The following is a 57,671-nucleotide window of genomic DNA, read 5'->3' as shown; positions in this document are numbered from 1 at the left end:
TGTATTGAAAGAATATCGCGGCAAGGGCATTGGTCGTTTGTTGATGCTGGAAATTATTCAACAGGCGAAACATGAACAGCGTGAATTTTTAAAGTTGTCTTCACAGGTTCATGCCATCGCATTTTATCAAAGTTTAGGTTTTAACGTTCAGGGTGATGAATATTTGGATTGTGGTATTGCACATGTGGATATGCGACTTTTATTGACTTGATGGAATGATTGATTTTGAATAAATAAAAGCCATTTCTTCGTTGATGCTGATCAGTTAAGGATTTTTAAATCCTCCCCTTGCGAAACAGTGTTTCTCATCCTTTTTCAAAGAGGGGTTAGGGGAGATTTTTAAATGAGTAATCATTGAATTACTCTTAACTGATCAGCATTAACTTTTCGTGGCTTTTATTGGTTGAATCTAAAAATTAATGCCCATGTTCAGATTCGGTTGCCATTTTATTTTCTGTTATTCCAGCATGCTCATCTGCCGACATGTGATGAGTTTCTGTGGTTGCTGGCGCACTTGCGCCACTCATGTTTTTCTGTTTTTCAGCTTCAGTCAGTGCTTCTTGAGACATCACAGGTGCATTTTTAAAAGCAGTTTGATTGCTCTCAGCACGTTTCTGACTTGGCATATAATCAGGTTCGTTGGTTACAGCAAGGTAGAAAAAGCCAAGGAAAAAAGCACTTAAAATAAAGGCAATAATGAGCGCTTTCCAACCCCAAGGCGATTTTTCAGGAGAAGTGTTATTAGTCATGAGAAAATACCAAAATGGATAAAAATAAATCAGAATATATGTAACTTTATAACACATTATTGTTTGAAAGCCGATGTTTAAATAACGAATCCCTTCATTTGAATAAGAGATTAAAGTTAATATTAAAATCCCGATCTTTCATTTAAATATAATAAAACTCAGATCTGGTCTGAATATGAGGACATCAAAGAGAGGATGTATTTTGAATGAAAAAGCAATGTTTTGAAATATGATCACCCTCATTTTTAATGGAAAAAAGAGTGATCATATGGTGTGTGGATCAACTGATATTATGCAATTTTTTCGCCAGCATGGGCTTTATCTATCAGCAGTTGTGGTGCTTTAAAACGCTCACCATATTTTACTTGTAGTGTATTGGCACGAATTAAGGCTTTTTCCAAACCATATTGATTTAGAAACTGCAAGGCACCACCTGTCCACGGCGCAAAACCAATACCAAAAATAGAACCGACATTGGCATCGACCACAGATTCTAAAACACCTTCTTCAAAACAGCGCAAAGTATCTAACGCTTGTACAAACAGGAAGCGGTCAATCATTTCCTGTTCTGAACTATCCGTGTCTTTTTTCCAGTGGTTTAAGCCATGCCATAAATGTTTTTTGCCATTTTCAGGATAGTCATAGAAACCAGCGCCCGCAGCTTTACCTTTACGTTGAAATTGATGAATCATGGTTTCAATCACATCATCGGCACCTGAACGTGGCAGGTCTTTGCCTTCAGCTAGTAGGGCTTTACGGGTCTCATTTGCCACATGTTCAGATAAGGTCAGAGACACTTCATCCTGAATGGCGAGTGGCCCTACAGGCATGCCTGCTTTAAGAGCCGCCATCTCAATTTTTGCAGGATGCACACCTTCTGCAAGTAAACGTAAGCCTTCTTGTACAAAAGTACCAAAGACGCGACTGGTAAAGAAACCACGACTGTCATTGACCACAATTGGTGTTTTGCTAATTTGCTGTACATAGTCATAGGCTTTGGCTAATGTTTCGGCTGAGGTGTTTTTGCCTTTAATAATTTCAACCAGTTGCATTTTATCGACAGGGCTAAAGAAATGTAGACCAATAAAATGGCTATCGTCTTTAGAGGCTTTGGCAAGTTCTGTGATGGGCAGGGTTGAGGTATTGGAAGCCATAATACCGTCATTGACCAAATAGCTTTCAGCTTCTTGGGTGACTTTAGCTTTCAGTTCTGGATTTTCAAAAACCGCTTCAATAATTAAATCACAGCCTTGTAAATCTGCTGCATTAGCCGTTGCAGTAATCAAAGATAAAACCTGATCACGTTTTTCAGCGGTCAGTCGTCCTTGTGATACTTTTTTATCCAGCAGTTTTTGGCTATAGGCTTTGCCTTTTTCTGCATTTTCAAGCGTAACGTCTTTGAGTACAACTTGAATGCCTTTACTTGCCGTTGCATATGCAATCCCAGCGCCCATCATACCTGCACCAAGCACACCGATTTTTGTTGCTTTCCATTTGGCAATATCTTTGGGACGGCTTGCACCAGATTTAATCGCGTTTAATCCGTGCCAGAAGGTGCCAATCATATTTTTGGAAATTTGCCCCGTGGCAAGGTAAGTAAAGTAACGTGATTCTATGGTCAGAGCCGTATCAACATCGACCTGAGCACCTTCCACGGCTGCTGCCATAATGGCTTCAGGGGCAGGGTAACAACCTTTGGTTTTATCGCGTAGCATGGCAGGGGCAATCGCCAGCATTTGCGCAACAGCAGGCGTTTTGGGATCACCACCGGGGATTTTGTAGCCTTTTACATCAAACGGTTGTTGCGATATTGGATTGGCTTTGACCCAAGCAATGGCTTTATCTAAAAGCTCTTGTTCAGACTCGGCTGTATCGTGAATCAAGCCCAAAGATTTGGCTTTATCAACACCAAATTGTTTGCCTTCCATCAGGAAAGGAAAAGCATTTTGCAGACCGAGTAGGCGTACCATACGTACCACACCGCCGCCACCCGGCAGTAAACCTAAAGTGACTTCGGGTAAGCCAAATTTAGCTTTAGCATCATTTAAGGCTATACGATAATGACAGCCTAAAGCCAGTTCCCAACCACCACCTAGTGCTGTGCCGTTTAAGGCTGCAACCACAGGAATCCCACGCGTTTCGATATAACGTAGTTTGGCTTTCATTTCTTCAATCATGTTGAAGAATGTTGTGGCATGATCCGGCTCTGCCTGAATCAGTTCATCGAGGTCACCCCCTGCAAAAAAGGTTTTTTTCGCTGAACGGAAAATAATGCCTGAAATTTCTGCATCGGCTTGTAGCTTGGAAACGGTATCTTCCAGTGCCACACGGAAATCAGCGTTCATGGTGTTGGCAGATTGGTTGGGAGAATCTAAAGTCAAAATGACAATATTATCGGCATTTTTTTCATATTGAATTGCGCTCATGATTATTCTCCTTATACCAATTCAATAATGGTTGCGATACCCATACCACCACCGACACACAAGGTTGCCAGTCCTCGTTTTTTGCCTTGACGTTCTAGTTCATCTAGCAATGTGCCTAAAATCATTGCGCCCGTTGCACCCAGTGGATGCCCCATTGCAATTGCACCGCCATTGACATTCACTTTGGCTGGATCAACTTTAAGTTCTGTGATGAAACGCATGACCACAGCAGCAAAGGCTTCATTGACTTCAAACAGGTCAATATCATCAATGCTTAAGCCTGCTTTGGCTAAAGCTTTACGTGCAGCAGGTGCAGGGCCAGTCAACATGATGGTCGGGTCACTACCAACCAATGCCGTTGCCAAGACTTTGGCACGTGGTTTGAGTCCTTGTTCTTGGACGGCTTTTTCAGAAGCGATTAATACCACAGCCGCACCATCGACTATGCCAGATGAATTCCCTGCATGATGCACATGATTAATGTTTTCAACTTCAGGATATTTCTGTAGCGCAATGGCATCGAAACCCATTTGTCCCATCATGGCAAAGCTTGGATTGAGTTTGGCTAAACCTGCCGCAGTGGTAGTGGGTTTAATAAATTCATCTTCAGCTAAAATTGTCACGCCTGCTTTATCTTTCACAGCAACAATTGATTGATTGAAATAACCTTTGGCTTGTGCCGCAGCGGCTTTCTTTTGTGAGTTCTCGGCAAAAGTATCGACATCAGAACGCGTATAACCGTCAATGGTGGCAATTAAATCTGCCCCAATCCCTTGGGGAACAAAGTTTGCTGCCATGTTGGTTTCAGGATCCAGTGCCCAAGGGCCGCCGTCTGAACCCATCGGCACGCGAGACATTGATTCAACCCCACCTGCAACCACAAGATCTTCCCATCCTGAACGGACTTTTTGTGCAGCCATATTGACGGCTTCCAAACCTGAAGCACAAAAACGGTTGATTTGTACGCCTGCGACATCGTTATCCCAACCTGCCGCAATGGCCGCAGTTTTGGCAATATCCGCACCTTGATCACCAATCGGGGTGACACAGCCCAACACAATATCATCGACTTTAGAGGTATCCAGTTGATGACGATCTTTCAGTTCATTGAGTAAAGTTGTTAGTAGGGTGATGGGTTTCACTTCATAGAGTGAACCGTCTTTTTTTCCTTTTCCGCGTGGTGTGCGAATGGCATCAATGATGTAAGCCTCGCTCATACAATATCCTTTTTTATGACTTTAAATTTGTTATGCTTTTTCGATTTTAATGATTAATTGTTGAAGTGCAATGACCAGAACGAATCAGATCAAATGAGTTTTTTAGCCAACCTGATGGAATTGTTCTGTGATCAGCCATGCTGTTTATTTTTGTCTTTTTTAGCCGTGTGTTTGCTCGCTTTCAATTAGACTACATCTTGAATATTTGTGCTTGATTATATGGGGTAAAGAGAATGATAAAACTAAAAAGTCGCTCTGCTGTCATTTTGTTAGTGTTGTCTTTATTCGGGTGTGATTCATCTGGTGGTGATCTTGGAAAAAATAATGTTGCAGAGAGCAAAAATAAAATGAGTCAGACTTATTCGAATCAGGTGGCTAATGACAAAATGCTTTTGGTCTTGTCTGCGCCATCCATCCATGATCCTTACTACACATCAGCATTTCAACGCATTGTCGATTTCCAAATTAATTATGCAAAATCCATTTTGGGCAATGATAATGTGGTGATTTTGGTCGATGAAGACACTAAACCTTATTTTACAGGCAAAGTCCCCGAAGATATTTTACTGGTGGATGATGTGCGTGATATTTGGATGCGTGACTTCACCACGGTTAATCCAAAACAGCCTGTGCAATTTACCTATACGTGGGCTTCGATGAGCCAAAAGCAAAGTCAGGAAGTGCAAAAAAGTTTTAGTCGTTTTGCAGATCGTCATCAGATTCAAAGAGCCAAAACAGATTTAATGATTGATGGTGGCAATCTTGTCGATGATTATGCAGGTCGTATCATCACCACCACTCGGTTTATGGAAGATAATGAACTCAGTTATGATGAAGCCAAACAAGAATTAAAAACCACTTTGGGTGCGCGAGAAGTTGCAATTTTAGAACCCGATGAAGAAGTGCTTGCCCATTCCGATGGCATGGTCAGTTGGGTGGATAAAAACACACTACTGGTCAATGATTACTCAAAAACACCATCATTTAGAACCGTGGTTATGGATGAGCTAAGGTCTTCATTTCCATCAGTAAAAATAGTTGAAGTCCCTGTTGAATATAAAACTAATCCCAAAGGACAATGGGACGGATTTGAATCTGCTTGTGGGGTCAATCTCAACTCAACCGTGACTTATAATAATATTTATGTACCAACCTTTAATATGCCACATGATCAAAAAGCATTGAGCATTATCAAGCAGAATACTACTAAAAAAGTCATTCCGATCAATGCGGAAAGTGTTTGTCCTATGGGTGGCAGCGTACGTTGTCTGACTTGGCAAGTCACAGGTGAGAATGCAGTGAAATTAATGAGTGCTGCGAGAGAAAGATAATAATTTGAATAACTTGCATCTGATGCTTCACAGGCAGATGCAAGTTCGTTAAACTCGCCTGCCATTTTTATTATGCTGATAAAAAATGAAATTTATTAATATTATTGGTACCACAGGCTCAGGAAAAACCACTTTTGCTCGTCAATTGGCACACCAGATCAAGCTAGAACATATTGAATTGGATAATTTATTATGGCTGGACGATTGGCAGGAATCAGCAGATGAAGCATTCTTTTGCAAGCTTAAATCGAGTATGGAGGCAGCTGCAACAGGTTGGGTCATTGATAATCTCTATACCCGAAGCATCGAGATGATCTGGTCACAGGTTGATACTGTCATTTGGTTGGATTATTCATTTTCTCTAAATCTGTATCGTCTGACTAAACGAACTTTATCTCGTGCTCTCAGTCAAAAACCATTATGGGAAGATTCTAATAACAGGGAAAACTGGAAATTGATGTTATCCAGAAAATCAATTTTTCTCTGGATGCTTCAGAAATATCCACAAAATAAACAAAGATATGTAGTCATGATGCAAGACTCTAAATATCAACATATTCAATTTATTCGCTTAACATCACCCAGACAGGCGCAGGCGTTTTTAAAACGCTTGAGCGATGTCAATTGAAATAAAAAAGCCTGAGTAATACTCATAATGCTGATCAGTTAAGGGATTTTACAATTAACTCCTTAGCTTTTTAGTTATTCACGACGGAGTCTTATAATTTTAAATCAAATATTTGGAGCTCATCTATTACTTTGGATAAGCCCAAATTAGAATCCTCAAAATATATTTTGAGTTCGCAAGAAAGGCATCTTGTGCCTCACTGCAAAACTCGCCAAATACCTTTTATTGATGAAGTAATCGCAGAAACTTTACTTTTTTAATCTTGCGGTGTATACACCTCATGCCTCGAACAGTTACAGATGACGTTTCCGCGTATCGAATAACATCATGAATTTAAAATAAAAATGCCAGTCAATTTCTTAACTGACTGGCATTAGAGTAATACTCAGGCTTTTTTATCAATTCATGAAAGATTAATGATAGCCATGTAATTGACGGTACAGTCCTGGTGTAACACCTGTCCATTTTTTAAATGCACGGTGGAAGGTACTGGTTTCACTAAAGCCAACTTGTTGTGCCACATCTTCTAAGGTTAAGTTTGGATTCAATAACAGATGGATTGCGGCATCACGGCGTAAGGCATCTTTCACACCTTGATAACTTTTACCTTCCGCAGCCAAACGACGACGTAAGGTTTGCGGTGAAAGATAGAGCATCGAAGCGACATCATTCAAGGTTGGCATTTCTTCACCAATTTGGCTCTTTAATACGTCACGAATACGTGAAGTTAAAGAGTTGGTGTTTTTAAATTTCACCAAAAGCTGAGCAGGCGCAGCTTTCAGGAATTCTTCAAGATTTTCTTCCGTTTGGCGAAGCGGTAAATCTAGATAGTCGGCAGCAAAGGTAATTTCGGTACGCTGTGCATCAAATTGCATGACAGGTGCAAAGAACAGCGCATCGTATTCATCTGCATGCGCAGGACGAGGGTAGCCAAAATGCACGCGTTCTAAAGGCAGGCGGCGTTCAATCAACCAAGAAGCTAGACCATGCCAAATCATCAGCATACTTTCGGTAATGAAGTGATCGGGGTCCATACTTTTGGGAATGAGTGGAACAAGGCGTGCTTCGTGTTTGTCACGCTCCAGTGTTACCGACCATTCATCACCAAACAGTTTATAAAACTGTGATGAAAGTTCTAAAGCATCTCCTAGCGTTTTTGCGTGGATGATAAGCTGACACATAATGGCAAAAGTGCCTAAACGACGTGGCTGAATATCAAAGCCGACGTGTTCATCTTGAGTCACCATCCACAGCATTTTAATAAAACGAGTGTACTGTTCTGGGGAAATACGTGCTTTAGGCTGACGTAATAATTCTGCCTCTATGCCGACATGGGACAATAAGGTTTCGACATCCATGCCTAGACGTTTGACACCTGTGAGAGCGGCATTGACGAAGTGGATACTAATCGTATCGCGACTCATGTTAAATCCTTCAGTCTCTTTTATATTCACTTTAGTTGACCTAAATGACGCTAAAAATTATTTGAATAGCAATTTACAATGGGTATTTTGCCTTGTTTACATCTTAAATTGCCGAAATGATCAAGGTAAATGGCTGAACATGACATTGTTTTATGACTTTTATATTTCTAATATGGATAAAAAATCAACATAGAGTGAGTAAAAATAACATGGATACAGCTTTAAAGGGATTGAAAGTCCTCGATTTTTCCACACTTTTACCTGGACCATTTGCCACATTGTATTTAGCCGATCTAGGTGCAGAAGTGATTCATGTCGAATCGCCTTCACGCCCAGATCTGATTCGTATCTTCCCGCCTTATGCCAATGGACAAGCAACTTCACATAGTTATTTGAATCGTAATAAGAAATCTATAGCCTTAGATTTAAAAGATCCGCAAAACATAGAACTGATTAAAAGTAAAATTGCTGATTTTGATATTGTGGTGGAGCAGTTTAGGCCCGAAGTGATGAAGCGACTGGGTTTGGATTATCACACCCTAGCAAAAATTAACCCACGATTGATTTATTGTTCCATTACGGGCTATGGGCAAACAGGACTTTATAAAGATAAGGCTGGTCATGACATCAATTATCTTGCTCTTGCTGGAATTGTAGGGCATAGCGGTCGACAGGACAGTGGCCCACCGCCGATGGGCATTCAAATTGCTGATATTGCGGGCGGTTCTTTGCATGCGGTGATTGCTATTTTATCTGCAGTGATTGAGCGTCAACGCAGTGGGCAAGGGCAGTATATTGATATCTCAATGACCGATTGTGTGGCTACTTTAAATAGCATGGCAGCAGCAGCAGTTTTAGCTGGGGAAACCAAACAGTATGCAGAACAATCACATTTAAATGGCGCGACCTATTATGACTATTATCAGACCCTTGATGGTCGATATTTATCGGTAGGCAGTATTGAACCACAGTTTATGTCGGGGTTAGCCACCATTTTAGAGCTTCCGATCCTTTTAGAAAAAGGTGCTTCTTTTGATGCAACCGATCAAAAATTAGTGAAGCAAGCGCTACAAGAAAAAATTAAAACCAAGACATGTACGGAATGGACATCCATTTTTGCACAACTAGATGTATGCGTAGAACCCGTTTTGCAATTAGATGAAGCATTAAACTCTGCATTGGCAAAACAACGGCAATGGGTGATTGATGTTCCTCTTGCTGAGCAAAGTACACAGACAGAACCTCAGTTAGCATGTCCGATTAAATTTTCACGCTCAAAAATGAGCTACAAGCATATTGGTAAAAAATTAGGCGAAGATTCTTTTTAAATATCACAATGTGATAAAATATCGCCAAATTTAAACAAAAAACAACAAAAAAAATCATTATTCACAAATAATAGGCGTAACCTATACATAGGTTACATATTGTTAAAAAGGTCACTAATGATGAATAAATATAGTAGGAAAATATTTTTTGGAATTAGCTTTTTAGCAGTTAGTTGTGCAATACAGAGTACTTTTGCTAATCGTACCTTTTCATCTGAAAGCCCTTGGATGTTCGGTGACTGGAATGGTCAACGTACTGAATTACAGATGAAAGGTTATGATTTTAGCCTAGGTTATACGGGTGAAATGGCAACCTTGCTTGATGCAAGGCATGCTTCCAGCCATGGCACTGAATATGCAGATCAATTCGCGATTGGTGCTCATTTCGATTTAAACAAAATCTTAGGGTGGCAAGATACTGAAGCACAAATTACCGTGACTGAGCGTAATGGTCGTTCACTTTCACAAACTTCAGATGCTTTAAATGGTCAATCTACGGGTGTTGAAAATGGTCATTTAAGCTCGACCCAAGAAGTCTGGGGGCGTGGGCAAACTTGGCGTTTAACTGATTTTTGGATTAAGAAAAAATTCTTAGATCAAAAATTAGATGTGAAAGTGGGGCGTTTTGGTGAAGGTGAAGACTTTAATAGTTTTGACTGTGATTTCCAGAATTTGGCTCTTTGTGGTTCGCAAGTGGGTAACTGGGTCGGTGATCAGTGGTACAACTGGCCAGTCAGCCAATGGGCTGCACGGGTGAAATATAACGTCACTCCAGACCTTTATGCACAGCTGGGTGCATACGAATACAATCCTGAAAATTTAGAGCGCGGTAAAGGCTTTAACCTCAGCACTGATGGTTCTCATGGTGCCATTATTCCTACGGAACTGGTTTGGACACCGAAAACAGGTGAACAAAAACTTCCGGGTGAATACCGTGCTGGTTATTACTACAGCACAGCCGATGCGGTGGTGATTGGTCACCAAGATCAAAAAGATCAACACCAAGGTGGTTGGCTTGTTGCGAAGCAACAATTAACGGCACATAAAGGTGATGTCTCTCGTGGTCTCACTGGTTTTGTCAACGTAACTGTGCATGATTCAGCAACCAACAACGTTAGCGATATGCAAAATATCGGTCTGGTTTATAAAGGTGCGATGGATTCACGTCCTAAAGACGAAATGGCTTTCGGTCTTGCACGTATCAATCTGAACGATGATCTAAATGATGGTCGTAGCGAAGAATATGATGCAGAAGTTTACTATGGTTTACATGCAACCAATTGGTTAACCATTCGTCCGAATGTTCAATATATTCGTCATGTCGGTGCATATAAGAATGGCGAAAATGCTTGGGTGGGTGGGGTTAAGTTTCAAACAGCATTCTAGTTTGTAGATAATAAATACTTGAGTAACAACTGAAGCCTTGAGTTTTTTACGCTTTCAGACATGCTATATCGGTAGCCTTAGGTATTTAAAATCTAAAAACTAATAAAAAAAGCTGCTCATATTTGTTCACAAGTATGAGCTTTTCAATTAAGAATTTTAGAAATAGGTGGTTAATATGAATACTCCATCTTCAGGTTCAGGTTTAAAAACGATTTTAGCCATTGTTGCTATCATTTTCGGTTTAGTCCTGCTGGTTGGAGGAATTTATCTTGCAGTGCTTGGTGGGTCTTGGTACTACATCATTGCAGGTTTATTCTTCATCGCTACTGCAATTTTATTGCAAAAATTAAAAAGCTCAGCATTGATTGTGTATGCAATATTTGTATTGGGTACAGTGGTATGGGGCTTATGGGAAGTGGGTTCTGACTTCTTTGCATTGGCTCCTCGTTTAGATATTTTAGGTTTATTTGGTCTTTTATTGTTAATTCCAGCAGTCACTCGTGGTTTTAACAATACCAAAGGTGCAAAAATTGCCCTGACGGGTACATTGGCCATCACTATTGCAGTGATGATCTATGCGGTATTTAATGATCCTCAAGAAATTCGCGGGGAATTAACGACCAAGCAGCCTGCCACTGCTCAGCCGATTCCGGGTATTGCTGATGCGGACTGGCCAGCCTATGGTCGTACTCAGTCGGGTCTACGTTATTCGCCATTAAATCAAATTAATTCAGAGAACGTGAAAGACTTAAAAGTCGCTTGGACGTATAACACAGGCGATTTTAAAACTGAAAATGACTCAGGTGAAACCACCAATCAGGTGACGCCAATTAAAGTTGGCGACAATATGTACATCTGTACAACACACCAGAAATTGGTTGCGCTGGATCCGACAACGGGTCAGGCGAAATGGACATTTGATCCGAAATTAAAAGCGGATAAAACCTTCCAACATTTAACCTGTCGCGGTGTTTCGTATTTTGATGCGAGCAATACAGCAGGTTTCGAAACCAGTTTAGCTGCGAAGAAAACCACTTCAGCAGAATGCCCTCAAAAAATCATTTTACCTGTCAATGATGGTCGCCTTGTTGCGATCAATGCCAAAACGGGTCAAGCATGTACAGATTTTGGTAAAAATGGCGAAGTTGATTTACAAAAAGACATGCCATTCCCTTATCCGGGCGGGTATATCCCAACGTCACCGCCAGTGATTACCGGTACAACCATTATTATTGCCGGTTCAACCACAGATAACTATTCAACTGAAGAGCCATCGGGTGTGATCCGGGGTTATGATGTCAATACAGGCGAACTTCTTTGGGTCTTTGATACGGGCGCGGAAGATCCAAATGCCATTCCTGCACCGGGTCAAAAATATGTTCAAAATTCGCCAAACGCATGGGCACCTTTAGCTTATGACGCGAAGTTAGACATTGTGTATGTACCAACCGGTGTCGGTACGCCTGATATTTGGGGCGGGAACCGTACTGAGTTGCATGAGCGTTATGCAAACTCGATGTTGGCGATCAATGCGACAACAGGTAAATTGGTATGGAACTTCCAAACCACGCATCATGATTTGTGGGATATGGACGTACCATCTCAACCGACATTGACCGATATTAAAGACAAATCTGGGAATTTGGTTCCTGCAATTTATGTGTTGACTAAAACGGGGAATGTCTTTGTTCTAGACCGTCGTACCGGTGCAGCGATTGTTCCAATTACTGAGAAACCTGTGCCACAAACAGTGAAACGTGGTCCACAAACCAAAGGTGAACGTTATGCTGCTACACAACCGTTCTCTGATTTTGATCTTGCACCGAAAGAAAAATTAACGGATAAACAAATGTGGGGTGCCACCATGTTTGACCAATTGATCTGCCGTGTGTCTTTCCATAAATTGAACTACGATGGCATTTATACTCCACCTTCTGAAAATGGGACTTTGGTGTTCCCGGGTAATTTAGGTGTGTTTGAATGGGGCGGCATGTCAGTCAACCCAGACCGTCAAATTGCCGTAATGAATCCAATTGGCTTACCATTTGTATCTAAACTGATTCCAGCTGATCCGAACCGTCCAAAAACGGCTAAAGGCGCGGGCACTGAAGCGGGTGTTCAGCCAATGTATGGTGTGCCTTACGGTGTGGAAATCAGTGCGTTCTTATCTCCATTCGGTTTGCCATGTAAGCAACCTGCTTGGGGTTATGTGGCTGGTGTCGATTTAAATACCCATGAAGTGGCTTGGAAACGTCGTATTGGTACAATTCGTGACAGTATGCCGGGTATTCCATTACCACCATTTAAAATGGGTGTGCCAATGCTTGGCGGTTCAATTTCTACTGCGGGTAACGTAATGTTTGTTGGTGGTACTCAGGATGATTACATTCGTGCAATCAATGTGACCAATGGTGATGAACTTTGGAAAGGTCGTTTGCCAGCAGGTGGACAAGCAACCCCAATGACCTATGAAAGCAACGGTAAACAATACGTGGTGATTATGGCGGGTGGACATGGTTCATTTGGCACCAAGATGGGTGATGCTCTAGTGGCTTATGCTTTACCCGATCAAAAATAATCTGTTGTAAATAGTCGATTTAAAAGCCTGATTCGTCAGGCTTTTTTATTGGTTTTATTCTGTCTTAAAATATATTTTCTTATTTAGATTTGAATATTTACGTTGTATATGAGAAATAATGATAAACAAGTGAAAAGAACATCAAATCGAATAAAGGCGGCAGGATTTTGCTGTATCCCACGATATCTGTGAAATATTGACACCCTTATCAATAAAACCGCTATTAAATATGTAAAAAACGCATTTTGTTGATAGGTTAAATCTCGTTATGCTGTGCATCGTTATAATAGAAACTACTAGCCGTACGCCATGTATTTATATACTGATTTTGATCAGCAACTGGTCAATGAACGTGTTGCACAATTCCGTGACCAAACGGAACGTTATTTAGCGGGTAAATTGACGGAAGATGAATACCGTCCGCTACGTCTACAAAATGGTTTATACGTTCAACGCTATGCGCCAATGTTACGTATTGCTGTGCCTTATGGCTTAATGAACTCAAACCAACTGCGTAAAATTTCGGATTTGGCAAAAGAGTATGATCGTGGGTATGCCCATGTATCAACGCGTCAAAATATTCAGTTTAACTGGCCAGCACTCGAAAATGTACCTGACATGTTGGCAGAACTTGCAACAGTTCAAATGCATGCCATTCAAACCTCAGGTAACTGTATTCGTAATACCACGACCGATCAGTATGCTGGTGTGGTGGCAGGTGAAATTGCAGATCCACGTCCAACCTGTGAATTGATTCGTCAATGGTCAACATTCCATCCAGAATTTGCCTTCTTGCCACGTAAATTTAAAATAGCAGTCTCTGCATTGGCGGAAACGGATCGTGCCGCAGTTTCATTCCATGATATCGGTGTGTATATCGTGAAAAATGAAGCAGGCGAAATTGGCTATAAAATTAAAGTCGGTGGTGGTTTAGGCCGTACACCAGTCATTGGTAGCTTTATTCGTGACTTTTTACCACGTGAAGATTTAATCGCCTATTTAGAAGCCGTTTTACGTGTTTATAACTTGCATGGTCGCCGTGACAACAAATATAAAGCGCGGATCAAAATTTTGGTCAAAGCGTTAACGCCTGCGGTGTTTGCGGAAAAAGTTGAAGCTGAATTTGCGCATACCATTCAGACTTTAAAAATTCAGCCTGAAATTTTGACAAAATTAGACCAAGAATTTACACCGTTTGATTATCAAGATTATGCAGATGAAGACTTTACTGAATTGTTTGCAGCTTATCCGAAATTCAAGCAATGGTTTAATATCAACAGCAATGCACATAAAGTAACAGGTTATCGTATCGTTACGATTTCACTGAAACGTGCTGGTATTGCACCAGGTGATATGAGCACTGAAGAAATGAACTTGATCGCAGATCTTGCAGATCAATATACATTCGGTGAACTTCGTACCACGCATGAACAAAATATTTCATTGGTTGATGTACCGCAAAAAGATTTATTTGCAGTATGGCAAGCACTGGAAGCGAATAATTTGGCACGCGCACATATTGGTTTTGTCACCGATATTATTTGCTGTCCGGGCGGTGATTTCTGTTCATTGGCAAATGCGAAATCTATTCCAATTTCAGAAGCGATTTCACGCCGTTTTGATGATTTAGACACGATTTACAACTTAGGTAAATTGGATCTCAACATCTCTGGCTGTATGAATGCCTGTGGTCATCACCATGTGGGGAATATTGGTATTTTAGGTGTCGATAAAAAAGGTGCCGAGTTCTACCAAATTACCTTGGGTGGCAACGCGGATCATGATGCTTCAATTGGTGACATTTTAGGGCCATCATTTGCAGCAGACCGTGTCCCTGATGTGATTGAAGAAATTTTAAATACCTATCTTGATCTTCGTACTGAAGGTGAAGAGTTTATAGAAACCTATCGCCGTGTTGGCATTCAACCCTTTAAGGAGCGTGCATATGCTTAATACCGCACTACAAGTGCTCTCTAAAGATGGCACGATTGCAGACAATACTTATCAAGTGATTGGCGAAGATGGCATATTGCCACAAGGTGATGTGGTTTTAACCGTTGAACAGTTAGATCAAATTGCAAATGTATCTGGCAAAAAAGCGCTCTACATTACTGTGGATGCTTCTCCTGAAGTGAACGAATTCCCACTTGATCAACTCGATGCAATCTTTATTGAGTTTGCAGGCTTTAACGATGGTCGTGGTTATTCATTTGCAGCATTGCTACGTCGTCAAGGCTATCAAGGCGAACTTCGTGCGACAGGCGATATTTTTAAAGATGTGTTGAACTATTTGAAGCGTTCGGGTTTCGATACTTTCGTGGTGAAAGAAGGTAAAGATATTCATGAAGCAGCAGCAGGTTTACATGATTTTAAACATCCGTACCAAGCATCGACGGCAGTTGCACAAGCAAGTTATCAAACAGGTGCTTAATTTTAGTTAAGTGCTCAAAAACGCCGGATAAATTCCTAATGCCAGTCAGTTAAGAAATTGACTGGCATTTTATTTTTTAAATTCATGATGTTATTCGACACGCGGAAACGTCATCCGCAACTTGAGCAATAAATAAAGCACGGCTTTATTTTGCAGCGCAAGGCATGAGGTGTATACACCGCAAGATTAAAAAAGTAAGGTTTCTGCGATTTATTAATCAATAAAAGGGATTTGGCGAGTTTTGCGGTAAGGCGCACTGCGCCGCAAGATGCCTTTCTTGCGAACTCAAAATATATTTTGAGGCTTCTTATTTGGGCTTATCCAAAGTAATAGATGAGCTCCAAGTATTTGATTTAGAAAAATATAAGACTCCGTCATGAATAACTAAAAAGCTAAGGACTTTATTTCTAAAATCCTTAACTGACTGGCATTAGGATAAATTCCGGCTTTTTTGTGTTTATACGCATCATTTTTATGAACACACTTGAGAAAAGTAACAAGGTAACTTTGGCATTGCACTTGTGCTTTACATGATTTCCTTTACTTGCACGGCGTATGCGTTGAAATTTATGTAAGCAGGAATTTTATATGTGCTGTGGTCTGGCACTGGTGCATGGCCACAACACTACTTGTCAAAAATTTTTTAGAGTAGAGCATCGATTTGGCAGGATGGCTAGGTATTGGTTTTATTACAGTGGGTCTGACGATTATCGCGCAATTTTTAAATATTGATGTTGAATAATAGACAGAGAATGACAGTTATTTCATAATTTGTTATAAGAAATAAACTCCTTAATTTAAAAAGAAAATGTTTAAATTCCTAAAAAAGATATTTGGTTCGTTTGAACAGCATATAAATACATCTGAAGTATTAAAGAAGCATTCCGTTGAGGATTTGGAAAAGCAATATTGTGATGTGAGTATACCAAAAATAAAAAATGAAAATTTTAAAGAAAATTATTTGGATGAATTACTTTGGCAGCTTAGAAGTCATGATGGATATAGGCGTCAAAAGATATTAGAAAAGCTACAAGATTGTTATGAGACTGCACTTTTTCCAGCTTTATTATTTCGCTTAAGTGACTATGTTTCAATTAACCAAAAGTTAGCGGCTGCACACTTTCAACGTTGGAGTGAAAGACCAGAATTTAGTCAGCTCTGCATTGATTATTTTTTAGATGTTGCGGCAATACAAAAACGGATACGTGTTGTTACAGAAGTTGAAGACTTATTATTGAAAGAGGTTGCTCATAATAAAGATTATTTGCGCGAAACTTTGATTTCATTACAAGGGAAGTTGCCTCGTATTTTGTTAGTTTATATCAAAAAATATAAATGGATTGAACAGGACCATTTGATTGAATTATGCAAAGTTGCGAAAGATCAAATGGTTCGTAAATTTTGGCTTGATCATGTTGTTCAAAATCAATCAAATCAGGATCTTTTGGTCGAGCTCAAAACATCAAAATTTCGAGATGTGCAGTATTATTTATTTGATGTCTTATATCAAAGGAGTGTCTTAACAACAGATGATTTGATTCATTTTTGGCACAGTCATTTTTTATCTATAATGGATTATGCATATTTCGCTTTAAGGCAATGTCAATTTGATTTTGAAAAATATTTTGCTCAATATCCTATTGAAAATTTAAACCAACAGCAGATGAAAACCAGAGTTTATCAATGGGTTCTGTGGAAAGGAGAGTCATCTCATCTTTTTGAGATTATTAAAAAAATTGAATCCCAAAAAGTTGCAAATGCATTGGCATTATTTGCATTGAAACAAAAAATTATCAAACTAGATCAATATTTAGGATACTTCCAATCTACTAAACAAATGGTATCACCGCATCAATTTATTAAAGCAAAAGTGTATAGTGATACCCAGCCTACTTTAGATGAGCTAAAACAGTATTTATGCTTGGTCAAAGAAAACTTGTCATTTCAACAGAGATTAGATCTAACACAAGGTTATAGTTTATGGGATCAGCTTTATTGGTTTGTTGCCCAACAAAAATTTATTGAAACCGAACAAGATCAACAGAACTTTTACTATCATTTACGATGTCGTTTACAATTTCTAAGTTATGAAATCTATCCTCCACGATGGACAGTACTCCAGAAAAATGAAATGAAACAGCATTTACCAGCTTTTATTAAACAATATCCTGAGGTTTTTGAAGATATTGGAGTTAAGAGGATATTAGAAAATATATATAACTAAATTCTAAAGATCGTAGCACAGAAATATTTTCGTAAAATACCATTTCATAAGGTTTTATGTGTGCTACCAAATTAAGTAATCAGCTATAGAGTCACATAGATGCAATATAAATTTTATATTGCATCATTACAAACAAGAAATTATTCTTTTAATTGACAATTGACCATCCATTTCACCCCAAATTGATCGGTAAAAGCGCCATACAATGCTCCCCAAAATGTTTTTTCTAAAGGCATTTCAATTTGACCATTTATGGCTAAAGCATCAAATAAGCGTTTTGCTTCTGCTTGCTCACTGGCATCTAAATTAATTGAAATATAATGATTCGTGCCTTGAGTAAAAACGGTCGAGCTTTGTGCGCAGAATTGATCACTGGTGTCTGAACCCATTAAGATGGTGAATTCATTGATGGGGAGTGACACATGCAGAATGTAATCTTTTTCTTTATCCGAAACCTGCGCATCTGGGAGTTCTGAATATTTTTTTAGAAACGAAAACTCACCACCAAAAACAGATTTATAAAAGTTAAAAGCAGCTTCGGTTTTACCTTGGAAATTGAGGTAATGATTGAGTTGCATCTTGATATGTCCATATTGTTGTTTTGACAGATACAACTTACCAGCTCATATCCCAAATATTAATGAATAAATTGTAATCAAAAAAAATCCCTCAATGATGAGGGATAAAGTTCTCTCCCGATAGGAGAGAGCTAGAGAGGGGGATTATAGTAATTCGATTGCTACAGCAGTTGCTTCACCGCCACCAATACATAAAGCAGCAATCCCTTTTTTACCGCCAGTACGTTTTAAGGCATGGATTAAAGTCAAAATAATACGTGAACCTGTAGAACCTACAGGATGGCCGAGCGCACAAGCACCGCCATGAATATTCACTTTTTCCGCATCCAATTTAAAGTCATCAATTGGGCACATGGTAACCATCGCAAATGCTTCATTGATTTCCCACAGATCGACATCGGAAGCCGTCCAGCCCGCTTTATCCAATGCTTTTTGAATGGCACCCACTGGTGCAATGGTGAATTCTGAAGGGTGCTGAGAATTTGATGCATAAGCCACAATTTTCGCAAGCGGGTTTAAACCTTTTGCCGCTGCATTGTCTGCAGACGTTAATACTAATGCAGAAGCACCATCAGAAATGGAGCTGGCATTTGCAGCGGTAATAGTACCGTCTTTGGCAAAGGCAGGACGTAGCGTTGGAATTTTATCAATATTGGCATTAAACGGTTGTTCATCTTTATCAATGACAACATCGCCTTTACGTGATGAAACCGTCACTGCTACGATTTCATCTACAAAATAGCCTTCGGTAATGGCTGTTTGTGCGCGTTTAAGTGAACGAATGGCAAAGTCATCCATTTGTTGGCGAGTATAGCCTCGAATGTTGGCCATATCTTGAGCAAAAGAACCCATTAGGCGACCTGTTTCAGCATCTTCTAAGCCATCAAGGAACATATGATCTTTGATTTCACCATGACCCATGCGGTAACCACCACGTGCCTTTGGTAACACATAAGGTGCATTGGTCATTGATTCCATACCGCCTGCGACCACAATTTCAGCAGAACCAGCTTTAATCATATCTGCTGCTTGCATGACCGCTTTCATGCCAGAACCACATAACTTGTTAATGGTGACTGCACCTGTTGAGTCAGGAAGACCCGCTTGGCGCATTGCTTGGCGTGCAGGGCCTTGCTTTAATCCAGCAGGAAGTACGCAGCCCATAATGACTTCTTCAACATCGGTTGGTTGTAATCCTGAACGAGCAATCGCTGCTTTAATGGATGCAGCACCCAATTCTGGTGCTGTTACACTTGCTAAACTTCCTTGAAAACCGCCCATTGCTGTACGTGCACCATTTACAATTACGATGTCTGTCATTGTTTTGCTCCGATATTTACTTTTAACTAAATTATTTTCTAAACTTAAGCAGTATATTGAAAAAAACAGAGGAATAAAGTCTGATCAGTCTCTAGTTGTAGACTCATGGGTTCTTAGCAAGTGAAGGGCTTTTCAATGCGAACATTTCCCATCTGACTGAGTATGATTTTATGCGATGCTTGCTGAGCAGTGGAGCAATAATAAAAACTACCATTCGAACCAATAGGAAGACCATTGGCTGCTTGAAAAGTTAAACTGGGAATGCTTAGTGTTCCTCTCCAATTTAAATTACCATATTTTAAATCGGTTGATTCGGTCAGGATAATGTGTTCATTGGCATCCACCTGTCGGTTTTTATTAGAATCGATAAAAATAATAAAACCTGAATTCCAATGGTTCACTTGACAATTTAATTTATCTTGGCTAGGACAAATAACCACATTGCTATGTTGAAGAGCTGCATGTGACTTTGCAAATTGAATGCTTGAAATCAGTTTGTTGGTGGTTTTGATTGTTTCTTGTTTAGCCATGATTTCATGAAAATAAGGTAGTGCGAGGATTGTAATAATCGCTAAAATAGCGACCGTAATGATCAGCTCTATGAGCGTAAAACCATTTTTTTGTTTAAAAAACATTGAATTAACCTTTTGGTGTATTTTTTTAATTGTTTATGTTATTAATGTTTTGTTTTTAATCGTTTTTTCTGTAAGTAATATTTATTACTCAACTTTTAAGAAAACTGTTAAAATAATTCGCAAGTGACCATAAGCTATTCGCAACAAAAAATTGAGTAAAAAATTACCGAATTACAACGGAAATTGTAAGTAATTTTGTCAATAATTCACTTGATTAAATTTATCAAGCACTTGGAAAAAAAATAAAGTGTTTGTATGATTCATAGTGAGTAGCTTAAAAATAAAACTGGGTATTAGAAAACCTATTTCAGGATAGCCAAATTTTAGGCTTGAGCTTGAACAACAATTGTTATCTCTGGAGGATAAATCCATGAAAATGAGTCGTATTGCACTAGCTATGCTAGTTGCTGCACCTTTAGCTGCTGCGAATGCTGGCGTAACTATTACCCCATTAATGGTTGGTTATACTTTCCAAGACACGCAACACAACAACAGCCGTGGCAACCTAACTAATAATGGTCAAGAACTTCAAGACGATTTATTCGTTGGTGCTGCGATTGGTGTTGAATTGACTCCATGGTTAGGTTTCGAAACTGAATATAACCAAGTTAAAGGTGATTCAGACGTTAATCAGGGCGAATATAAACAAACTCAAATCAATGGTAACTTTTATGCTACTTCTGATTTGATCACTAAAAACTACGACAGCAAAATTAAGCCGTACGTATTATTAGGTGCTGGTCACTATAAATATGAGCTTGATAGCGCTGCTGGTCGTAATGTTGCTGGTGCTCCTGCTCGTGGTCTTGAAGAAGAAGGTACTTTAGGTAATGCTGGTCTTGGTGCTTTCTGGCGCTTAAACGATGCTTTGTCTTTACGTACTGAAGCTCGTGCTACTTACAACATCGATGAAGATTTCTGGAACTACACAGCTTTAGCTGGTCTAAATGTTGTTCTTGGTGGTCACTTGAAACCAGCTGCACCTGTAGTTGAAGTTGCTGTCGTTGAACCTGTTGTTCCAGTTCAACCAGTTCCACAAGAGTTGACTGAAGACCTTAACATGGAACTTCGTGTGTTCTTTGATACAAACAAATCAAACATCAAAGATCAATACAAACCAGAAATTGCTAAAGTTGCTGAAAAGTTAGTTGAATATCCAAACGCTACTGCTCGCATCGAAGGTCACACAGATAACACTGGTCCACGTGCATTAAACGAACGTTTATCTTTGGCTCGTGCTAACTCTGTTAAATCTTCACTTGTAAATGAATACAATGTAGATCCAGCTCGTTTGTCTACTCAAGGTTTTGCTTGGGATCAACCGATTGCTGACAACAAAACTAAAGAAGGTCGTGCTATGAACCGTCGTGTATTCGCGACTATTTCTGGTAGCCGTACTGTAATTGCTCAACCAGCTCAATAATTTATTATTGAACTGAGTTAAAAAAAGCAGCCGTCAGGCTGCTTTTTTTATGAAGAAAAATTTATTTTTATAATGGATACTTTACATAAATCAAAAAATGTTCAATATTCGATTTTTTTAAATCAGCACTGTCTCATTTGATCGATTCAGTTTTTATGCCTTTGCATAGGCATGAGCGCTACTTTTGAAAGGTTAAGCACTAGCATTGCCACGCAAGACAAAACCTTTTGTTTCCTATACACATATTCTGAGCAGGTTTTAATGTACTGCATTTAAAATGCAGCGTAAGGATAGGAAGCGTGTGCTATCCATGTCACATTCATGAATCCAATACTTACTAAAATTTATTTTTAATTTTGGCTTTACGAACCACTTCTGTTGACCAAAAAGCACCCTATGAAAAAAGTCTAATAATTCAAAGTCGGAGTTATTACATGCTGAGTTTGATTTTTACTCATGTAATTTTCTGCTCTGTGGTTGAACCCAGCCTTTGTGACTCAAGATATTTCACCCGCATAAAAGTGATTAAAATTTTACTTAGATCTGCACAAGAACAATCATCTTTTAAAGTGCTCTATTTTGCATGGTTGTGGCTTATTGAGAAGTTGGCTATAGCTATATCAAAAGACCAAGTTGCCCAGACATTTATGATTTTTGCACAAAAAAAACAGCCCGAAGGCTGCTTTTTATTTCAGTGGCAAGTTAATCATTTTCTACATTGACAGGTTGTACATCCATGTCTTTATATGGAATAAGCTTGGTTTTATATTTCCATTTATAACCTAACCAAATGACAAGAAAGAGCGGAATACTAATGTAAGTCGAAGCCAAACCTAGCCAATCTACTTTTCCACCAATCAGTGCTTCATAGTTTTGACCTAGAATAATGATCGAGCAGAGGATAAAGGCAAACCATGGTGCAAAAGGGAAGAACTTTGCTGTATATGCTAAGTCTTCCAGTTTATACCCTTGCGCTAAATAGCCTTTACGGAAACGATAGTGTGAAATCGCAATGCCTAACCAGACGATAAAGCCACACATGCCTGACATATTAAGCAACCAATTGAACACTTGTTGCTCACCAATAAATGTGGTTAAGAAACAGAGTGCTGCAATTGCAGTCGTTGCATAAAGTGCATTCATGGGTACACCACGAGTATCGAGTTTTGCAAACCATTTCGGTGCACGACCTTCACGTGCCATGTCAAATAGCATACGTGTAGATGAATACATTCCCGAGTTACCCGCAGATAAAATGGCAGTTAAGATGACTGCATTCATTAAACTTGCAGCAAAGGCAAAACCTGCTTTTTCGTACAATAATGTAAATGGCGAAAGGGTGATGTTATCACTAGCGGCGGCTTGTAAAAGACGAGGATCATCATAAGCGACAAGTGTGCCAATAATGAAAATACACACCACATAAAATAATAGGATTCGCCAAAAAATTTGCTTAATGGCAACAGGAATGGTTTTTTTAGGATCTTTAGATTCTCCAGCGGCAACCCCGACCATTTCTGTACCTTGGAAGGAGAATCCGGCAATCATGGCCACCCCAATCATGGCTTGTAGTCCACCGACAAAAGGTGCATCACCTTTTGTCCAGTTGGAGAAAGTGACCATATTCGGTGTTAGGATGATTTTTGCAATCATGGCAATGCCAATAATAATAAAGACAATAATCGCAATGACCTTGACCAGTGAGAATAAAAACTCACTTTCACCAAAACTTTTCACGGTCAGTGAATTAATTGCAAAAATAATCGCAAGGAAAATAGCACTCCAGTAGAAACCGGGAATATCTGGAAACCAAAATTTCATAATAAACTGAACCGCAACCAGTTCAAAAGCAACCGTGATTGCCCAGTTGTACCAATAGTTCCACCCCAAGGCGAAACCAAAACCGCCTTCTACATATTTAGTACCATAGGTAAAAAATGCACCTGAGGTGGGATTGTGCGTGGCAAGTTCGCCCAAACTTGTCATTAAGAAATAAATCATTACACCAATAAGCGCATAAGCGAGTAATGCACCGCCGGGACCTGCATTGGCAATGGTTGCACCAGAAGCGAGGAATAAACCTGTGCCGATGGAGCCACCAATCGCAATCATATTCAGATGGCGAGCACCAAGTTTACGCTGTAAGTGTGGTTGATCAATTTCACTCATTATTGTTCCTTAGATTTCTTTTGAGTGTTGGCGAACAGCACTTTAAAGCCTTGTTGATCGGCTTTGGTTGTACATTGACCAAAATTTTGCTCAATTAATAATGGATAATTTAGAAAGCGGTTGGCTACAATCCATAATTCACCGCCCGATTTTAAATGACGTCGTGACGTTTTACATAAACTCTCACTGGCGTTGTAATCGGTTTGGATACCTTGATGGAATGGCGGATTACTGACAATGGCATGCAAGAATAGCGGTGCATCTTCAATACCAGTCACTGCTGTAATTTCAAGTTGTTCTGGTGCAAGATTGTTTTTTTCAAAGGTCATTTGGGTGGAAGCCAAAGCAAAAGCATCAACATCCATGGCGAAAATCCGATTTTTTGGATTTAATTTTGCTAAATAAGCACTGATGACACCCGAACCACAACCAAAGTCGGCAATTTTACCCGCAGTGACTTGTGATAAATAAGGTAACAGCACCGCAGTACCAATATCTAAGCGATTTTGACTAAATACGCCCGGTAAGGCACAGATATTTAAGTCACCATTGGGTGTAGGAACGGTATATTGTTGTGCCCAATCATCTAGTTTTTTGGCAACCACAGTTTTTTCAACCGTCATTTGCCACATCTGACAGTGACGTGCGCTATCTAATTTACAGGCTGGGCCAAACGGCAGTAATTGTTTGGCAGCACGTTCAACGCCCGCTTTTTTTTCTCCAACAAGGAAAACTGAAGCACCAACATTTAAGCGGCTAACCACATTATGTAGGATGTAATTCAGCAGTTCTTTTGACTTCGGGACAAAAATAATCGCTTGATCAAAATCATCTGCAGGAAGATCGACACCAAAATGTACATTGGCTTGTTGGGACTGAAAATATTGTAATTCGTTATAGTTCCATGTCCATATACATGGAGTGATGTCTTTTTCTAAATTGGAAAGTAAGTCATCCGTAGGTGCATTAATGAGTAATACACGTCCAGACAGATATTCGTGCTGTCGAATGACAACTTCACTTCTAGGATCCATTTTTTATCTCGCCATTGAAAAACTCTGCCCAGACAATGCTGGGCAGGGTTGATGCTGAAATGAAATTATTTCTTCGATTCAGGAAGAATAATGTTTAATAACAATGCTGCAATACCGCCTGTCGCAACACCAGAACTGAAAATGTTACGAATTAATTCAGGCAGGTGTTCAAGAATTTGAGGTACTTGTGCCACACCTAAGCCTAATGCCAAGGAAATAGCAATAATCAGTAATGCACGGCGGTCAAGTTGAATACCAGACAGAATATTAATGCCTGAAGCTGCAACAGCACCGAACATCACCATGACTGCACCACCTAACACCGCTTGTGGTACGGCCTGAATCACACCTGCAACAGCAGGAAATAGACCCAGAATGACCAATAATACTGCAATCCAGATCCCAACATAACGGCTTGCAACACCTGTTAGTTGAATGACACCGTTATTTTGTGCAAAGACCGAGCTTGGGAAGGTGTTGAAAATACCCGCCAAAAATGAATTTGCCCCATTGACCAGTACACCACCTTTAATACGTTCCATCCATACTGGGCCGTCTACAGGTTGATTGGATATTTTTGAAGTTGCAGTGACATCACCAATCGCTTCCAAAGAGGTCACTAAATAGATAAATGCCATTGGAATAAATAAGCTCCATGAGAAACTTAAACCAAAATGCATCGGGGTTGGAATTTGAATGAGGGGGGTATCTTCTAAACTTGAAAAATTAAGATGCCCCATAAAACCAGCAACAACATAACCAATCACTAAGGCAATGAGAATAGCCGAGCTTTTGACCCAGACGATACGAACACGATTTAAAACAACAATAATCGCCAGTACCGTACATGACATGATGAGGTTGTCGGCATTGGCAAATGTTTTATCGCTCATGGCTTGATAACCGCCACCCATGCTGATAAGACCTTCTTTAATTAAGGTCAAACCAATCAGCAGCACCACAATACCTGTCACCAATGGGGTAATGAGTTTTTTGACCCAAGGCAGAATACGAGATACGCCCATTTCAATAAATGAACCCGCAATGACCACCCCAAAAATAGAGGCCATGACCGCTTCAACAGGTGTACCTGCTGCAACCATGGCAGAACCAATACCAATAATGGGGCCAATAAAGTTAAAGCTGGTGCCTTGAACAATCAGTAAGCCTGCGCCAAATGGACCCACTTTTTTACATTGTAAAAAAGTCGCAATCCCTGAGATCACCAAAGACATGGAAAGAATCATGTTGGTGTCTTGTTTTGAGACGCCTAAAGCTAAACAGATCAGTAAGCCAGGTGTGATAATCGGGACAATAATGGCCAATAAATGTTGCAGTGCAGCTAAAAAAGCGATGAATGGTTTTGGACGGTCATTCAATCCATAAACTAAATCAAGATGATCTTTTTGCTCGGGAGAGTTTGTTAAATCAGACATTTGAAAACGGTACAGCAGCAATTTATGGCTATTCTAATCGAGTTACAGGACTTTACAAACCAAAAAAAGAGCGATTTTTTAAAAAAACTTGTAACTGTCAATAAACTGTCACTACTAAAAGTGAGTATTTTTCTGTATAATTTGCCCTCAAATTTAAAGCGTATCGAATTTACATGTCAGATATTAAAACTCTCCGCAACATTGCCATTATTGCGCACGTTGACCATGGTAAAACCACTCTTGTAGACAAACTTTTGCAACAATCTGGTGCTCTCGGTGACCGCGCGGGCGAGATTGAACGTGTTATGGATTCTAACGCGCTTGAGTCTGAACGTGGTATTACCATTCTTGCAAAAAACACTGCAATCAAATGGTTAGACAAACGTACAGATACTGAATACCGCATTAACATCGTCGACACCCCGGGACATGCTGACTTCGGTGGTGAAGTTGAACGTGTAATGTCTATGGTTGACTGCGTACTACTTCTCGTTGATGCACAAGACGGTCCAATGCCACAAACTCGTTTTGTGACATCTAAAGCATTTGCAAGTGGTCTTAAGCCAATCGTTGTATTAAACAAAATTGACCGTCCGGGCGCACGTCCTGACTGGGTAATGGATCAAGTATTTGATTTATTTGATAACCTTGGTGCGACTGACGAGCAGTTAGACTTCCCAGTGGTATATGCTTCTGCAATTAACGGTATTGCTGGTCGTGATGTTGAAGCAATGTCTGAAGATATGACGCCATTGTTTGAAACAATTGTTGACATCGTTGAACCACCTAAAGTTGACGTTGATGGCCCGTTCCAAATGCAAATTTCATCTCTTGACTATAATAGTTTCGTAGGTGTAATTGGTATTGGTCGTATCCAACGTGGTTCGGTTAAAACAAACACGCAAGTGACTGTAATCGACAAAGATGGCAAAACACGTAACGGCCGTATCTTAAAAGTGATGGGTTACCATGGTCTTGACCGTGTAGACGTTGAAGATGCTTCTGCTGGTGATATCGTATGTATCACGGGTCTTGATGCACTTAACATCTCTGACACGATTTGTGATCCGAAAAATGTTGAAGCTTTACCGCCATTGTCTGTAGATGAACCTACAGTTTCGATGACATTCCAAGTAAACAACTCACCGTTTGCTGGTCGAGAAGGTAAATTTGTAACTTCACGTAATATTCGTGAACGTCTTGACCGCGAATTGATTCATAACGTAGCTTTACGTGTTGAAGATACTGATTCTCCAGACCGTTTCAAAGTATCTGGTCGTGGTGAGCTTCATTTGTCTGTTCTTATTGAGAACATGCGTCGTGAAGGCTTCGAGATGGGTGTATCTCGTCCTGAAGTAATCATGAAAGAAATTGATGGTGAAATCCAAGAGCCGTATGAAAATGTAACTTTTGACGTTGAAGAACAACATCAAGGTTCAATCATGGAGCAAATGGGCTTCCGTAAAGGTGAAATGACCAATATGGAACTTGACGGCAAAGGCCGTATCCGTATTGAAGCAACTGTTCCTTCACGTGGCTTGATCGGTTTCCGTTCTGAATTCTTAACCATTACTTCTGGTACTGGTATTATGACTTCAAGCTTCTCTCATTATGGTAAAGCGAAAGCTGGTACTGTAGCGAAGCGTCAAAACGGTGTACTTGTTTCAATGGTTAACGGTACTTGCTTAGCGTTTGCATTGTTTACATTACAAGACCGTGGTCGTCTATTTGCTGAACCACAGTTAGAAGTTTATGAAGGTATGATCGTGGGTATGAACTCACGTTCTGACGACATGACGGTTAACCCAACTAAAGCGAAGCAGTTAACCAACATGCGTGCATCTGGTACAGATGAAGCATTAACGTTAACTCCTGCAATTCGTTTCACGCTTGAACAAGCGCTTGAGTTCATCGAAGATGACGAATTAGTTGAAGTTACACCTAAATCAGTACGTATTCGTAAACGCTGGTTGACTGAAAATGATCGTAAACGTAACCGCGGTAAATAATTTTTAATTATTGTCCGTGACTGCGTTTGGTCATAAAAAGGTGCTATCAATTCGTTGATAGCATTTTTTTTTGTTTGAAATGAGCAACTAAATATTCTAAAAGCATTTAATTCCGAGTAAATTACTCATCTATATGAACTGTTTCACATTTTTGATATGGAACGGTTTAAAAATATTTTAATAAAAGAATATGACAAAGCGAGCTGGAGAGTTTCATGAGTATCGTTCAAGAATTTAAAGAGTTTGCCATTAAAGGCAATATGATGGATTTGGCGATTGGTGTCATCATTGGTGGTGCTTTTGGTAAAATTATTGATTCATTGGTAAAAGATGTATTAATGCCTTTAATTTCTGTGATTACAGGTGGTGATGTTGATTTTTCACAATGGTTCGTTGTATTGGGAGATAACCCGAATAATTTACAAACGCTTGAGGAATTACAAAAAGCAGGGGTCAATGTTTTACAGTATGGTAGTTTCTTAACAGTATTTATTAATTTCTTGATTTTAGCTTGGGTGGTTTTCTTACTGGTTAAAGTCATGAATCGTTTGCGTAAACAAGAAGCGCCTGTAGAAGCACCCGCTGCAACACCAGAAGATATCGAATTGTTACGTGAAATCCGTGATGAGTTGAAACGTCGTCCACAAGTTTAAATTGTGGAAGGATAAAAAATGGCACTACACGTGCCATTTTTTAGTGATAAGAAGCCTTTTTTTGATTAAAATAGATATCAGATAAAACTTTAATTTATATAATTATTTTTGGTGTTAAATTATGAAAATGATTTCATATTGGAAGAAATCAGAAGAGATTTACTCTGATGGAGAATGTACTTTTATTATTGGTTATTATGATCATAAAAATAATAATCAGGGTGGAGACAAAGCTTTAGGTATACATTGGCAAACTTACCCACAATCACGCGGTATATTAAGTCCTTGTGTTATTCCTAAAAATACACGTAACATTATTTTAAGAGGATTGCTCACACAGGCTGAGGTATTAAAAGATCCGATAAGATTAGATAAAATTAAAAACGCGATTGTATATTTTGAATAAATAGCAGCATTATTTAGATATCAAACATAAAGATTGAGGCTGTACAGAATTTAGTTTTTCTGTATGAAATGAATTTAACCCTTCCTTCTAAAAGAAGGAAGGGTATTTTTAGGTATTTATTTAATCCATTCGAAACTTAATTTCGAGTAAATGCCAACCAAACTGACTTTTGATTGGGCCATGCAATTCACGTTCAGCTAAGGTAAATACCGCTTTATCAATGGGGCCGACCAGTTGTCCTTTCTTGATATCACCCAGCTCACCGCCTTTTTTGCCTGAAGGACAGGTGGAATGCTGTTTAGCAATTTGGGCAAAATCTGCACCCGCTTTAATTTTCTTTTTTAACTGTTCGGCCAGCTCTTTGTCTTTGACTAAAATATGACGCACGATGGCAGATTTCATGCTTTATTCCCTTTAGATGATGGTGTCTTGGTGAGCATTTTAACGTTTTTTAGAGGCTGACATTGCGGACAAAATACACTGGCACGCTGTCCGAGTTTTAAATTTTCTAAAGTGGTTTCACAGTTCACACACATTTCACCCGCACGGCCATAGGCCAATAAGGTTTGTTGGAAATAACCATTTTCGCCCATAGCATTACTATAGTCACGTAGGGTTGAGCCGCCTAAATCTATGGCTTGTTTTAAGATCCGCTTGATCTCGATCACTAATTTTTCAATTTGCTGCATACTTAAACTAGATGCAGGCTGGGCAGGGTGAATGCCTAAATTGAATAAACTTTCAGTGGCATAGATATTGCCGACCCCAACCACCATATGGTTATCCATAATGGCAACTTTGGCAGCCACATTTTTCTTTTTAAATTTGCTTGCTAAATAGTCAGCATTAAATGCTTCACTTAAAGGTTCAGGGCCTAAAGTATCAATTAACTTGGTTTGAGAGTTCTGATCTAACCATAAAATGCAGCCAAAACGACGTGGGTCATGGTAACGCAGTTCTATATCTTCAAACTGAATGATCAAATGATCATGTTTACGTAATTCTGTATGAGGTTCACAAAGGCGAAAACTACCTGACATGCCCAAATGCCATAACATGCTGTCGTGCTCAAATTCCGCCAAAATATATTTAGAGCGTCGGGTGAGCTTAAGCAATTTTTGCCCAGTTAGTTTTTGAATATCTTCAGGAATCGGCCAGCGTAAACTGGATTGTCGGACTTCAACAGAAATGACTTTTTGCTCAATTAAAGGCAATAAACTGGTTTTTGTGGTTTCAACTTCAGGTAGTTCAGGCATTTTTAGCAAATTAAAATGGATTATGGCTAATATCGGGATGAATGATCGAGAATACAAGTTTTAATTGAAGCATAAGATGAGTCGTGCACATACTGTAAGAAACTGAGTTCAGAAATAGATTGAAAATAAGCTGAACAATAGAATATCAAGCTACACGAATCATATGATTCATTGAAATTATTCATGTTAGCCCCGTTGTTACAGTATGTGATCAATTCTGCTGTTACGGAAAGTTGATAATGCGCTGAGAGTTGGTTTAAGCTCTAAAATCATTTTTTAATCCGAAATAGAGGCTTCTCAATGCAAAGTAAATCACCGATAAAGTCCATCAATATGACTTTACTTTGCTTGACGGTATGTATTTGTCAAAATCTTTATGCAGAAGCAGGTTCTACGGAACCTGTTTTACTTCCGACCTTAAAAATAGAAGCCACACGTACCGATACCGACTGGTTAACAACCCCGGCATCGGTCTATCGTATTGAACAAAAAAATAATGAAAATAATCTTGCGGTTAATTTATCTGAAATCTTAAAAGGTGTACCGGGTCTACAACTGAATAACCGTGAAAACTATGCACAAGATTTACAACTGTCTATGCGTGGTTTTGGTGCGCGTTCTACTTTTGGGGTACGTGGGATTCGTTTATATGTCGATGGCATTCCTGCCACCATGCCTGATGGTCAGGGGCAAACCTCGAATATTGATTTAAGCAGTCTAGATCACATTGAAGTCTTGGGTGGGCCATTTTCATCATTGTATGGTAATTCTTCTGGCGGTACTGTTTTAACCAGCACCAAGCAAGGTGAAGGGCGTGATTCAATCGAGTTAGGTTATTCAGGTGGGAGTCATCATAAAGGTCGTGCCAATATGACCTTACAAGGTGGCGCAGATAAAGCAGGAGAGCCAAGTTATGTGGTGAGTTCTTCTTATTTTGATACCGATGGTTATCGTGACCATAGTGCAGCGCGCAAAGTTTTAAGCAATGCCAAACTGATTTGGGATTTAGAAGATGGTTCTAAAGTGAACTGGATTGTGAATCATGTGGATATGAATGCCGATGATCCACAAGGTTTAACCCGAGAGCAATGGAAAGCCAATCCCAAACAGGTGAATGATGCAAAAAATATTTATGATGTCCGTAAAGAGATTAATCAAACCCAAACAGGACTAACGTGGACGAAACCGATTAATGACCAACATGAGCTTTATACTATGGCTTATGCGGGACATCGTGAAGTTACTCAATATCAATCCATTCCAAACACAGCTCAAGCCAATCCGCGTCATGCAGGTGGTGTGATTGATTTTAGCCGTGACTATTACGGGACTGATCTGCGTTGGACGGGTAAAGATTTACTACCAAATACACGTTTTACCGCAGGATTTGCTTTTGATGCCATGGATGAAGACCGTCAAGGCTATGAAAACTTTGATAGTGCAGGAAATTATGGGGTAAAAGGCAAGTTACGCCGTGATGAAAATAATACCTTATGGAATTTAGATCCATACCTACAAGCATCTTGGCAGTTTTTACCCACTTGGCGTTTAGACACAGGTTTGCGTTATAGCAATGTGCATTACCAATCTAAAGATCACTATATTCAAGGGACAAATGCTGATGATAGTGGTAAGACTGACTATGACAAGCTATTGCCTTCCGCTGCATTCACTTGGGAAATAAGTCCTCAACTGAGCACGTATCTGAGTTATGCCAAAGGGTTTGAAACACCGACATTTACTGAAATGGCCTACCCAACCACAGGAACGTCTGGGATTAACTTTGCTTTAAAACCTTCAAGCAGTGACAATTATGAATTGGGTTTAAAAGCACAAAATCTTCTTGGTCATTTTACCGCAGCAATTTTCCGCAGTGAAACTCAAGACGATATTGTTTCCGCAGGAACATTGGATGGTCGATCGACCTTCCAGAATGCCGATAAAACATTACGAGAGGGGCTTGAGCTGTCTTGGAATAAAAAATTATGGCGTGATTTGACGGCACAAGCCAGTTATAGCTTTTTAGATGCAACATTTGATGCCGATATTCCCAATACTGATCCTCAAAAAGTCGTTTATAGCGGTAACTACATTCCGGGTGTCGCAAAGAATCAGGCTTATGTTGCTTTGGGCTGGCAGCCTGAAACTGGCTTTAATGCAGGCATCGATGTACGTTATATGGATAAAATTTATGTCAATGACACCAATAGCGATGTAGCACCTAGCTATACCGTAACCTCGGCAAATATAGGCTATATCTGGAAAAATAATGATTGGAAAGTGCGTAGTTATGCACGTATCGATAACATGTTTGATGAAAACTATGTCGGTTCAGTGATTGTCAATGATGGTAATAATCGATTCTTTGAACCCGCAGATGGGGTGAATTGGAGCGCGGGTTTAAGCATCACCAAAGCATTCTAAGGAGCAAAAAAGTGTCTTTATTATTTGAACCGATTCAGTTTGGTCAGTTAGAACTCAAGAATAGAATTGTGATTGCGCCGATGTGTCAATACTCTGCAACCGAGCAGGGCGAAGTGACTTATTGGCATGAACAGCAATGGGCGAATTATGCATTGTCTGGGGCAGGGTTATGTGTAATTGAGGCAACAGCTATACAGCCAGAAGGTCGTATTAGTTATGCTGATTTAGGACTGTGGAATGATACACAGCGTGATCAAATCAAAACATTACTGACAAAAGTAAAGACACTTTCGCCTATGCCTTTTGCCATTCAGTTGGCGCATGCAGGCAGAAAGGCATCTACGGATAAACCTTGGGATGGCAAAGGTCAATTTAGCCCCGATCAAGAGCATGGTTGGCAAACTGTTTCAGCCAGTGATGTTCCATTTAATGATCACGATCATGCGCCACAGGAACTGTCAAAAAATGGCATCCAAAAAATTATTCAAGACTTTAGCAATGCGGCGATTCGTGCGGTTGACGCGGGTTTTGAGTTAATTGAGTTACATGCAGCACACGGTTATTTATTACACCAGTTTATGTCGCCTTTGGCCAATAAGCGCAGTGATGAATATGGCGGTTGCTTTGAAAACCGTATTCGGATGGCGATAGAAACATTTCAGAGCATAAAAGCCGCTGTTCCTGAAAATTTCCCCGTTGGTGTACGTCTTTCTGCTCAAGATTGGTTTGAAGGAGGCTGGTCGTTAGAAGAAACCGTTGCATTGTCGAAACAATTAGAAAATTTAGGCGCAGCTTATATTCATGTTTCGAGTGGGGGATTACATGCCCAGCAAGACATTAAAATAGGTGCCAATTATCAAGTACCATTTGCTGAAGCTGTTAAAAAAGTGCTTCATATTCCAGTGATTGCGGTGGGATTAATTACTGAAGCTGAGCAAGCAGAAAGTATTCTTGCAAAGGGGCAAGCCGATGCGATTGGTCTGGCACGTGCGCTGCTTTATGAGCCACGTTGGCCTTGGCATGCTGCTGCAACATTGGGTGCAAAAATTGAAATTGCACCACAGTATTTACGCTGTCAACCACATGGTGTGAAGTCGCTGTTTAAACCCTTTCAACCCTAAAATGTGCGTGCAGAAAATGGCCGGGATGAAATTGATTGAGGTCTTTTGGAAGATAGGAAGTTGCTGTGGTCTTAACTGTTATTTTACCAATATGCCTGCTGCTTCTACTGGGATTTATTTGCGTAAAATTTGAATTTATTTTACCTGAGCATATTCAAGGTTTAAGTCAGTTTGTTTTTAAAATCGCATTACCTGCATTTTTACTGCAAGCTTTAGCCAGTAAGCGTTTTGATGAAATTTGGCATCCCAGTTATTTCATTGCTTATGGTGGCGGTTCACTGATTATTTTTACTTTGGCTTTTCTTTTGTATCGCAAATATTTTCAATGCCGTTTGACTGAATCTGGGGTGTTGGCAATGGGTGCATCCATGTCCAACACAGGTTTTATTGGCACAGCGATACTGACGATGTTGATTGGGCAGCATGCCGCAATCTATCTTTCTTTGACTTTGATGATTGAAAACCTACTGATTGTGGCATTAACTTTAGTCATTGCTGAAGTGGGGATGCAGCAACATCAAGTGACCTCCCAGTTGCTTAAACAAACCTTGTACAATGTCATTAAAAACCCCGTTATTTTGTCTATTGTGCTGGGAATGTTTTGTGTTGTTTTGAATATTCAGCTGCCATTTTACCTAATTCAAGTTTTGGAAATGTTAGGTAAAACAGCCTCTCCGATTGCGTTGTTCGTGATTGGGGCAAGTTTGGTTGGAATGAGCTTAAAAGCACTGAATATACAAAGTGTAATTTTAGTCACGTTTAAAATTGTACTGATGCCACTGACGATTTTTGTTTTATTCAGTATTTTACCGAATGTCAGCCAAGAAATGCTTTATGCAGGGACGTTACTTGCTGCATTACCCATGCCCATTGTGTTGGGTATTTTGGGGCAAAATTATGGACTGAGTGATAAAGCCTTAACTGCTTTAATGTTAAGCACCATATTGGGTTTTATTGGCATCAGTAGTTTGATTGCACTGTGGTGGTAAATTCGGGTGACAGTAAAAAGCCCCAATTTCTGGGGCTTTATGGGTTTAGATGTTTTATGGGTTGAGACGCTTTAGCTTTTCTTTTCAGCTTTTGGCAGGTTTTTTGCTGTTTCAGCAATCATTTTATCCACCACCGCTAAAGACTCTTTTGCCTGAGGCACATTTTCTTTTGCTAGCGCCGAGAAAATCTTTTTCGCTTCTACAAGATTTTGCGGAACGATCTTACCATTGGTAAACATATTGCCGACTGCCATCAACGCTGGAATATAGCCGTTTTGTGCTAAGTCCTGCATGCCTTTTAAGCCTTGTTTAATTGATGCTTCATTTTTAGTTTTAAAGCCTAAACTAATGTCATATAAGGCTTTAGCATGGATTGCTTGATAGTTGTCCTTTTTAATTAAAGGATCTAACTTTTGTAATGCCAATTTCTCTGATGCAGGCGTGCCTTCAGCAAAAAGTAAAACGGCTAGATCGACAGTGGCATCATCAAAACCTTGTTGAGACGCTTTTTCTAAATACTGTTTGGCTTTGTTGATGTCTTGTTTAAGACCTAAAGTACCCGCTATATAGTTTTTGCCTAAGACATAGTTGGCAACAGGGTAGCCTTTATTGGCAGACTCTTCGTACAGCTTAATCGCCTTTTTTTCATCTTTGGCGGTGCCTTGACCTGTTTGCGTGAGGTAACCTAAATTATAGATTGCTTGCGGGTTACCTGTTTTTGCTAATTTATCCAGTTCTTGATATGCGCCCTTCATATCCTTGGCTTTAACCAGGGTTTCAATTTTGGCAAAGGCAGGATCGATAGACGGTTTTGCCGTTTCTGCTAGAGCAAAATTTGAAGACAATGCGATGATACTAGCAAGTATGATTTTTTTCATAGTATTAAAAACCTTTTATAAACATGCACATAATTCCATTTATGTGTTTAGGGGGTATAGGGAAGACTTAATTACAACATCATAAGTTTAATTGTGTGAATGTAAATATATGATTTGTGTATTGCAATAGAATTTCGTAGTTATTTACAGAATGAATGTTAAATCAATATGAAGAAATGTTTACTTCTGCTTAAAAATCTAGAGCCAAACATGAAAGTTCGAGTGGTTTATATAAAATGAGTATCAGAATGAACTTTGCTTTTTAGCCAATGTTTGTTTAAATCTCGGTTGAATTTTATAGCGAGTAGATCCATGTTCATTAAAGGCATTAAGCGTAACTATTTAAAAGTGAGTCAGGATGAATCGATTGCTGATGAAGATAAGATTGATGCGTTATTAATGAAATTGGGCGCTGAGTTTTTGGTGAGTAAAGAAGATCGGGTCTATATTTTTGAGAAAGACGGTCATAGTGCAAAATTTGATGCAAAACATGCACGTGCTTTTCATTTTAAAGATTATGTAGTGAAAGATATGAATAAGCTATTTCATGATTTTTAATAGACGTGATTTTCTGTTTTTAAAAGTATTAAGTTAAATGTGTGCTCATTGAAAGTTTGAAAATTTCAATGAGTTCTTCATCCATATAATGATAATCGTCAGGAATATCTAGAACAAGAATGGTCTTGTGTTGCAATTGCTTTGAAATTTTTTCCTGCAAAGCATGTTTGTGTTCCATCACTGCAATTAAATCTGCCCAAACAATATCTTTAGCTGACACTTGATGTTTTGCCTGTTTGCTGGTTCCCGCCGAACGTGTGTGTATGCCAAAGCCAACAGCAAAAATCGTTCCCTTGCGTGGCAGTACCACTCAGGGCTACGCCATTGGTTACGGCTACAGATAAATAGGTCGTTAATGGTGATTCCTCAAAATTTTGATTGTTTTTATTGATCTGTCTGAATGTTTTTTTAACTTAAAGCATTTGGCTATGTACTCTTCATTCAAATTATATAACATAAAATTGAAGGCTCTTTTTCGTAAGATTAATTGAGGCATATTCAAATATGATAAAAATACTGTCAATCTTATTTATAAGTTTAGTTTGTTCAATGACAAGTTTAGCAGGGCAGCCAAAACTTGTTCCTCATCCAGTAAACTTGAAAAACGGGACGCATTTTTCTTTAAATCTTCCAGCAAATTACGAAATCATTCCAGCGGCAGAGGGCTTAAAACGAGTTCGTTTTTTCGCTAAAGCGCCTGATGGCAGAATGTTTATCACGGATATGCACGATTTGACCGACAATAAAAAAGGCATCGTTTATATTCTGGATGAATGGAATGCTGAAACGGGTCAATTCGGCAAAATAATACCTTATATAACGGGTTTGAAGAATCCCAATTCCGTCCAGTTTTATACCGACTCTGACGGACAAGATTGGTTATATTTAGCCGAAACCCATCAACTCACCCGACGAAAATTTACCCAAGGTGAAATTAAATCCACGAGTAAAGCTGAAGTTTTAGCCACTTTCCCCGATTATGGTTTGAGTTATAAATATGGTGGTTGGCATTTAACGCGGACGATTGCAGTCGGTGGAAACGGGAAAATTTATGTTTCAGTTGGATCAAGTTGCAATGCTTGCACCGAGAAAGAAAAAGTTCGAGCGACCGTTTTAGAAATGAATCCTGACGGTTCGGAACAAAAGATTTTCGCCAAAGGCTTACGCAATGCAGTTGGTTTGAAATGGATCGGTAAATTTTTATTTGCCACCAATCAAGGCGTGGATCATTTGGGTAAAAATAAGCCCGATGAAACTTTTTATGCACTCAAACGTGATGCTGATTATGGTTGGGCTTCGTGTTATTCATCGAATGGTAAAATTTTTGCAGATCCAAAATTCAAACGTCCGTCAGGTTGTAAAAATGTGTTGCCTCCCTATGCCTATTTCCCTGCGCATTCATCGGCGCTTGGCTTTGATTATTTTGATCAGACAAGTACTGACGACATGATCAAAAATTCTTTTTTAGTTGCTTTACATGGTTCAACTGATGCATCGATTGGTCATGGCTACAAAATTGTGATTATGCGTAAAGGACAAAAACTACAGACATTTATGGATGGGTTTTTAGTGGGTAAAACGGTGTATGGCCGCCCTTGTGATATCTATCGAATTGATGATCAATCATTCTATTTTTCAGATGACAAAGGCGGCGTGATTTATTATGTGAGGCAAAAGGAAGTGTCTTAACGTTTTATTCTTATCATCTAACTGTTTCAGGAATGTTTTTGAATGTTTATCCGCTTTCGGATAGACTAAATTTATATTTCTAAAGATGTTAAGGCAACAATATGCTTGCAAGCATTTGGATCGAAAATTTTAAAAGCTATAAAACAGGTCAAACATTACCTTTAGCTCCTATTACCTTAATGATTGGTGCAAATGCTTCGGGTAAGTCGAATGCAATTGAGGCTTTTCGTTTTTTAAGTTGGTTTGTAGGTGGTGAAAAACTTTCGACCATACAGAATAGAATTAATGACTCTGAAAAAATATTTCGTGGTGATGTGCGAGATTTATTTTGTAAAGATGAAGAAACTATCTGTTTAGGTATTTCTTTTCGTAAGAGTTCTTCTTTTGATTATTTTGATCAATGGAAATTTATTATTGGGATGAATGAAGATGGTAATTTACTTGTTAAAGATGAGTATCTAACGTTATGTAAAAATAAAGAAAGATTTTTATATGTGGAAAATAATAAAACAGAATATCTTGATGACAATGTCAATGATTTATTAGATGGATTTCTTGGTAAGAATAGGCTATTTATCCCTGCTTTTGAAGAAAAAGGAATCCATATTAAGCATCAGACGTATGATGTTGATAGTGACAGTTCTGTTCTAGAATTAGCTAGTACTATAATTGATGATCAATTAAAACCTTATTTGGATAAAGAGCAAGATGAAAAACAGTTTATTTACGCAAAAATATTAAGTCATAATTTGGCATTAGTTCGGTTGAGGAGTTTTGTCGGTATAAACTTTTATGATTTTATACCCTCTAGAATGCGTAACGAAAGTTTAAGTGCAACATACTTAAATCAGAATGGTCAAAATTTATCGGGAGTTTTATATAAACTATGGGAAAATCAACAAGTAGATCATAAAAGTGATATTCTTAAATTTATAAGAAGTTTACCTGAACAAGATTTTAAGAGTTTAAAATTTTATAAAGACCATCGTGATCGTGTTGAATTGGCATTGGTTGAAAATTTTGGCGGTCAAGAACAAGAATGGGGAACTGAATTACTTTCAGATGGAACACTAAGAGTTTTAGGAATTGCGGCAGCAATATTATCTGCGCCAAAAGGGGCTACAATTGTTATTGAAGAAATTGACAATGGTATCCATCCATCTAGAGCAAAATATTTATTAGAAACTATGTTTTATTTTGCTGAGAAGAAAAAAATAAAATTATTATTGTCCACTCATAATCCTGCATTAATGGATGCTTTGCCAGATAAAGCTTTAGGTGATGTTGTATTTGCTTATCGTGACCCTAAAGAAGGGGATAGCCGTTTAGTACGATTATCAGACTTAGATGATTATGTCGGCTTAGTTTCTCAAGGACCTTTAGGTGAGTTAGTCACTCAAGGAATCGTAGATCGCTTTGTAAAAAATCCAATTTCGAAAGAGGACAAAAAACAAAAAGCGCTCTCGTGGTTAAATGAAATGCGTGGAGCATCAAATGAGTAGTATTTGTTTGATTGATACGAGCATTCTTTTAAATATTTTAGATGTACCAAATAGAAATAAAGAACGAGAAGAAATTTTAGAAAAATTTTCTGAATATATTCAATTAGATTGTAGTTTTATTATTCCAATGGCAGTGGTGATTGAAACAGGCAATCATATTGCTCAAAATGGTGATGGAAATACTCGGCGTGAAGTTGCTGAAAGGTTTGTTGAAACGTTAGAAAAAACTTTTACTGGTGATGCGCCATTTCGCATTGCAGATTGGGATACTCAAGAAAAAATTAGAGAATGGTTACATGAGTTCCCATCACATGCTCAGAAAAATAAATCACCGACTAGGACAGGTGAAGGAACAAGTTTTGGCGATTTAAGTATCATCAAAGAGTTTGAAAAAAGTTGTTCAAAATTTTCGATGAGTGAGATTTTTATTTGGTCATTAGATGAAGATTTAAAAACATATCATCAAAATCAATCTTAAAAATTAGCCCTCATAGTTGAGGGCTAACTTGAAAAATATTACTGCAGACGAGCCACATCACCATTTAAACTTGTCGGTAAAGCTAAAACCTGTAAACCCAGCTCTTCAAGTGCGGCAGGTTTTGCCACAACCAATGCTTTGTAACCACCATCAATGGCAATACTGTTGACGATTTGGATATCCTTATTCAATTGAGTTGCAGGGGCAGGAACATCACCTGTGCCTTGAACAAGGTGCAACCAACTTTTTGGTTTTGCCTTAAACCAAAGACGCGCAATAATTTCCTGACCAATATAGCAGCCCTTGTCATAATGTACGCCTTCACGTTGATGCAGACGTAATTCTTGCGGTTGAAACAGTTCCGCAGTGGTTGCCGAAATCCAAGCTTGACCTGCTTCAATCGCTTGCAGTTGCCAGATATTGATATCTGTTTCAGTCGGGCTAAAATCAGTGCTGTCATCATTTAAAGTGGGGAAGACTTGTGCCGCTTGTTCCAACTTCATTTTAGAAAATGCACCAAATTTTTTAATATGTTTGGCAAATTCTTCACTTTGATCTTGTGTTGTGACAATTTCAAAACTTTCAGGATTAAGCTTTGTTAACCATAAACCAAACTGAATCCGACCTTTTAAACTACAGATTGCGGTATAGCGTGTTAGGTTCTCAGCCAAAGCTGCCACGTTGAGAGTGACTTGTCCTTGCAGGAATTTTTGTGCATCCACACCGTTTAGTGTGAATGAGGAAAAAGCTAAATTGCTCATTTATCGCCCACCAATACTGAATCTAATACTAAAGAATTAGCCTGATTTTCCACTATTTTGCAGAAAAAAGCACATTTAGAGTAAATATTAAAAAATATATGTAACTAAGTATTTCAAAAACCCCTGTTTTTATATCTAACCATATGAAATATATACGATTTGGGAAATGGCTTTTTGAAAGCGTACAATGCCTACGAACCGATTGTGACTAGTCATCAAAAAAACATGCAGTAAAAAAATGAGTCAAGAGGCAAGTACGCTATGAATAACAATTATCGTAAACCACTGAGTGGAACCCAGCTCGAATATTTTGATGTACGCCAAGCCGTAGAAGATATTCAGCCAGGCGCATATGCAAAACTCCCATATACTTCAAAAGTACTTGCAGAGCAGCTCGTACGCCGTTGTGACCCTGCTATTTTAGAACAATCTTTAAAAGAACTGATTGAGCGTCGTCAAGAGCATGATTTTCCTTGGTATCCTGCACGTGTAGTGTGTCATGACATCCTTGGACAAACAGCATTGGTTGACCTTGCAGGTCTGCGTGATGCGATTGCCGACCAAGGCGGCGACCCGTCTAAAGTCAATCCTGTTGTACCGACCCAGCTCATTGTCGATCACTCATTGGCTGTAGAATTTGGCGGTTTTGACCCAGATGCTTTTGAGAAAAACCGTGCCATTGAAGACCGTCGTAATGAAGACCGTTTCCACTTCATTGAATGGACTAAAACAGCATTTGAAAATGTCGATGTGATTCCTGCGGGCAACGGCATCATGCATCAAATTAATTTAGAAAAAATGTCGCCAGTGATTCAAAACCGTGGTGGCGTGGCTTATCCTGATACGTGTGTGGGCACAGACTCGCATACGCCACATACCGATGCACTCGGTGTAATTTCAATTGGTGTGGGTGGTTTAGAAGCTGAAAATGTGATGTTGGGCCGTGCATCGTGGATGCGTCTACCCGACATTATTGGTGTGGAGTTGGTTGGTCAGCGTCAAGCAGGCATTACCGCAACCGACATCGTTTTAGCATTAACTGAATTCTTGCGCAAAGAACGTGTAGTCGGTGCGTACCTTGAGTTCTTTGGTGAAGGTGCGGACAGCATGTCGGTGGGTGACCGCGCGACCATCTCCAACATGACGCCTGAATATGGCGCGACTGCGGCAATGTTCTACATCGACCAAAACACCATTGATTATTTGACTTTAACGGGTCGTGAAGCGGATCAAATTAAACTGGTTGAAACCTATGCCAAAGAAATGGGTCTTTGGGCATCGGAAATGACACAAGCGCAATATCCGCGTGTGCTGCGTTTTGACTTGTCTACTGTGACCCGTAATATTGCAGGGCCATCGAATCCACATGCACGTGTATCAACCAGCGACTTAAAAGCCAAAGGCATTGCAGGTTTGGTTGAGCACCGTACCGATGGTTTAATGCCTGATGGTGCAGTGATTATTGCAGCTATTACTTCATGTACCAATACCTCAAACCCACGTAATACCGTTGCGGCAGGTTTACTGGCACGTAAAGCCAATGAATTGGGTTTAACGCGTAAACCTTGGGTGAAATCCTCTTTTGCACCGGGTTCTAAAGCTGCGGCTTTGTATTTGGAAGAAGCAGGGGTATTACACGATTTAGAAAAATTGGGTTTTGGTATTGTGGCCTATGCATGTACCACGTGTAACGGTATGTCAGGTGCTTTAGATCCAAAAATTCAACAAGAAATTATTGATCGTGACTTGTATGCAACTGCGGTGCTTTCGGGCAACCGTAACTTTGATGGTCGTATCCATCCTTATGCAAAACAAGCATTCTTAGCGTCTCCACCATTAGTCGTTGCTTATGCCATTGCAGGCACCATTCGTTTTGACATCGAAACTGATTCACTGGGTAATGATAAAGATGGCAATCCAATTTACCTCAAAGACATTTGGCCGTCTGATGAAGAAATTGATGCTTTGGTGAAAGTCGCTGTGAAGCCTGAACAGTTCCGTAAAATCTATATTCCGATGTTTGATTTGGGTGTCAATGAAAAAGCGGCCAGTCCACTGTATGACTGGCGTCCGCAAAGTACCTATATTCGTCGTCCACCATATTGGGAAGGGGCTTTGGCTGCACCGCGGACTTTAGCCAATATGCGTCCGCTGGCAATTTTAGGTGACAACATCACCACAGATCATTTATCACCATCGAATGCGATTGTATTGGACAGTGCTTCGGGTGAATATTTGGCAAAAATGGGTGTGCCTGAGGAAGACTTTAACTCCTATGCAACACACCGTGGTGACCACTTAACCACACAACGTGCGACGTTTGCTAATCCGAAATTGTTTAATGAAATGGTTCTTCGTTCAGATGGTACGGTGAAACAAGGTTCTAAAGCACGTGTAGAGCCTGAAGGCGAAGTCATGCGCATGTGGGAGGCGATTGAGGTTTACATGAACCGTAAGCAACCGCTAATTATTATTGCGGGTAAAGACTATGGTCAGGGTTCAAGCCGTGACTGGGCTGCTAAAGGTGTGCGTTTGGCAGGTGTGGAAGCGATTGTGGCCGAAGGTTTTGAACGTATTCACCGTACCAATTTGGTCGGTATGGGCGTATTACCGCTTGAGTTTAAAGCAGGTGTAGACCGTAAAACTTTAAAGCTAGATGGTACTGAGCTGTATAGCGTGATTGGTAACATTGCACCACGTTCTGACCTGACTTTGGTGATTGAGCGTGCCACTGAGGATGGTAAAAATGAAGTGGTTGAAGTTGCTGTGACCTGTCGTTTAGATACCGAAGAAGAAGTGCATGTGTATGAAGCAGGTGGTGTATTGCAGCGCTTTGCACAGGACTTTTTGGAAGGGAATGTGGCTTAAGACTTTAGCCAAAAGTTATTGATATTTTTGTGAAAAGACCCTACTGTGAAGTGGGGTTTTTTATATTTATAAGGGGTTGTTTATGGCTATTGTGAAAAGTTTCTCATCAGGTAATGGGGATACATTTTATATAAAACATGGTAGTGATAATTTTACTATTATTGATTGTAATCTTAATGACGATAACAAAGAGAAAATAGTTAATGAGCTAAAAAAAGAAAGTAAAAATAAAGGTATTACGAGATTTATATCTACCCACCCTGATCAAGACCATTTTGGTGGAATTGAATATCTCGATGAAAAAATGCCAATTGTTAATTTTTATGTTGTTAAAAATAAAGCAACTAAAAGTACCGAAACAGTATCATTTAAGCACTACTGTAAATTAAGAGATGGTGAAAAAGCTTTTTACATTTATAAAAATTGTAAAAGAAAATGGATGAATGAAAAAGATGATGATCGAGGGAGTGCAGGAATTTCTATTTTATGGCCTAAATTGGATAATGAAGACTATATAAATGCTTTGAAGGAATGTGAGTCTGGTGGTAGTCCTAATAATATATCTGCTGTAATTAGATATAGTATTAATGATGGTGCCAGCTTCTTATGGATTGGTGATCTAGAAAATGATTTTATGGAGAAAATTTTTGATGACATAAAATTAGAAAAAACCACGATTGTATTTGCATCACATCATGGACGTGAGTCAGGAAAAATTCCAAATTCATGGTTAAAAAAACTTGATCCACAAATTATAGTAATTGGGCAGGCACCATCTAGGCATTTACATTATTATACTGGATACTCAAAAATTACTCAGAATAGAGCAGGAGATATTACCTTTGAATGTGATGGGGATTATATTCATATTTATTCATCAAATGAAAAATATGAGCCAACATCCCCCCTGTCAGATAAAATTTTAGATTTATCAAAAAATAGCTCAGATTATTATTTTGGGAGCATTGAATTAGAAAAAGAATACACGTTGGAAAATATAGATTGAAATGCTTACAATAGATAATTTTTTTGATCAATATAGTTTAAATGCAAGGATAAAACCAGCATTGCTAATAGTTTCGCCTTTAGTAGTTACTGCTTATATATTAATTGAACCTTTAAGAACATTATTGGGTACTGTTCTTGGAATATTTGTGACTTGTGGACTAATTCATTTATTATCAATTCAAATGTCTACATTTGGTAATAGATTACAGAAAAAATTATTCTTAAAATGGGGTGGGGCACCAACTACCAAAATTTTAAGACATTCTGACACAGCATTAGATAGGTTTACTAAAGAAAGGTATCGAAAAAAATTAGTAAATTTAGTTCCAAACTTTAAAAATTTAACGCCATCAGCTGAAATTAAAGATTCAAGCAAAGCCGATGAGTACTATCAGTCAGCCACGAAATATTTACTGGAGTATACAAGAGATACAAGTAAATATCCTTTGATATTTAAAGAGAATATTGCATATGGTTTTAGTCGAAACCTACTAGCTTTTAAAAGTACGGCAATTACAATAATTTTGCTATCCTTTTTAATATCATTAACTTTTTTATTTTTAAAAATATCGGAGCTTTGGGTTGATTGGAAAAGTCTTGCAGTAATACCTGTTGAATATTATGTATTATTTTCTATACATATAATTTTTATTCTAGTTTGGATTTTTATGATTGATGAGGAGTTTGTAAGAATTAGAGGTGAAGCATACGCTAAGCGACTATTCTCAGCTTGTGAAGATATATAGTTAGTAAATTTACTTCGCCTAAATGCCACCATCACCCGTCGAAATGAACAATAGACAATCATCATAAAAAGAATATACTAGATTCACCATTTCTAAAACACATGGAGAACAAAAATGGTTACTGCTGGCGAAAAACCCGGAACAGGCTTCTATTTTTGTATTCAGTGCGGTCGTCGCACTTACTTAGAAATTGGTACAGACCGTTTACCCCCGTGTACCAAATGCCATGGCACTGAATTTAAAAAATAACAGTACCTAGCGACATTGATAAAACAGACAACCTGTTTTTAAACAAAAGCCCTATTACTCCATAGGGCTTTTTGTTATTTATAACTTAGTGAAATAGAACAATAACCACCAATCACGATCAATCAATTTGGAAATCATGGTGGAAAAATTTTAAACGTCTTTAAAATTAATGTACTTCAATACGTGTCGTGACTTTAATTTTTCGGCATTCTTTATCGCTTTCGACTAGGGATCTGATTTTAAAATCATAAAATCTTATTTCTCTGTTTTGCATGGCGAACTGCTCAGGCGTTTTAATTTCTAAGCATTGAAAAGGACGTAGGTTTTTTAAAATTTCTTTTTGTTTATCTGTCATTTTTTGTGTGGACAAATACACATAGCCTTTGGTGGTTTTTAATAAAATATCATGTGCTTGTGGTTCACTTGAACTGGTCACTTTTACAATATGTGTTTTTAATACTTTGCATGAACTCAGTGAGAGTGCCGTGAGTATAATCAAGAGCGCCATTTTTGTTTTCATGGTGATGATATTCTTTGAAATCAATGTGCCAACTTTACATGAAAACCTTTAAAATCAGCAACTTTCAATACGCTTGTTATGCAATGAGATGCTTTTAAAACTTATCCCCTCAAAATTTAAAGTACAAAACTGTATATCACACCTAAATTCAGCATAAAATAACAACAGGAAATAAAGAAAAACAGGGTGAGTATAATGAATATAGCGCAATTCACAGATGTCCTGCTTTATTGCACGTTAATTAACTATATCATTCTATTAACTTGGTTTTTTGCTTTTATTTTTGCCAAAAGTGCTATTAAAAAATTGCATACGCAATGGTTTAAATTGTCGGATCAAAACTTTGATGCGATTCATTATTCAGCGATGGCGGTCTATAAAATTGGCATCCTGTTATTGAATCTTGTGCCATTGATTGCGTTAAAATTACTTTAATGTGTTTAAATTTTACAGCGTATGGAATGGACAAGGTATTCTATTGATTTAGATTGATATGACTTTAGTGCGCCAATTTACAATGGCTTGAAATTATGATTGTTCATCAAAAAAACAGTAGTTTTGAGCAGTAAGTATCAGAATAAAAATCGCTCGGTTAGCGGTTAATCAGCAAGAACAATCACGCAGTTTTATTTAGCCATTTCATCCCAAAACAAGTTAAATTTTGGTCGGATTTTGACTGTGAAAATGTATTAAAAACAATTATTCTATAAAAAATCATGTCGGACATTCCATAGTAATGAATATACTGGAAAAAGTACTTTCAACCCATACGTTTGCCCGACGAATTGCTATTTTTTTAAGCATTATAATATTGGGTTGGATTGATCTGGCAACAGGTTTTGAATATGCATTTTCGGTATTTTACCTCGTGCCTGTATCTATTGCCGCTTGGTATGACAGCGTAAAAAGTAGCGTGGCCACGATTATCATATCTGGCCTGACATGGCTTTATGCCGACTTTAGCGCAGGACATTATTATTCAACGCCATTTGCTCCCTTTTGGAATGGATGTGTCCGATTAGGATTTTTTAGTATTGTTGCCCTGTTGTTAATTAAAGTGCGCAAAAATCTTGCAGCACTCACCATGATGGCAATGCAAGATACATTAACCTCTTTAAATAATGTACGTGCATTCAATTTTGAATATCAATTACTGCACAAAATTAGCCTCAGAAAAGGCATGCAATTTGCAGTTGGTATGATTGATTTAGATGGTTTTAAGGCAGTGAATGATCAATTAGGACATAGTGCAGGCGATGATGTACTGGTGAAATTTGCGCAAGTGCTGAAACAATCTTCACGCAGTTCAGACATTTTGGCCCGTATGGGTGGGGATGAGTTTGTGGTGATTTTACTAGATACAGACCAAGCCGGTGCAGAAGAATATTCACGTAAATTACGGGAAATGTTTTTCAATAGCGGTTTAAAACAAGAGTATGGTATTGATTTTAGTATGGGGATTCGTATTTTTAATAGCTTACCTAAAGATTGCGAAGATGCGACACATCAAGCAGATCAACTGATGTATCAAGCAAAAGCCTTAGGAAAATCTCAAACCACGATTTGTTTTGCTTAAAGTGAAGTTTTTTAGAGTGATTAAAATTCCAATAAATTGTATTTTTATGCAATAAAAAATCATTATTTTATCTAAAATGGTAATAAATACTGTTTTTAATAATTTAAGTGAAAAAAATTACTGAAAAATATAAAAATTAGTTTTTCTTAGGGAAATAATCCCGAAGTGATCTTGGTAAATTATATCTCAAGGGTGTGACGGGGATCGAAAAGAGTAGATGCTACCAGTTACTTATAAAGTCAGTGTAGTACTCGCCCAAAAGGTCTCGATTCTGCTTAGGACGCTATAGATCACAAGTTTATAGGCTAAAAGTTGTCGCTTACAAAGCTATAATTGTTGAAGTTAAACATGATGTTTTCCCCAACACCCTAAAAAATTCGCTATCAAATAAAACAGAATAACAATATAAAAATAATGATAAATCAAAATTATAGAGTAAATTTTAAATTAGAAAGTATAGATACAAATGAACAATTCATATCCATAGATCAAATCTGTTACTTTAAAGGTAATCCGCTGCATATGCAGGGAATCGTGATATAGCCTGCGTTTATATTAAAGATAAGTATATTAAAAATAAGGTCAGCAATTTTTTATGCTGCTGTATAAGCGATAACACAACCACAAAAGCTAGATAAAAATAATGGGTAAAAGGAGTTTAGTCCGATGAATCAACTCAAACCCTCACTTATTTTAGGCGGTTTAATTTGCTTAGGCATGATTATCGCGGGCTGGATTTTAGCCAATAGCGCACTGAAAATTAAACAATATGAACGGATTGTTTCAGTTAAAGGTTTATCGGAGCGTGAAGTGAAAGCCGACGTTGCAGTGTGGCCCATTCGTTTTAGTTCAGCCAACCAAGATCTGACCCAGTTATACGACACAATGGAAACCCATACTCAGCAAATTCAGGCCTTCTTAAAAAGCGAAGGTTTTACGGCAGAGGAAATTACCACGGCTGCCCCCGGAACCACCGATAAATATGCCCAACAATATGGCGGCGATGCAAATGTTGCGCTACGTTATACCGCCCATCAAACCATTACCGTATATACCCATAAAATAGATGCGGTACGTGGGGCGCAAAGTCGTTTAGTGGTATTGGGTAAAAAAGGCATTGCCTTTGGTGGCGATGACTCTGGACAAAGAACCGAATATTTATTTACCAAATTGAATGAAATTAAACCTGCCATGATTGAGCAAGCAACCCAAAATGCACGCAGTGTTGCAGAAAAATTTGCTGCCGATTCTAAAAGTGGTTTAGGCAAAATTAAATCGGCAAATCAAGGCTTGTTTAGTATTGAAGATCGGGACAGTAATACACCGTATTTAAAGAAAGTACGGGTCGTGTCAACAGTGGATTATTATCTAGCAGATTAAGTTGATACCGCCTTATACAGCGATTGACAGCTGAATTAGGCCTTGTTATTTTCGCCCTTAAATTTTTCGATTACGCTGTACACTATGCCTCCAAACCATTTTGTTTATATGCCTCCGCAACAACCGCTTTGCATAGTCTATGAAGATGATGATTTGGTGGTGATTGACAAGCCTGCGGGATTATTGTCTGTACCGGGGCGTTTGCCTGAGCATCAAGACAGTGCCTATTTACGTGTGGTTGAAAAATACCCTCATGCTAAAATCACCCATCGCCTAGATATGGCAACCTCGGGTATTTTAATGTTTGCTAAACACCGCAATGCCGAAGTTGCAGTGAGCAAGATGTTCCAAGCGAGGACAGTGAAAAAAAATTATATTGCGCTAGTACAAGGCAAACTCGAAGGTCAGGGCAGTGTGGATGCACCCCTGATGACCGACTGGGAAAATCGTCCGCGTCAGATGGTGCATTTTGAATTGGGGAAAGTGGCAAAAACCTTGTATCAAGCTGTGCAGTATTTTGAGGCAGATGATATCACTCGCGTATTACTGACGCCTGTAACTGGACGTTCGCATCAGTTACGTGTGCATATGCAATATATTGGGCATCCCATTACAGGGGATCAGTTTTATCACCCTGACTATCAACAGTCACCATTAAAGCGTATGGCATTACATGCGAGTTATTTGGCATTTAAGCAACCGTTGAGTGGGGCAGAGGTTGAAATAAGAGGAAGCCTTCCATTTTAAAGTATGGATTGTAAAACAACTATAAATTACTGCTGTGGGTGTATAGTTTTTAGAATCATAATAGGCTTCTTTGGAGGGGTATTTTTAATCAACATACGTGGTTGCTCACGCTAAAATTAAAAAGCTTAGATGGTGCTACTTTTACAGAATTAAATTTTGAATATTTTTTGCTTTATGTACGTCATCTATTGATCAGGATTTAACAGCCATATTGGATTAAATCGCTAAACTGAAACAAACTTGAGCTAATCTCAGTACAATGGTATAGCTGTACATAATGAAGATAAGGAAACTCCCCATGACACGTAATTTTGAACAATTTCCAGATGACGACAATGGCAATGTACTGTGGCAAATGGCTGAAGATGGTGATGACCTAACAGAAGCACATGAAATTGAATTTTCTATTGCATTTCAAACTGAAGAACAAGCTGAAAAATGTGCACTTTATTTACTTAAAGAAGAACAAAAAATCAGCATGTTTGAAGATGAAGATTCTGACACAGCAGAATGGGTAATTACGATTTATGTGTATATGGAGCCTGAATATTCAGACATCGTAGATTTAGAGGAATGGTTTGGCAAAATTGCAGAACAACATGGCGGTGAATACGATGGTTGGGGCTGCATGGCTTATGTCTATGATGATGAAGATGTTGAAGAAGAATCAACCTAAACGATGAGTTTATTTGGTTATTTAATCCGAAGCTTGGATAGAAGTTGACTTGAAAAAGATGGCTGGAAACCCTTAGGGAGTACTACGACCTCAGCTTCTAGCCATCATATACTTACGCCATATACGGCTTTATTTTGTGTTATTGATGATATTTTTCAGTATTTTGAAGCAATTTATTGAAAAACGCTAAAACAACAGGGTGCATGCATCAGAACCCGATTATCTCAGCTGAGTCTTTCAGGAATTATATTCATCTGTATTTGGTATCAATGCCTTCAATTCAATAACTTTAAATTTTTTTTAGCGTATGAACTCAGTATAAAAACAAACTATTCAAAAAACCTTCCTAAATTTTAAAAGACTTGCTCTTCGCAAATAATTTTTTGATGAATGTACATTAACTCACATTGCATACCTGACTTTTACCCTGATGAAGCATTAGCACAATACTCATTTATGTATGGATTCCATAACTTTTATTTGGCAGGAATTTATGCACTGTTTGTGCGCTGATGAGTGATGTCATTAAAATAAACCAACTATTCAGTGGGGCGAAGGATTCGCTTAAGCAGGACTCGGTTGATTGTAAAGTTTTGCTAAATAATCATTGATTTTAAAAAGAAAAATTAAATAAATTTATTGAAATTCCTTTTTTTGAACGCGTATTTGAAATATAATGTGAAACATGTCGCATTAATTCTAAAAAATAAGGTTTACATCGTGATATTGCAGCAATATAAAATTGTTTTCGGGGGAACAATGGGAGCAGGAAAATCTGCTGCCATAAAAGCATTATCTGATACTGGTGTTGTAAGCACAGAAGCAGTTAATACTGACACTCAAGCACATCAAAAAGCGTTAACAACTGTCGGCATTGATTATGGCGAAATTAGTTTAGATGACGGTACTAAGATAGGTTTATACGGCACACCCGGACAAGACCGCTTTGATTTTATGTGGTCAATTGTATGTAAAGGTGCAATAGGTATCGTCGTTTTAATTGATCATAGTAGTTCCCAAAGATTGAAAGACTTAGAGTTCTATTTAAAAGCATTTGAAGATTTGGGTACGAATATTGTCATTGGGGTAACACATTTAGATTTAGAACATGATCAGAAGTTAAAAATATATCGGGATTGGATGCAAATTCATCAAAAACAATTCCCCTTATTTGCAGTTGATGCACGCAAAAAAGATGATGTTTTGTTAGTGATAGAAACGCTAATCGCAAAATTAGAAATGCAACCTGCAATAAATATATAAAAGGTCAGAAAATGATTAATTCACGTGAAGTGGGACAAGAATTCAAAGTATTTTCTAGCCAAGAATTGCACGAGTTTTTAAATGAAGTGAGTGGTGTAAATTTTGTGATGTTGTGTTCATCTGATGGTTTTGAGCTGTCGCTTGCTTCAAAAAAAAATATAGAGAACACCGGAAAAATTGCTGCCGTAAGTAGCTCAATCTTAGCAATGGTCTCCGCTTTCATATCCGAAATTCAATTGTTCGGATGTCAAACAATTACTTTAGATGCGGAAAACGGCAAAGTGTTTTTAACTGCCGTAGACCATCCGCAGCATCCTATGGTGATTGTTGCTGTGACCAATAAAGACATTTTGATGGGGCAAATGTTGTATTACTTCAAAAAGTTGAGTGATAGTTTGGCAAAGCCTCAAATTAAAAAAGTTTCGGAAATATCCAATAGCTGAGATCAGAAGTTTAATTCTTTTGGATATAGCTAATATTATGATTTTAATATGGTTTTAAAATGACACAAGCTTTGAAAATAGCGATATTTGGTTTAAATACGACAGACCTAAACCTATTGAAGACTCAGATTTTGTTATGTCTGCCTTCAGATACTCATCTTAAGTGGGTCAATATTGCTGAGGAAAAAATTGATGTGTTATTCGTCAGCGATGTTTTTTTTAATTCGATTGGTATTCAAAAGGTATTAAAAGAAAGAGCGAAACGATATTTGAGATTAACCAAATCGAATAGTGATTTGGGGCGAATTATTGATGATCAATTATTCTATCCATTTTCCAATTTAAGATACTTGCATGAGTGGCTTGCACAAGAAAATTTGTCTGATATTAAGCCCATCGAATCTGAGCGAAATGATAGGCAATTTTATCTTGATACAAGAAGTAAACTCCCTGTCACATTGAAACCTAATGCGACATTAGAAGACGTATTTGCAGAGATCTTTACGCCACGCAATGGGTATATTCAATTGTTTGATGCCAGTGGCTTTATTGCACTTGTCGATACACGGACAGAGCGTGTATGGGTTGAAGAAAATATGACTGGATTGCAGTTTAACGAGTCTTTGAACCAAACCTATGCAACGAGTCAAATTGTTCAAGAGCAAATTGAAGGCAAGTTAATTTATGATTTGCGAGTTTGGTTGTGGCTAATTTTAAGTCAGTCTTCCATGCTACAGCTTCCGAAAGTAGAACTGAATCAGAATTTTAAATTAGAGATTTGGCCACAGTTTGAAAGAGATATACGTCGGCGAGATTACTTGAAAATTGCAGCCTGTTTTTCAGAAGGTGCCAATATTGAGGCCGTTAAACAACATCTGAATTTAACCGATGAAAAAATATTGAATTTTGTTGGCTGTGCGAACTTGCTTCAATTGGGGCGGTTTGTTGAATCGGATGAAGTTAAATTTTTTACAGATATAAACCAGATTGAAACTGGTCAGACAAATAAACTTCGAAGCTTTTTTGGAAAGCTTCGAAAGAAACTTGGCTTATAAATAAATTTTTCAGGGGAAACCCTATTATTGAGGTGTAAAAAATGGCACGTATTGGTTTAGATACATTAACAAATTTAGATGGTTTTGTTGCAGCTGCATTGGTGGATAGTGAGAGCGGATTAGCTTTGGCAACACAGGGGAGTGGTGTAGATTTAGAGCTGGCTGCAGCAGGTAATACGGAAGTTATTCGTTCAAAACGTAAGGTTGCTAAAACATTGCAACTAAATGATAGTATTGAAGATATTTTAATTACTTTGGGTAAGCAATATCATTTAATCCGTCCTTTAGATTCGAATGATGCATTATTTCTTTATTTGGTATTAGATCGTTCTAAATCGAACTTAGCAATGGCTCGTTATGAGTTAAAGGCATTTGAAAAAGAGTTAGATTTTTCTTAATAAAGTCCAAATTACGGATAAGAAATTGACTTGAAAAAACATGACAGGGAGCGATTAGGACGTTACCACATAGCCTAAAGCTTCCTGTACATCATGTACTTATGCCATATATGGCTCATACATTTTAATGTTATGTTGCTGATAGCTTTTTCAACAGTTTGCAACCAGTTACGGGTAAGTATTAAAACGAAATCGTAAATACTAAAAAACTTGGCAAGCTCATGCTTTTTTTTATCTATGATGGATTCAACTAAAATCATATAAAAGCCAAAACGATACAAAAGTTAAAGTTACACAGCGTAAAATGACTGCCTCATAAAACAAAAATAAGGAATGAAATCGTGAGTCATACAGTAAAACTGCATCGCGTATTCAGTGCGCCACCAGAACGGGTATTTAAAGCATTTATTGACCCTGATGCTTTGGTGAAATGGATGGCACCCTATGGGTTTACCGCCAAAGTTCATCATCTTGATGCTAAAGTGGGTGGAACGTATAAAATGTCCTTTTGTAATTTTTCTACAGGTTCGAGCCACGGTTTTAGTGGAATCTATCATGAGTTGGTTGCAAACCAGTTGTTGCGCTATACCGACCAGTTTGATGATCCGAATTTATCAGGGAAAATTGAAGTGATTATTCAGCTTAAAGCCGTTTCTGTGGGCACAGAAGTTAATATTACTCAATCGGGGATTCCTGATATCATTCCAGTTGAAGCCTGTTATTTAGGATGGCAAGAGTCATTGCAATTGTTGGCTTTATTGGTTAATCCTGAAATTCCAGATCAATAAAACCTCTTTATATATTAATGAATTTCATTAATGTATTTACTCGTATGAATATAAGCGTAAAGACAATAAAAAAAGAGAGAAGTAATAGATGAATAATACTGAACAAATTCAAAAATTAGAGCAGAAAGCTCGAGCTGCAATGTTATCTGTATATCAGAATGATACCGATGATAATGCAGTGCGTTTATATGCTGAACATCATCTAGAGGAGCTTGAGCCAGAGTATTGGCTTAAAAACTTAGGGACTGCAACACCTCAACCTTTACAGGTTTTAAATGTGCTAGAACTGAGTCCACATATTGATTGGGTGCTTGAGGAGGATGAAAATTATCGGATTGATTTCACCTTACCAGAAGAAGTAACTCAATATGTTTTATGTGTAGAGCTGGATCGGGATGAGACGGTGGTTGGAATTTCGATGGAAAGTTAATATGTTTAACGGATAGATCATCATGAATATCTATATAAAACGTATTTATACAGCCGCTTCGGACATGGATGGCAAACGAATTTTAGTCGATCGACTTTGGCCTAGAGGTATTAAAAAGGAAGATGCCAAAATTGATTTGTGGCCTAAGGAAATCACACCATCGACTGAGTTACGAAAATGGTATCATCAAGACATTGAGCATCGTTGGGACGACTTTCAACAGCGCTATAAAGCAGAACTGATGGAACAGCCAGAGATGCTTCAGCATATTCGGAAGGTCGCTCAACAAGAAAAAGTGACTTTAATTACTGCTACTAAAAATGAACATGATAATCATGTGGTTGTACTCAAACAGATGTTAGAACAAGGCTAAGTCTGTTGAAGCCTTGTTTATTCCATAAAATAAATAGGGTTTTAGCAATCGATTTGAAGATAAAATGTTATATTAGTATTTTTGAGGTTTTTTATGTCTTTGCCAAATTGCCCAAAATGTAACTCAGAATATGCTTATCAAGATGGTGATTTGCTGATTTGTCCAGAATGTTCTCATGAATGGAAAGAGAGTGAAAGCAAGGCTGAAGAAGTCACAATCATTAAAGACGCAAATGGCAATATCCTCAGTGATGGTGATACGGTGACAGTCGTTAAAGATCTGAAAATTAAAGGCTCTTCATCTGTCGTCAAAGTGGGTACAAAAGCGAAAAATATTCGCTTATTGACAGATGCGAGTGATGGTCATGATATTGATTGTAAAGTAGATGGTTTTGGCCCAATGAAACTTAAATCTGAGTTTGTAAAAAAAGCTTAACCAACAGTAATTGAAGTCAAAAAGCCCTCGCTAAAATGTGAGGGCTTTTTTTTAAGCGAGCGGAATGGATTTACTGAACCGATTGATTAAATATGAATAGATTGGTCTGCTGATTCAGCATAGAGCATGCTATAACGAAGCAATGATCTTAAAGGATTTTTGTTATGCCACATATTCATTTGGAATATTCAGCCAATATTGAAAACTTAGCACCGCAACCACTTCTGCTTGCTTTAAACCAAGCATTGCTCGATGGCGCTTATGTGCATTTGGCCAATGATGTAAAAAGTCGTGCTGTTTGTCAGCATGATTATGTCATTGGTTTAGGGGATGAATCGCAAGCTTATGTACACGCCAAAGTTTCGTTATTGACAGGGCGAACTCTGGAGTTACAACAGGAAATTTCCCAATTATTATTAAGTGTACTTGAGCAGCATTTGCCTAAGCAAAGCCAACTGAGTTTACAAATTTGTGTAGAAATTTTAGAAATGCAGAAAGCAACCTATAGCAAAAAAATTGTCTAATCTGTAGCAAGCAAATAGGGTTAATGATGGAATGCCAGCCAGTTAAGGGTTTTAGAAATAAAGTCCTTAGTTTTTAGTTGTTCACGACGGAGTCTTATATTTTTAAATCAAACACTTGGAGCTCATCTATTACTTTGGATAAGCCCAAAGTAATCAAAGGCATTTGTCATCCGCAAAACTCGTCAAATACCTTTTATTGATTAATAAATCGCAGAAACCTTACTTTTTTAAAATAGTTTTGCCTCGAACAGTTGCGGATGACGTTTTCGCGTATCGAGTAATATTATGAATTTAAAAAATAAAATGCCAGTTAATTTTTTAACTGACTGGCATTAGTTAATGAGATCTGAGATTTCATTCCCTTTTATGATTTGATGACTCAAGATAAATTATTTAATCATTTGGGTTGTTGAAGCGATATTTTAAGAAAAAATCACATTATCAATTCGTAACAAAACATACTTTTGAAAAAGCAAAAAGTCATTTATATTGAATACAAGACTGATTAATATTTAATCAACATAATGCTTTTTATAAACTTTAAAATAACAAGAGGGTGTTCACAATGTCTGGATGGTATGAGTTGAGTCAAAGCAGTGACGGACAATATCGCTTTGTTTTAAAAGCAGGAAATGGCGAAGTCATTTTGACCAGTGAATTATATAAGGCGAGAGCCTCTGCACAAAACGGGATTGAATCGGTACAAAAAAATAGTGCAGATGAAAGTCGTTTTGAACGCAAGGAAGCAAAAAACGGTAAGCCTTATTTTAATTTAAAAGCGGTTAATCATCAAATTATTGGAACCAGTCAATTTTATGCAACTGAGCAATCGCGTGAAAAGGGAATTGAGTCGGTCAAAAGTAATGGTTCAAGTACGACGATTAAAGATTTAACAGCTTAAATTAAAGCGGTATGTATATCAAAGTATGTATGAATATATACTTTTTTTGGTAGTGCTCAGATCCAACGTGTTTTATTTTAGAATACAACTGAAACCACACAAGCTGTAAATACTGACAATGATCATAGAAACTACAACCTACCTATGCACCCGCTGCCAATCAGCGAATATCTATAAGAATGGACACAATAAAAGTGGAAATGCACAGTTCAGATGTAAAGATTGTGGTCGTTCAAGTGTGCTCAAACCT

The 57,671-nt window shown here is 38.4% G+C and carries 56 protein-coding genes and 2 pseudogenes (1 of these 58 running past the window's edge); 42 read left to right on the top strand and 16 right to left on the bottom strand.

Annotated features, from left to right (window positions below; all coding sequences use genetic code 11):
* Window positions 1-211, top strand: the 3' end of a protein-coding gene (locus B9T30_RS13060; RefSeq protein WP_086185384.1) for a GNAT family N-acetyltransferase. It extends 215 nt beyond the left edge of the window; the window shows 211 of its 426 coding nt (coding positions 216-426); its start codon lies beyond the left edge, outside the window; its stop codon occupies window positions 209-211.
* A 205-nt stretch (window positions 212-416) separates the two neighbouring features.
* Here the strand turns inward: B9T30_RS13060 and B9T30_RS13055 are convergent, their stop codons facing one another.
* From B9T30_RS13055 to B9T30_RS13045, 3 genes are all read right to left on the bottom strand, one after another.
* Window positions 417-749 (bottom strand): hypothetical protein, encoded by a 333-nt coding sequence (locus tag B9T30_RS13055; protein ID WP_086185405.1) that lies wholly within the window; start codon window positions 747-749, stop codon window positions 417-419.
* Window positions 750-1,039: 290 nt separating this feature from the next.
* Entirely contained in the window at window positions 1,040-3,175 is a 2,136-nt protein-coding gene (locus B9T30_RS13050) for a 3-hydroxyacyl-CoA dehydrogenase NAD-binding domain-containing protein (protein ID WP_086185383.1), read from the bottom strand.
* A gap of 11 nt (window positions 3,176-3,186) precedes the next feature.
* Complete coding sequence (locus B9T30_RS13045; protein ID WP_086185382.1) at window positions 3,187-4,392, bottom strand: acetyl-CoA C-acetyltransferase; 1,206 nt, start codon at window positions 4,390-4,392, stop codon at window positions 3,187-3,189.
* Between the two features lie 233 nt (window positions 4,393-4,625).
* Between B9T30_RS13045 and B9T30_RS13040 the strand changes: the two genes are divergently transcribed.
* Together B9T30_RS13040 and B9T30_RS13035 are read left to right on the top strand one after the other, a co-directional pair.
* Window positions 4,626-5,723: an agmatine deiminase family protein gene (locus tag B9T30_RS13040; protein ID WP_086185381.1), complete on the top strand. Its 1,098-nt coding sequence runs from the start codon at window positions 4,626-4,628 to the stop codon at window positions 5,721-5,723.
* 85 nt (window positions 5,724-5,808) lie between these two features.
* Window positions 5,809-6,351, top strand: coding sequence for an AAA family ATPase (locus tag B9T30_RS13035; protein WP_086185380.1), 543 nt, complete (start codon window positions 5,809-5,811; stop codon window positions 6,349-6,351).
* Between the two features lie 413 nt (window positions 6,352-6,764).
* Here the strand turns inward: B9T30_RS13035 and B9T30_RS13030 are convergent, their stop codons facing one another.
* Window positions 6,765-7,775, bottom strand: coding sequence for an AraC family transcriptional regulator (locus B9T30_RS13030; protein ID WP_086185379.1), 1,011 nt, complete (start codon window positions 7,773-7,775; stop codon window positions 6,765-6,767).
* 209 nt (window positions 7,776-7,984) lie between these two features.
* On the opposite strand from B9T30_RS13030, the gene B9T30_RS13025 reads away from it, so the two are divergent.
* From B9T30_RS13025 to B9T30_RS12995, 7 genes and pseudogenes are all read left to right on the top strand, one after another.
* On the top strand, window positions 7,985-9,103 hold the full coding sequence (locus tag B9T30_RS13025; protein ID WP_086185378.1) for a CaiB/BaiF CoA transferase family protein: 1,119 nt from the start codon (window positions 7,985-7,987) through the stop codon (window positions 9,101-9,103).
* Between the two features lie 120 nt (window positions 9,104-9,223).
* Window positions 9,224-10,489: a carbohydrate porin gene (locus tag B9T30_RS13020; RefSeq protein ID WP_086185377.1), complete on the top strand. Its 1,266-nt coding sequence runs from the start codon at window positions 9,224-9,226 to the stop codon at window positions 10,487-10,489.
* A gap of 175 nt (window positions 10,490-10,664) precedes the next feature.
* A complete protein-coding gene (locus tag B9T30_RS13015; protein ID WP_086185376.1) occupies window positions 10,665-13,067 on the top strand; it encodes a glucose/quinate/shikimate family membrane-bound PQQ-dependent dehydrogenase in 2,403 nt (800 codons plus the stop codon).
* A gap of 309 nt (window positions 13,068-13,376) precedes the next feature.
* Window positions 13,377-15,020: a nitrite/sulfite reductase gene (locus B9T30_RS13010; protein ID WP_086185375.1), complete on the top strand. Its 1,644-nt coding sequence runs from the start codon at window positions 13,377-13,379 to the stop codon at window positions 15,018-15,020.
* Window positions 15,013-15,498 carry a DUF934 domain-containing protein gene (locus B9T30_RS13005; RefSeq protein ID WP_074946057.1) on the top strand — a complete coding sequence of 162 codons (486 nt, stop codon included), beginning with the start codon at window positions 15,013-15,015 and terminating at the stop codon, window positions 15,496-15,498. The genes B9T30_RS13010 and B9T30_RS13005 overlap by 8 nt, the downstream gene beginning before the upstream one ends.
* A 509-nt stretch (window positions 15,499-16,007) precedes the next feature.
* Window positions 16,008-16,240: pseudogene (locus tag B9T30_RS16705) on the top strand (SMR family transporter); the annotation flags it as partial.
* Between the two features lie 66 nt (window positions 16,241-16,306).
* Entirely contained in the window at window positions 16,307-17,722 is a 1,416-nt protein-coding gene (locus B9T30_RS12995) for a hypothetical protein (protein ID WP_086185374.1), read from the top strand.
* A gap of 140 nt (window positions 17,723-17,862) precedes the next feature.
* On the opposite strand, the gene B9T30_RS12990 is transcribed toward B9T30_RS12995, so the two are convergent.
* The 3 genes from B9T30_RS12990 to B9T30_RS12980 form a co-directional block, all read right to left on the bottom strand.
* The gene (locus B9T30_RS12990) at window positions 17,863-18,300 is read right to left on the bottom strand and encodes a VOC family protein (RefSeq protein ID WP_086185373.1); all 438 of its coding nucleotides are present in this window, start codon (window positions 18,298-18,300) and stop codon (window positions 17,863-17,865) included.
* A gap of 144 nt (window positions 18,301-18,444) precedes the next feature.
* A complete protein-coding gene (locus B9T30_RS12985; protein ID WP_086185372.1) occupies window positions 18,445-19,620 on the bottom strand; it encodes a thiolase family protein in 1,176 nt (391 codons plus the stop codon).
* A 113-nt stretch (window positions 19,621-19,733) separates the two neighbouring features.
* A complete protein-coding gene (locus B9T30_RS12980; RefSeq protein ID WP_086185371.1) occupies window positions 19,734-20,255 on the bottom strand; it encodes a GspH/FimT family pseudopilin in 522 nt (173 codons plus the stop codon).
* A 370-nt stretch (window positions 20,256-20,625) separates the two neighbouring features.
* On the opposite strand from B9T30_RS12980, the gene omp38 reads away from it, so the two are divergent.
* Together omp38 and B9T30_RS12970 are read left to right on the top strand one after the other, a co-directional pair.
* Window positions 20,626-21,678: an outer membrane protein Omp38 gene (gene omp38, locus B9T30_RS12975; protein WP_086185370.1), complete on the top strand. Its 1,053-nt coding sequence runs from the start codon at window positions 20,626-20,628 to the stop codon at window positions 21,676-21,678.
* Between the two features lie 434 nt (window positions 21,679-22,112).
* The gene (locus B9T30_RS12970; RefSeq protein WP_086185369.1) at window positions 22,113-22,400 is read left to right on the top strand and encodes a hypothetical protein; all 288 of its coding nucleotides are present in this window, start codon (window positions 22,113-22,115) and stop codon (window positions 22,398-22,400) included.
* Here B9T30_RS12970 and B9T30_RS12965 read toward each other — a convergent pair.
* From B9T30_RS12965 to B9T30_RS12955, 3 genes are all read right to left on the bottom strand, one after another.
* Window positions 22,381-23,847, bottom strand: coding sequence for an amino acid permease (locus B9T30_RS12965; RefSeq protein WP_086185368.1), 1,467 nt, complete (start codon window positions 23,845-23,847; stop codon window positions 22,381-22,383). The genes B9T30_RS12970 and B9T30_RS12965 overlap by 20 nt on opposite strands.
* Complete coding sequence (locus B9T30_RS12960) at window positions 23,847-24,881, bottom strand: class I SAM-dependent methyltransferase (protein WP_086185367.1); 1,035 nt, start codon at window positions 24,879-24,881, stop codon at window positions 23,847-23,849. The genes B9T30_RS12965 and B9T30_RS12960 overlap by 1 nt, the downstream gene beginning before the upstream one ends.
* Before the next feature lie 65 nt (window positions 24,882-24,946).
* A complete protein-coding gene (locus B9T30_RS12955; protein WP_086185366.1) occupies window positions 24,947-26,317 on the bottom strand; it encodes a uracil-xanthine permease family protein in 1,371 nt (456 codons plus the stop codon).
* Between the two features lie 173 nt (window positions 26,318-26,490).
* On the opposite strand from B9T30_RS12955, the gene typA reads away from it, so the two are divergent.
* From typA to B9T30_RS12940, 3 genes are all read left to right on the top strand, one after another.
* On the top strand, window positions 26,491-28,326 hold the full coding sequence (gene typA, locus B9T30_RS12950; protein WP_086185365.1) for a translational GTPase TypA: 1,836 nt from the start codon (window positions 26,491-26,493) through the stop codon (window positions 28,324-28,326).
* A gap of 215 nt (window positions 28,327-28,541) precedes the next feature.
* Window positions 28,542-28,979 carry a large conductance mechanosensitive channel protein MscL gene (gene mscL / locus B9T30_RS12945; RefSeq protein WP_086164795.1) on the top strand — a complete coding sequence of 146 codons (438 nt, stop codon included), beginning with the start codon at window positions 28,542-28,544 and terminating at the stop codon, window positions 28,977-28,979.
* 121 nt (window positions 28,980-29,100) lie between these two features.
* Complete coding sequence (locus B9T30_RS12940; protein WP_205666512.1) at window positions 29,101-29,385, top strand: hypothetical protein; 285 nt, start codon at window positions 29,101-29,103, stop codon at window positions 29,383-29,385.
* A gap of 120 nt (window positions 29,386-29,505) precedes the next feature.
* Here B9T30_RS12940 and B9T30_RS12935 read toward each other — a convergent pair whose 3' ends face one another.
* Together B9T30_RS12935 and mutM are read right to left on the bottom strand one after the other, a co-directional pair.
* Window positions 29,506-29,787 (bottom strand): peptidylprolyl isomerase, encoded by a 282-nt coding sequence (locus tag B9T30_RS12935; RefSeq protein WP_086164794.1) that lies wholly within the window; start codon window positions 29,785-29,787, stop codon window positions 29,506-29,508.
* Window positions 29,784-30,641, bottom strand: a complete 858-nt coding sequence (mutM, locus tag B9T30_RS12930) for a bifunctional DNA-formamidopyrimidine glycosylase/DNA-(apurinic or apyrimidinic site) lyase (protein ID WP_086185364.1) — start codon at window positions 30,639-30,641, stop codon at window positions 29,784-29,786. The genes B9T30_RS12935 and mutM overlap by 4 nt, the downstream gene beginning before the upstream one ends.
* Window positions 30,642-30,941: 300 nt before the next feature.
* Between mutM and B9T30_RS12925 the strand changes: the two genes are divergently transcribed.
* From B9T30_RS12925 to B9T30_RS12915, 3 genes are all read left to right on the top strand, one after another.
* Window positions 30,942-33,065: a TonB-dependent receptor gene (locus B9T30_RS12925; RefSeq protein WP_086185363.1), complete on the top strand. Its 2,124-nt coding sequence runs from the start codon at window positions 30,942-30,944 to the stop codon at window positions 33,063-33,065.
* A gap of 11 nt (window positions 33,066-33,076) precedes the next feature.
* Window positions 33,077-34,186: an NADH:flavin oxidoreductase/NADH oxidase gene (locus tag B9T30_RS12920; RefSeq protein WP_086185362.1), complete on the top strand. Its 1,110-nt coding sequence runs from the start codon at window positions 33,077-33,079 to the stop codon at window positions 34,184-34,186.
* A gap of 65 nt (window positions 34,187-34,251) precedes the next feature.
* Window positions 34,252-35,175, top strand: a complete 924-nt coding sequence (locus B9T30_RS12915; RefSeq protein WP_086185361.1) for an AEC family transporter — start codon at window positions 34,252-34,254, stop codon at window positions 35,173-35,175.
* Between the two features lie 71 nt (window positions 35,176-35,246).
* On the opposite strand, the gene B9T30_RS12910 is transcribed toward B9T30_RS12915, so the two are convergent.
* A complete protein-coding gene (locus B9T30_RS12910; protein WP_086185360.1) occupies window positions 35,247-36,053 on the bottom strand; it encodes a tetratricopeptide repeat protein in 807 nt (268 codons plus the stop codon).
* 312 nt (window positions 36,054-36,365) lie between these two features.
* On the opposite strand from B9T30_RS12910, the gene B9T30_RS12905 reads away from it, so the two are divergent.
* Window positions 36,366-36,611 (top strand): hypothetical protein, encoded by a 246-nt coding sequence (locus tag B9T30_RS12905; RefSeq protein WP_086185359.1) that lies wholly within the window; start codon window positions 36,366-36,368, stop codon window positions 36,609-36,611.
* A gap of 28 nt (window positions 36,612-36,639) precedes the next feature.
* Here B9T30_RS12905 and B9T30_RS12900 read toward each other — a convergent pair.
* Window positions 36,640-36,968 (bottom strand): annotated as a pseudogene (locus B9T30_RS12900) (protein tyrosine phosphatase).
* Between the two features lie 147 nt (window positions 36,969-37,115).
* On the opposite strand from B9T30_RS12900, the gene B9T30_RS12895 reads away from it, so the two are divergent.
* The 3 genes from B9T30_RS12895 (at window position 37,116) to B9T30_RS12885 (ending at window position 40,280) form a co-directional block, all read left to right on the top strand.
* Window positions 37,116-38,300, top strand: a complete 1,185-nt coding sequence (locus tag B9T30_RS12895; RefSeq protein ID WP_086185358.1) for a PQQ-dependent sugar dehydrogenase — start codon at window positions 37,116-37,118, stop codon at window positions 38,298-38,300.
* Window positions 38,301-38,401: 101 nt separating this feature from the next.
* Window positions 38,402-39,802 carry an AAA family ATPase gene (locus tag B9T30_RS16700; RefSeq protein WP_086185357.1) on the top strand — a complete coding sequence of 467 codons (1,401 nt, stop codon included), beginning with the start codon at window positions 38,402-38,404 and terminating at the stop codon, window positions 39,800-39,802.
* Entirely contained in the window at window positions 39,795-40,280 is a 486-nt protein-coding gene (locus tag B9T30_RS12885; RefSeq protein WP_086185356.1) for a hypothetical protein, read from the top strand. The genes B9T30_RS16700 and B9T30_RS12885 overlap by 8 nt, the downstream gene beginning before the upstream one ends.
* 38 nt (window positions 40,281-40,318) lie before the next feature.
* On the opposite strand, the gene B9T30_RS12880 is transcribed toward B9T30_RS12885, so the two are convergent.
* Complete coding sequence (locus B9T30_RS12880; protein WP_086185355.1) at window positions 40,319-41,041, bottom strand: YgfZ/GcvT domain-containing protein; 723 nt, start codon at window positions 41,039-41,041, stop codon at window positions 40,319-40,321.
* A gap of 261 nt (window positions 41,042-41,302) precedes the next feature.
* Here B9T30_RS12880 and acnD point away from each other — a divergent pair, with 261 nt between their 5' ends.
* The 4 genes from acnD to B9T30_RS12860 all read left to right on the top strand — a co-directional run bounded on the left by acnD (window position 41,303) and on the right by B9T30_RS12860 (window position 45,912).
* The gene (acnD, locus tag B9T30_RS12875) at window positions 41,303-43,909 is read left to right on the top strand and encodes a Fe/S-dependent 2-methylisocitrate dehydratase AcnD (protein ID WP_086185354.1); all 2,607 of its coding nucleotides are present in this window, start codon (window positions 41,303-41,305) and stop codon (window positions 43,907-43,909) included.
* Between the two features lie 82 nt (window positions 43,910-43,991).
* Window positions 43,992-44,915 (top strand): hypothetical protein, encoded by a 924-nt coding sequence (locus tag B9T30_RS12870; RefSeq protein WP_086185353.1) that lies wholly within the window; start codon window positions 43,992-43,994, stop codon window positions 44,913-44,915.
* Window position 44,916: 1 nt separating this feature from the next.
* Entirely contained in the window at window positions 44,917-45,663 is a 747-nt protein-coding gene (locus tag B9T30_RS12865) for a hypothetical protein (protein ID WP_086185352.1), read from the top strand.
* 114 nt (window positions 45,664-45,777) lie between these two features.
* A complete protein-coding gene (locus B9T30_RS12860) occupies window positions 45,778-45,912 on the top strand; it encodes a zinc ribbon-containing protein (protein ID WP_086185351.1) in 135 nt (44 codons plus the stop codon).
* A 166-nt stretch (window positions 45,913-46,078) separates the two neighbouring features.
* Here the strand turns inward: B9T30_RS12860 and B9T30_RS12855 are convergent, their stop codons facing one another.
* Entirely contained in the window at window positions 46,079-46,420 is a 342-nt protein-coding gene (locus B9T30_RS12855; RefSeq protein WP_227518975.1) for a hypothetical protein, read from the bottom strand.
* A gap of 207 nt (window positions 46,421-46,627) precedes the next feature.
* Here B9T30_RS12855 and B9T30_RS12850 point away from each other — a divergent pair, with 207 nt between their 5' ends.
* From B9T30_RS12850 to B9T30_RS12770, 16 genes are all read left to right on the top strand, one after another.
* Window positions 46,628-46,867 (top strand): DUF6868 family protein, encoded by a 240-nt coding sequence (locus B9T30_RS12850; protein ID WP_086185349.1) that lies wholly within the window; start codon window positions 46,628-46,630, stop codon window positions 46,865-46,867.
* 301 nt (window positions 46,868-47,168) lie between these two features.
* A complete protein-coding gene (locus B9T30_RS12845; protein WP_086185348.1) occupies window positions 47,169-48,008 on the top strand; it encodes a GGDEF domain-containing protein in 840 nt (279 codons plus the stop codon).
* Between the two features lie 666 nt (window positions 48,009-48,674).
* Window positions 48,675-49,388, top strand: coding sequence for an SIMPL domain-containing protein (locus B9T30_RS12840; protein ID WP_086185347.1), 714 nt, complete (start codon window positions 48,675-48,677; stop codon window positions 49,386-49,388).
* Window positions 49,389-49,472: 84 nt separating this feature from the next.
* Window positions 49,473-50,135 carry an RluA family pseudouridine synthase gene (locus B9T30_RS12835; RefSeq protein ID WP_086185346.1) on the top strand — a complete coding sequence of 221 codons (663 nt, stop codon included), beginning with the start codon at window positions 49,473-49,475 and terminating at the stop codon, window positions 50,133-50,135.
* A gap of 298 nt (window positions 50,136-50,433) precedes the next feature.
* Entirely contained in the window at window positions 50,434-50,811 is a 378-nt protein-coding gene (locus tag B9T30_RS12830) for a ribonuclease E inhibitor RraB (protein WP_086185345.1), read from the top strand.
* A gap of 720 nt (window positions 50,812-51,531) precedes the next feature.
* Complete coding sequence (locus B9T30_RS12825; protein ID WP_086185403.1) at window positions 51,532-52,074, top strand: GTP-binding protein; 543 nt, start codon at window positions 51,532-51,534, stop codon at window positions 52,072-52,074.
* 11 nt (window positions 52,075-52,085) lie between these two features.
* A complete protein-coding gene (locus tag B9T30_RS12820; protein ID WP_086185344.1) occupies window positions 52,086-52,517 on the top strand; it encodes a roadblock/LC7 domain-containing protein in 432 nt (143 codons plus the stop codon).
* Between the two features lie 59 nt (window positions 52,518-52,576).
* Window positions 52,577-53,572, top strand: a complete 996-nt coding sequence (locus B9T30_RS12815) for a hypothetical protein (protein ID WP_086185343.1) — start codon at window positions 52,577-52,579, stop codon at window positions 53,570-53,572.
* A 41-nt stretch (window positions 53,573-53,613) separates the two neighbouring features.
* Window positions 53,614-53,970, top strand: a complete 357-nt coding sequence (locus B9T30_RS12810; protein ID WP_086185342.1) for a hypothetical protein — start codon at window positions 53,614-53,616, stop codon at window positions 53,968-53,970.
* 341 nt (window positions 53,971-54,311) lie between these two features.
* Window positions 54,312-54,758, top strand: a complete 447-nt coding sequence (locus tag B9T30_RS12800; RefSeq protein ID WP_086185340.1) for an SRPBCC family protein — start codon at window positions 54,312-54,314, stop codon at window positions 54,756-54,758.
* Window positions 54,759-54,846: 88 nt separating this feature from the next.
* Complete coding sequence (locus tag B9T30_RS12795; RefSeq protein WP_086185339.1) at window positions 54,847-55,188, top strand: DUF2004 domain-containing protein; 342 nt, start codon at window positions 54,847-54,849, stop codon at window positions 55,186-55,188.
* A 22-nt stretch (window positions 55,189-55,210) separates the two neighbouring features.
* Window positions 55,211-55,561 (top strand): DUF488 domain-containing protein, encoded by a 351-nt coding sequence (locus B9T30_RS12790; protein ID WP_086185338.1) that lies wholly within the window; start codon window positions 55,211-55,213, stop codon window positions 55,559-55,561.
* 93 nt (window positions 55,562-55,654) lie between these two features.
* Complete coding sequence (locus B9T30_RS12785) at window positions 55,655-55,996, top strand: zinc ribbon domain-containing protein YjdM (RefSeq protein ID WP_086164774.1); 342 nt, start codon at window positions 55,655-55,657, stop codon at window positions 55,994-55,996.
* A gap of 164 nt (window positions 55,997-56,160) precedes the next feature.
* Entirely contained in the window at window positions 56,161-56,520 is a 360-nt protein-coding gene (locus tag B9T30_RS12780; RefSeq protein WP_086185337.1) for a 5-carboxymethyl-2-hydroxymuconate Delta-isomerase, read from the top strand.
* 565 nt (window positions 56,521-57,085) lie between these two features.
* On the top strand, window positions 57,086-57,421 hold the full coding sequence (locus B9T30_RS12775; RefSeq protein ID WP_086185336.1) for a YegP family protein: 336 nt from the start codon (window positions 57,086-57,088) through the stop codon (window positions 57,419-57,421).
* A gap of 118 nt (window positions 57,422-57,539) precedes the next feature.
* A partial coding sequence (locus B9T30_RS12770; protein WP_319830018.1) for an IS1 family transposase occupies window positions 57,540-57,671 on the top strand: 132 nt, incomplete at its 3' end.

The sequence above is a fragment of the Acinetobacter sp. ANC 4973 genome, assembly GCF_002135275.1.
Classification (GTDB): Bacteria; Pseudomonadota; Gammaproteobacteria; order Pseudomonadales; family Moraxellaceae; genus Acinetobacter; species Acinetobacter kyonggiensis.
The sequence above is the reverse complement of the archived record's forward strand: the minus strand, read 5'-3'. Positions and strand labels throughout refer to the sequence as shown.

Coding starts and splice junctions, on each gene's coding strand:
- B9T30_RS12895 (WP_086185358.1), top strand. CDS start 37,116: ATGATAAAAATACTGTCAATCTTATTTATAAGTTTAGTTTGTTCAATG.
- B9T30_RS12925 (WP_086185363.1), top strand. CDS start 30,942: ATGCAAAGTAAATCACCGATAAAGTCCATCAATATGACTTTACTTTGC.
- B9T30_RS13045 (WP_086185382.1), bottom strand. CDS start 4,392: ATGAGCGAGGCTTACATCATTGATGCCATTCGCACACCACGCGGAAAA.
- B9T30_RS12940 (WP_205666512.1), top strand. CDS start 29,101: ATGAAAATGATTTCATATTGGAAGAAATCAGAAGAGATTTACTCTGAT.
- B9T30_RS12955 (WP_086185366.1), bottom strand. CDS start 26,317: ATGTCTGATTTAACAAACTCTCCCGAGCAAAAAGATCATCTTGATTTA.
- B9T30_RS12780 (WP_086185337.1), top strand. CDS start 56,161: ATGCCACATATTCATTTGGAATATTCAGCCAATATTGAAAACTTAGCA.
- B9T30_RS13055 (WP_086185405.1), bottom strand. CDS start 749: ATGACTAATAACACTTCTCCTGAAAAATCGCCTTGGGGTTGGAAAGCG.
- B9T30_RS12935 (WP_086164794.1), bottom strand. CDS start 29,787: ATGAAATCTGCCATCGTGCGTCATATTTTAGTCAAAGACAAAGAGCTG.
- B9T30_RS12820 (WP_086185344.1), top strand. CDS start 52,086: ATGATTAATTCACGTGAAGTGGGACAAGAATTCAAAGTATTTTCTAGC.
- mscL (WP_086164795.1), top strand. CDS start 28,542: ATGAGTATCGTTCAAGAATTTAAAGAGTTTGCCATTAAAGGCAATATG.
- B9T30_RS13025 (WP_086185378.1), top strand. CDS start 7,985: ATGGATACAGCTTTAAAGGGATTGAAAGTCCTCGATTTTTCCACACTT.
- B9T30_RS13005 (WP_074946057.1), top strand. CDS start 15,013: ATGCTTAATACCGCACTACAAGTGCTCTCTAAAGATGGCACGATTGCA.
- mutM (WP_086185364.1), bottom strand. CDS start 30,641: ATGCCTGAACTACCTGAAGTTGAAACCACAAAAACCAGTTTATTGCCT.
- B9T30_RS12980 (WP_086185371.1), bottom strand. CDS start 20,255: ATGTTTTTTAAACAAAAAAATGGTTTTACGCTCATAGAGCTGATCATT.
- B9T30_RS13010 (WP_086185375.1), top strand. CDS start 13,377: ATGTATTTATATACTGATTTTGATCAGCAACTGGTCAATGAACGTGTT.
- B9T30_RS16700 (WP_086185357.1), top strand. CDS start 38,402: ATGCTTGCAAGCATTTGGATCGAAAATTTTAAAAGCTATAAAACAGGT.
- B9T30_RS12835 (WP_086185346.1), top strand. CDS start 49,473: ATGCCTCCAAACCATTTTGTTTATATGCCTCCGCAACAACCGCTTTGC.
- omp38 (WP_086185370.1), top strand. CDS start 20,626: ATGAAAATGAGTCGTATTGCACTAGCTATGCTAGTTGCTGCACCTTTA.
- B9T30_RS12795 (WP_086185339.1), top strand. CDS start 54,847: ATGAATAATACTGAACAAATTCAAAAATTAGAGCAGAAAGCTCGAGCT.
- B9T30_RS12960 (WP_086185367.1), bottom strand. CDS start 24,881: ATGGATCCTAGAAGTGAAGTTGTCATTCGACAGCACGAATATCTGTCT.
- B9T30_RS13040 (WP_086185381.1), top strand. CDS start 4,626: ATGATAAAACTAAAAAGTCGCTCTGCTGTCATTTTGTTAGTGTTGTCT.
- B9T30_RS12815 (WP_086185343.1), top strand. CDS start 52,577: ATGACACAAGCTTTGAAAATAGCGATATTTGGTTTAAATACGACAGAC.
- B9T30_RS12970 (WP_086185369.1), top strand. CDS start 22,113: ATGCTGAGTTTGATTTTTACTCATGTAATTTTCTGCTCTGTGGTTGAA.
- B9T30_RS12775 (WP_086185336.1), top strand. CDS start 57,086: ATGTCTGGATGGTATGAGTTGAGTCAAAGCAGTGACGGACAATATCGC.
- B9T30_RS12860 (WP_086185351.1), top strand. CDS start 45,778: ATGGTTACTGCTGGCGAAAAACCCGGAACAGGCTTCTATTTTTGTATT.
- B9T30_RS12965 (WP_086185368.1), bottom strand. CDS start 23,847: ATGAGTGAAATTGATCAACCACACTTACAGCGTAAACTTGGTGCTCGC.
- B9T30_RS12790 (WP_086185338.1), top strand. CDS start 55,211: ATGAATATCTATATAAAACGTATTTATACAGCCGCTTCGGACATGGAT.
- typA (WP_086185365.1), top strand. CDS start 26,491: ATGTCAGATATTAAAACTCTCCGCAACATTGCCATTATTGCGCACGTT.
- B9T30_RS12870 (WP_086185353.1), top strand. CDS start 43,992: ATGGCTATTGTGAAAAGTTTCTCATCAGGTAATGGGGATACATTTTAT.
- B9T30_RS12880 (WP_086185355.1), bottom strand. CDS start 41,041: ATGAGCAATTTAGCTTTTTCCTCATTCACACTAAACGGTGTGGATGCA.
- B9T30_RS12995 (WP_086185374.1), top strand. CDS start 16,307: ATGTTTAAATTCCTAAAAAAGATATTTGGTTCGTTTGAACAGCATATA.
- B9T30_RS12910 (WP_086185360.1), bottom strand. CDS start 36,053: ATGAAAAAAATCATACTTGCTAGTATCATCGCATTGTCTTCAAATTTT.
- B9T30_RS12985 (WP_086185372.1), bottom strand. CDS start 19,620: ATGACAGACATCGTAATTGTAAATGGTGCACGTACAGCAATGGGCGGT.
- B9T30_RS12905 (WP_086185359.1), top strand. CDS start 36,366: ATGTTCATTAAAGGCATTAAGCGTAACTATTTAAAAGTGAGTCAGGAT.
- B9T30_RS12810 (WP_086185342.1), top strand. CDS start 53,614: ATGGCACGTATTGGTTTAGATACATTAACAAATTTAGATGGTTTTGTT.
- B9T30_RS12830 (WP_086185345.1), top strand. CDS start 50,434: ATGACACGTAATTTTGAACAATTTCCAGATGACGACAATGGCAATGTA.
- B9T30_RS12990 (WP_086185373.1), bottom strand. CDS start 18,300: ATGCAACTCAATCATTACCTCAATTTCCAAGGTAAAACCGAAGCTGCT.
- B9T30_RS12855 (WP_227518975.1), bottom strand. CDS start 46,420: ATGGCGCTCTTGATTATACTCACGGCACTCTCACTGAGTTCATGCAAA.
- B9T30_RS12840 (WP_086185347.1), top strand. CDS start 48,675: ATGAATCAACTCAAACCCTCACTTATTTTAGGCGGTTTAATTTGCTTA.
- B9T30_RS13035 (WP_086185380.1), top strand. CDS start 5,809: ATGAAATTTATTAATATTATTGGTACCACAGGCTCAGGAAAAACCACT.
- B9T30_RS13020 (WP_086185377.1), top strand. CDS start 9,224: ATGAATAAATATAGTAGGAAAATATTTTTTGGAATTAGCTTTTTAGCA.
- B9T30_RS13050 (WP_086185383.1), bottom strand. CDS start 3,175: ATGAGCGCAATTCAATATGAAAAAAATGCCGATAATATTGTCATTTTG.
- B9T30_RS12785 (WP_086164774.1), top strand. CDS start 55,655: ATGTCTTTGCCAAATTGCCCAAAATGTAACTCAGAATATGCTTATCAA.
- B9T30_RS12845 (WP_086185348.1), top strand. CDS start 47,169: ATGAATATACTGGAAAAAGTACTTTCAACCCATACGTTTGCCCGACGA.
- B9T30_RS12865 (WP_086185352.1), top strand. CDS start 44,917: ATGCTTACAATAGATAATTTTTTTGATCAATATAGTTTAAATGCAAGG.
- B9T30_RS12850 (WP_086185349.1), top strand. CDS start 46,628: ATGAATATAGCGCAATTCACAGATGTCCTGCTTTATTGCACGTTAATT.
- B9T30_RS13030 (WP_086185379.1), bottom strand. CDS start 7,775: ATGAGTCGCGATACGATTAGTATCCACTTCGTCAATGCCGCTCTCACA.
- B9T30_RS12885 (WP_086185356.1), top strand. CDS start 39,795: ATGAGTAGTATTTGTTTGATTGATACGAGCATTCTTTTAAATATTTTA.
- B9T30_RS13015 (WP_086185376.1), top strand. CDS start 10,665: ATGAATACTCCATCTTCAGGTTCAGGTTTAAAAACGATTTTAGCCATT.
- acnD (WP_086185354.1), top strand. CDS start 41,303: ATGAATAACAATTATCGTAAACCACTGAGTGGAACCCAGCTCGAATAT.